Genomic DNA, 57,671 nt, shown 5'->3' with positions numbered 1-57,671 from the left:
CTGCCCAACGGGCAGATTGCCGACCCTGCGACGGGACTTGTCGAAACGCTGGAAGCCGTAAAAGACGTTTACTATCAGAGCGGCCCTCATGTGGGCATCGCCTGCGCCTTGAAGAACTCCGGCGTCGGTGTCGGCCTTCCCGACTATGGCCGCTGCCGTCTTGCCGTCAGTGACGGCCGGGTCCATGTCTATTCGTCGGCTTCCTGTATCGGCCAAGGCGTCGGTACCGTTTTGGTGCAGATCGTGTCCGAAGCAGCCGGCCTTCCCATTGAAGCCATTAAATGGCATATGCCAAATACGGCTACATCCCCCGATGCCGGTACGACGTCCGGGTCCCGTCAGACGACACTGACCGGGGAAGCCGCACGGCGAGCTGCGAAGGATTTGCGGCGGGACTTGTTCCGTGTCAACGGCCTGACCTACGAAGGGACAAGCCGGCCCAGTGATTACTTGGAAGGTGTTACGGTTGAGCAGGAATCGCCGACAACGGCGCAGGTTCGCTTTACAGGCGGCGATTTGGAGGCTCTGAACGGTCGGGAATATATCGGCGAATATCTTGGTAAAACCGATAAGATGGGGGCTGACGTGGCCAATCCCGTATCACACGTTGCCTATGGTTATGCAACCCACGTCTGCATCCTGAATGAAGACGGGACGATTCGGAAAATGGTCGCCGCCCACGACGTGGGCCGCGTCGTCAACCGCAAGAGTTTAGAAGGACAGATTGAAGGCGGGACGATCATGGGCTGCGGCTACGCCCTGAGTGAACAGTATCCTCTCGATCATTGTAAGCCTACGGCCAAGTACGGCACCTTGGGATTGATGCGGGCCGACAAGGCGCCGGATGTCGAAGCCATTGCCATTGAAAAGGAAGGCGTCGATGTCGCTTACGGGGCCATCGGCGTCGGTGAAATCACGTCGATTCCGACAGCACCGGCTGTTGCCGGCGCTTACTATAGGTGGAACGGTAAGTTCCAAACGGCCATTCCTTTGGAAGGAACGCCGTACAGCCGAAAGAAATAAGCCTTTAAAAGTCCTGACGATGGGCTTAAAATGCAGTATAATTAAAATAGGAAGAAATCAATAAAACCCCTCACCTGCTTGGCAGGATGAGGGGCTTTTATAGAAAGGATTGTTATGAAGGATACGTTGATTATTGTTCGCGGCGGCGGCGATTTGGCAACCGGTGTCGTCCAAGCTTTATTTCAGGCCGGTTTTCGCGTCCTCATCTTAGAAGCAGACCGACCGTCGGCGATTCGCCGGCAGGTATCTCTTTGTGAAGCCGTCTATGACGGACAGGCTGTCGTAGAAAATATGACCTGTCGACGATGTCGGTCGATCGATGAGTTATCGACGGTTTGGGGGCGTCAGGAAATACCTCTTCTCGTCGATCCTGAGGGAAAGAGCATTCACATGCTTCAACCCTGGGGCGTCGTCGATGCCATTTTGGCTAAGAAAAACTTGGGGACGAACCGCGGCATGGCGCGACATACCGTGGCCTTAGGTCCGGGATTTACGGCCGGCCGCGATGTCGATGCCGTCATTGAAACGAAGCGAGGCCATCGGTTAGGGCGCATCATACGTGAAGGCACGGCTGCGGCCAATACGGGCATACCGGGGATCATTGCCGGCTATGGCAAAGAGCGGGTCATCCACAGTGACGCCGCAGGTTTCGTCTATGGCTTGGTCCGCATTGGCGACCGCGTAAAAAAAGGACAGCCTATGGCTGTCCTGACGGATGTACCGATTCCCGACGGAATGGCGATTACTGAAGCGATGGGAATTCCCGTGCCGGCGTCCTTAACGGGACTCGTAAGGGGCTTGATTCGCGACGGCTATTACGCGTCCAAGGGATTTAAGATTGCCGATATCGACCCGCGTGAGCATGAGTACCACAACTGCTTTACCATTTCGGATAAGGCACGAAGCTTGGGCGGCGCCGTATTGACGGCCCTCCTTTGGTTGGGGCGAGATGATTTGTTTTAAATAAGAATCGAGGGGTTTTAAATGGAAAGAGAAGAAGATGCACTCCATTTTGCATCATGCCGGGATTTATCCTATGTCGATTATCATCAGGGGGCGGAGCCCAAAAAGCAGGCCATTGCCATTGAGGTCATGACGCCGCTTTATCTCGATGGTGTGAGGGTCAGTACCCTCATATCTTCGCCGGAAGACGTCGATGTTCTGGCAGCCGGCTATTGTTTGGCTGAGGGGAAGGTTGCCGGCGGCAGAGTTTTATCTGACGTCAGCCTGCATGACGGGGCGGCTTGGGTGACGACCCGGGAAGGCGTCGTGGAAGCACCGAGAGACGAACCGTTTAATCCGATATCGGCACAGCAGCTCTGCTCTTATGGCGGACTTTTAGACAGCTTATCGACGGCCCACCATGCCTCGCACGGCGTCCATGAAGGAGCCTTAGTAAAGGGCGACGAAATCCTCGTCTACACAGAAGATATCGGCCGCCATAACGTTCTCGACAGACTGCGCGGTTTTGTTGAAATGAACCATATCGACGTCAGTCAGGCCGTTTTAGTATTCAGCGGCCGCGTGCCGCAGTCGGTTATCGAAAAGGTCCACGGCCTGGGCGTCCGTTTCTTGGCCTCGCGGGCCCTGCCGACCAGTTTAGGCGTGGCTTTGGCAGAGAAATACGGCATTACCGTCGTCTGTGGGCTGCGTCCCGATTCGTTTAAGGTCTTTGCTCACGGGGAACGGATTAGGTGGTAATCTCAAAATAATAAAATCGCGTCGATGGGAGCGCCTTCCGGCAAGGGAGGCGTTCCTTTTTTGATGCAGCCCAGGGCATTGACGTGGGCAAGGCCTAAGAGGGCACTCGACGTGAGAGTCGTATTCGGTGTAAAGACGGCCTTACCATCTTCAAAGGAAATGTGCCCTTGGACGAAGCGGTCGACGGGATTTTCCTTGTGAATGGCATGGCTTAATCGACAGGTGACGATCGGCAAGTCTCTGTTTTTTTCACCATTTATTTGGCGGACGATGGGGAGGGCCAGGAGCACGAAGGCGTTGAAGGCGGCAGACGGATTGCCGGATAGGCCGAGGACCATCGTTTGCTTGCCGGTATCCCTTTGGATGACGCCGCCGTATGAGGCCGAACCGGGACGCATGGTGATGCGGTTGTAAAGCCGGACGGAACCGATGCGTTCGTAGATTTGAGGCATCGTGTCGTAGAGACCGACTGATACGCCGCCGGTGCTGATGATGAGGTCGGCGTCACGGCTTAAGGCCCGGACTTTTTCCGTTTCGGCGTCGAGGCATTCCGGCGCATCTGAAACATGATAGAAGGTAACGGCTGCACCTTGCGCTTCCAGTAAGGGGCGGAAAAGGTAAGCATTGGAGTTGTAAATCTGCCCGTCGTGTCGCTTCTGACCGGGGAGGACTAACTCCCTTCCTGACGTCAGGAACAAGATTTTCGTTTTGGCGAAGACCGGAAAGGTGGCGTTTCCCATGCCGACAGCGGCGGAGACGGCGCCGGCTGTCAGTTTCGTTCCCTTGGGGATGATGACGGCCCCTTCACGACACTCTTCGCCGACGGGAATAATGTTGCTGCCGGGCGGAATGCTTTCTGTCACCTTAATCCGATTATTTTGGAAGACCGTGTATTCTTGAGGAATGACGGTGTCGCAGTCGCCCGGGACGGCACAGCCTGTCATCAGGCGGACGGCCTGACCCGGCAAAACCGGTCCCTCATAGACGAGGCCGGCCCCGATGGTGGCGACGACGTCGTAGGTCTTTTGATCATGGCTGCAGAGGGCATAGCCGTCGAAGGGCGATTTACGGTAAGGCGGATAGGGATGGGCGGCAGTCATGTCTTTTGCGGTAATGCGGCCGACGGCAGTTTCCGGGGAGACAGTTTCAATTTCTTTTTGGGAGGAAGACAAGGCGCCGCGGAGACGGCGCCTTGCTTCGGTAATCGTTACGATTTCCATAATTCGATATCCTTTTTATACTGGTTTGAATGACTATATCTTTGTCAGAGTCCTCTTGGAACCTGCCGAAACGGCGGCTTTAGGGACGAAGAGACTTAAGGCTTCTGTCGGACAGGGATACAAGCCGGTTTTCCCGTCTCGGTGTTTTCACAAAGGTCGCATTTATAAGCTACGATTCGGAATGGGCGGCCCTTGGTATTGCCGTGATAAATGCGGGTCATGGTGATGGCGTCAAAGGGACAAGCCTTAGAACACTTGCCGCAGCCCCGACAGGCGTCTTCATCGATGACGACGGAATCTTCCCCGAGGGAGATGCAGTTAAAAGGACAGGCGTCGAGACAACGCGGTTTCGGACACTGTTGGCACTGGACGGCCTTGGTGATTTTTGACGTGTACACGACGTGAACGCGCGGCGTAAAGTCGAAGCTGTTTGGTTTCATGGCGAATAAGGCCTTGCCGGTGTGACTGGCGACGCAGGCTGCCATGCAGGTCTTACAGCCGATACAGAGTTCCGGATCTGTCTTAATATGATTAAACATGGCCGAGGCCTCCTTCAGATTGAATTCCCATGCGGCTGCGAATGGCGGCGTACTGGGCTTTTACACTCATTTCTGCCTGTTTTTGGTCGTCGATTTTTTCGACGCGGCAGGCACAGTACTTATATTCCGGCGTGCTGCTCTTGGGGTCTAAGGCAGAAATGGTCAATTCATTGCAGGCGCCGATCCACCATTGATAGGTCATGTACGTGGCGCCTTGAGAGACTCGGTCGGAAACCTGACAACGGGTGATGGTCTGTCCGCGTCGTGAGATGACTCGGACTAAGTCGCCGTCGGCAATATCGAGACTTTGACAGTCGTCGGGATTCATCTGAATGTATCCCGGTTCATCGGCCAGGTCGACGAGGAGGCGGCAGTTGCCGGTCATGGTTCGAACGGAATAGTGGCCGACTTCGCGGACCGTCGATAAGGACAGGGGATAATCGGGGTTTTCGACTTCTTTTACCGGTGTCCACGGGAAGTAATAGAAACGGCCTTTTCCGTCGTCTGTCGCAAAGTGAGCGCCTTTATGGAGGTACTGTGTTCCCTTATCATTTGGGTCTTCCGAGAAACAGGGCCATTGGATCCCGTGATTGGCGTCCAGCTTTTCATAGGTCGCGCCGGTAAACTTTGGACAGAGAGACCGCATTTCATCCCAGATTTCTTCCGTGTTATGGTACTGCATGGGATAGCCCATGGCAGTGGCTAAGAGACAGAGAATTTCCCAGTCCGGTTTGCAGTCGCCCTGCGGCTCGATCAGTTTGCGGACGCGCTGGAAGCGGCGGTCGCAGGAGGAGTAGACGGCATCGTGTTCGCCCCAGGCTGTGGCCGGGAAGACGACGTCGGCGTGTTCACAGGTTTTGTTGAAGAAAATATCTTGAACGGCGACGAAATCGATGGCATTGAGTGTCCGTCTGATTTCCGGAAGGTCCGGGTCCGATTGAGCCGGGTCTTCACCGATGATGTAGTAAGCATGAATCTGCTTTTTCGGGTCCTTTTCACGGAGGACCTTGGCCGGGACGCGGGTCAGGGGCAGTCCGACTTTTTCGGGCAGGACACAGCCCCAGGCCTTTTCGAATTTTCGGCGGACGGTTTCGTCCGTTACGGGCTGATAACCGGGGTACTGGTTGGGCAGGAGTCCCATGTCACAGGTTCCCTGGACGTTGTTTTGGCCTCGGACCGGGCCGACACCGGTGGCGTAATGGCCGTAGTTGCCGGTCATGAGACTGAGGTTGGAGCAGGCAATGACGCATTCGACGCCTTGGGAAAACTGGGTGATGCCCATGCCCCACAGGGTTACGGTGTGTTTCGAGGAAGCAAAGAGGCGGGCAGCCTTTCGGATCGCGTCGGGATCTAACCGGGTTGCGGCGGCCACGGCTTCCGGGGCGTACTTGTCCTGTGCAATTTCTTCGGCATAGACATCGAAACCTGTCGTATGCTTTTCGATAAAATCGCGGTCGACTAAGTTTTCCGTTACCATGACATGGGCCATGGCATTGAGCAGGAGCATGTTGGTACCGCCTTTTAGCGGGAGGTAAATATCGGCCAACCGTCCCATTTCCGTCAGGCGGGGGTCGACGCAGATGATTTTACAGCCTTTCTTCTTCGCTTTGACGATGCGGCGGGCGACAATAGGGTGTGAGACCGGCGCATTGTAACCGATGTTGAAAATGACTTCGGCATCTTCGATTTCCGGAATGCTGACTGACATGGCACCTTCACCGACCGATTGGCTAAGGCCGGCAACGGAGGCGCCGTGGCAGATGCGGGCGCAGTGGTCGACGTTATTGGTGCCGATGACGGCGCGCATGAATTTCTGGGTAATATAAGCCGTTTCGTTGCCCGGACCGCGGGCCGAACCGGCACCCATGACGGCGTCGGGGCCATACTCTTTGATGATGGCTTTGAGCCGCGATGCCGTGTATTCGATAGCCTCCTGCCAAGATACTTCGACTAAGGGACTTTGTTTGCCGTCCTTGCGGATCATCGGATGGCGGATTCGCTTGGTAAGAATTTGAGGATCATTCAGGTAGTCCCAGCCATAAAGGCCTTTTAAGCAAAGGCGGCCTTCGTTGTTGACGCCTTCCGGAGATCCTTTTGCTTCAATGACACGATTCGTTTCTGTGTCTACCGTACAAGTAATGACACAGCCTGACCCGCAGTAGGGACAGACTGTGTCAATGTTTTTATGAGTATTCATAGTAACACCTCGCTTTTGGGTTCAACTGATTTTTGTACATCACGGGCAGGATGTAAAGCTATGCTACCATAGTAGAACTTCTGTCTGCGAGATGCAATTACATAATCACTAAGGGCTTATATTTCCGACGAACGGTATCCCGTGAGGAATAAGATATGATTGACTATATTCGCGGAATCAGCTTGCTGGATATCGATCTGTGGAAATGGTCCGTGGCTGTGACTTTCGACAAGAACTAAATCGGCTAGCTGTTGTTGTGTCATATTAAAGATGACATCTTCTTTTTGCGCTTCCGGTCCGATCATATCGGGGCTGCAGAGACAGGCCGAGACGGCACCGGCACATCTGGCCCGGTCCGTGTCGGAACCGGCCTTGGGACGACAGTCCGTGTGGTGCGTGCTTTTTATGTAGGCGACGTGGTATCCGCGGCGTGTCAGTTCGGCAATGGCCGTTTCGGCGGCCGTCGTTTTTCCATCTCCCGAATTCGGGGCCGTCAGGGTGACGACAGGAATTTTGCGCCGGCTGTTGGCGGCACGGCCTTTGGCAGCTTCGTAGTCAGACATGGTATTGACGTTGAGGTACAGAGCCGGTCGACACGATTTCAGGGTAGCCGTAGGAATCGTCTGCAGAAATTCCTGTAGACAGTAGTTTCCGGTCTGAAGCTGCCGGGCAATGGCCGGAACTAATTCTCGGCTGTAAAGAGCGGCTAAGGGTTGATCTCGGCCGTCTTTTGTCCGGGGAATAACGGCCATCAATTCGGGGGCTCGGCGAACGGGGCGGAGAATGTCCGAAATCGGCGAGAAATCGTAAAAGGGAAGGTCGACAGACAGCACCAAATAGTAGTCGCATTCGCCGTCGCGCATGGCTGCTTCCAGTCCGCCCAGGGGACCGCAGTGTTGGACGTTGTCGGCGATGGTGCGGACCGTACGGGCGAGCTTGGCCGGCAGGTTCTTGGGCGAGTAATCCCGGTTGATGGAGACGATGCGTTCTGCAAAAGGCGCGCGCTGACTGCGAAGCAATAAATCGGTCAGCAAATCCGTTCCGTTCCAAGGCAGGGTTGCCTTATCGTGGCCCATGCGAGAACTTTCGCCCCCGGCCAGGATAATCAGGCCCAGGGAGAAACGATGTGAATATTTTATCATCCTCTATCACGTCCTTTATTATAATATAATTATATTATACCATGATTTTATGTGATAAGGTGAGGAAGTTGACTGGAAGTTTCCACAAAAAAAGTATGGAAAGCTAACAGATTTTAATGTATAATGAGTTTAGTCGAAGCTGGCAGTCGATGAACTGCCGGATTTACTTTTTTTATCCGTTATTTGAACTTGCGAATAACGATGCAGGGAGGCGTTCATGGAAGGGCAAAAGCTTCACTATAAGGTCATTATGTGTCTGTTGGGCGACAAGCGGGCTTTCGGACCCGGCGTGGCCGAGCTCTTAGACGGCGTTCGCCGCCGTGGTTCGCTCCAGGGAGCTGCTAGAGACATGAATATGTCTTATTCAAAGGCGTGGACGATCATGCGCGACGCCGAGGCCATTTGGGGTTTTCCCCTCATTCGCCGCTATGTCGGCGGAAAAGACGGGGGACGGTCGGTCCTGACCGGACAGGCCGAAGAAATACTCAAGCGTTACCGGCACATGAACGAGGCCGTCCGAGCTGTAGCGGCTCGACAGTTCGGCGAGTTATTCAATGATGAAGAATTACAAAAATTAAGAGAAATGAGAGGCTAGAACGTTATGAAAATGATGAAAACGGAAGACGCTGTCGGTCATATTCTCTGCCACGATATTACGCAGATTATCCGCGGCGTTACCAAAGCGCCGGTGTTTCGTAAAGGGCACATCATCACCAAGGAGGACATCCCCGTTTTGCTATCGGTCGGAAAAGACCATGTCTATATCTGGGAAAATGATGACACCGTTTACCATGAAAATGAAGGGGCGGCCATTCTGCGGGACATCTGTATGGGGGCCAACATGCATGGCAGCGAGCCTAAGGAAGGGAAAATCGAACTCATTGCCGACTGTGATGGTGTGCTGACCATTCACCGTCAAGGTTTGGAAGCGGTCAATTCCTTAGGCGAGATGATGATTGCTACCCGTCACGGCGGCTTTACCGTTCGCAAGGGCGATAAATTGGCCGGAACCCGGATCATTCCCTTGATTATAAAAAAAGAAAAAATGGCCAAGGCCAAGGCCGTGGCAGGTCCCTTGCCGCTGCTCGATGTCCACCCTTTTCATAAGAAACGGGCCGGCGTCGTCACGACGGGCAATGAAGTCTTTCATGGCCGCATTGAAGATACGTTTACGCCGGTCATTGAAAGTAAGCTGGCTGAATTCGATGCGAAAATGGCCATGCACAAGGTCCTGGCTGACGATCCGGCAGCCATTACGGCGGCTATCCGGGAGATGCTTGACGCCGGCATGGATATGGTTTTCTGTACGGGTGGCATGAGTGTCGATCCCGATGATCAGACGCCGTTGGCCATTAAAAACACTGGGGCCCGCATCGTTTCCTATGGCGCACCGGTATTGCCGGGAGCCATGTTTTTACTGGCCTATACGGACGACAATCGACCTATCGTCGGCCTTCCGGGCTGCGTCATGTATGCCAAACGGACGATTTTTGATCTCGTCCTGCCGTCGCTCATGGCCGATGTTCCTGTAAAGGCTTCCGATTTGTCTCGTCTGGGCGAAGGCGGACTGTGTCTGAACTGTCCGGTCTGTACCTTCCCGAACTGTGGTTTTGGAAAGTAGGTGTTCTTGTGAACCCGTTTACACATATTGACAAGAATGGCGATGCCGTCATGGTCGACGTCAGTGGAAAGACGGTGACGTCGCGGACGGCCATAGCCTGCGGCCGTATTTCGATGAGCCGTGAGTGTTATGATGCCGTGAAAGCCGGCGCTATGAAAAAAGGCGACGTCCTCGGCGTCGCCCGCGTTGCCGGGATTATGGGCGCCAAGCGGACGAGTGAACTCATTCCGCTCTGCCATATCTTAAACCTTACAAAATGCGGCATCGAATTTATTTTTCATGACGATGTCTGTGAAATCGAAGGCCGCTGCACCGTTAAGTGCGACGGCAAGACCGGCGTCGAAATGGAGGCCCTGACCGGTGTGTCGACGGCCTTACTCACGGTTTACGACATGTGTAAGGCTGTCGATAAAAAAATGTGCCTGAAAGACATTCATCTCGTCGAAAAAATAGGTGGAAAAAGCGGCCATTTCCAATACGATGGAGGCTCTGACCATGAAGGATAGATGGGGGCGGACCATTGATTATCTCCGCCTGTCGCTGACGGACCGCTGCAACCTTCGCTGCCGATACTGCATGCCGGATGACGTCGAAAGCGTCGGCCATGATGCGGTCCTACGCTATGAGGAAATGATGATTGTCTGTAAAGCTGCGCTGAAGCTGGGCATCGACCGCTTTAAGATCACCGGCGGCGAGCCCCTGGTTCGGCGAGGTGCCGTCGATTTCATACGAGCCTTGAAAGGCCTCGACGGTGTCCGCTCGGTAACGATGACCACCAATGGGATGCTGCTGGAAAAAGATTTGCCGGCGTTGTCCGATTTTGGCATTGACGGGATCAACATCAGTTTGGATACCTTAGATGCCGAGCAGTACAGACGGATTACCGGCGGCGGAGACTTGTCCGTCGTCCTTAAGGCACTCCATGCCGCCGTAGAAGCAGGTGTAAACGTCAAAGTAAACGCCGTATTGCTGGCTGAAACGAGAAATCAAATCGTAAAATTGGCAGAACTCGCGCAGTCGCTGGCCGTCGACGTCCGGTTTATCGAGCTCATGCCCATTGGTTTTGGGACGACCCTGGCCGGACTCACTCGCGATGATTGCCTGAAAGTCTTGCGCCGTTCCTATCCGGACCTTGCGGCGACCGATGAAGTGCGAGGGAACGGCCCGGCAGACTATTATAAGAGCCGGTATCTTTACGGGCGAATCGGCTTTATTGCCGCCAACAGCCACGCTTTCTGCGCGTCCTGCAATCGCTTGCGCCTGACCAGTACGGGCTTTTTAAAACCCTGTCTCTGTTATGATGACGGCGTCGATTTACGGAACATCATCCGCAGCGGACGTCCGCAGATTGAGATGCAGCAGGCCTTGACGGAAGCCATCGAGAGGGCCGTTTACGAAAAGCCGGCGAAACACTGTTTTGGCGAGAAAGCGGCCATTAGCGAGCATAAAATGATGAGTCAGATCGGAGGATAAGAAAATGGGAAAAATACAGGCCATTTGTAGCAGCGACGTTCGGGGAATCGCCAAAAGCGTCATCCCCGAAGGGCGTTTTAAGGTCGATTGGGGGTTAGAAGGCGATGCCCATGCCGGTCACTGGCATCGCCAAGTCAGTCTGCTGGGGCTTGAAAGCATTGAAGACTTCCGTCGCCGCGGCGGCAACGTGGAATTTGGAGCCTTTGGCGAAAATCTGGTCGTTGACGGCTTTATCTTTTCAAAACTTCCGGTAGGAACCCTGCTTCGCTGCGGGGACGTCTTGCTGGAAATCACTCAAATCGGCAAGGCCTGCCACAGTCACTGTGCGGTATATGAAGCCGTTGGCGACTGTATTATGCCACGGGAAGGTGTCTTTGCTAAAGTCCTGGAGGGCGGTGTCATCCATCCGGGAGACGAGATGGTAGAAGTAGAACGAGGGGAAAAACGACCGTACCAGGCAGCGGTTATTACTCTTTCCGATAAGGGCTCTCAGGGACTGCGCCAAGACGAAAGCGGTCCGGTCATCGTTAAAAGGTTGGAACAGGAAGGCTATGACGTCGTCGAAACGATTCTCCTCCCCGATGGACGGGACGAATTGGAGCAACATCTGCGCCAACTGGCAGACCAGCGTCAAGTCGATCTCATTTTGACGACGGGCGGTACCGGTTTTGGCCAGCGCGACGTTACCCCGGAATCGACAATTGCCGTTGCCGACCGTCAGGTGCCGGGGATTGCCGAGGCCATCCGAGCGGCGTCGATGAAGGTCACACAGAGGGCCATGCTGTCCCGGGCCGTCAGTGTGATCCGTAAGAAAACCTTGATCATCAATCTGCCCGGCAGTCCTAAGGCTTGTCAAGAATGCATGGATGTCTTTTTAGAGACCATTCCTCACGGGTTGGATTTACTTCGCGGCGGTGTTTCTGACTGCGCTCGCAAGTAAATTTACATAAACGCCATTTTTATAAAGGAGATGCATGACCATGATATGGAAAAAAGCAGCAGCGGCGGTGTTAGCTGGGATGATGGCTTTCGTCTTGGTCGGCTGCGGAGCGGAAAAACAAGCAGCCCCGGGTGCCGGCAATGGTGAAAAAGTTCATTTGACGGTATTTGCGGCAGCCAGCATGACGGAAACGATGACCCAAAATGCCGAACAGTATCAGAAAGAGCATCCGAATGTCGAAATTTCCTTTAACTTTGATTCGTCGGGAACGTTGAAAACGCAGATTCAAAACGGCGCCGACTGCGACTTGTTCATTTCAGCAGCGCAGAAGCAGATGAATCAGCTCGATGCTGCCAAAGACGGCAAGGATAATCCCGATAAACTCGATTTCATCATGAGCGACAGTCGCATCGACCTCTTGGAAAATAAGGTCGTCTTGGTCACGCCGGAAGGGAATCCCAAGGGCATTCAGAATTTCAATGACATGGCCGCGAAATTAAGAGACGGTTCCATCCGTCTGGTTATGGGCAACAGCGACGTTCCGGTCGGTCAGTATACGCAGAAAATCTTGAAATTCTACAACCTCGATGAACAGGCCATTGCCGAGGCCGGTCACATTACCTACGGTTCCAACGTCAAGGAGGTCACGACTCAAGTCCGGGAAGGCAGTGCCGATGCCGGTGTCATCTATGCGACGGACGCTTTCAGTGCTAATTTGAAACCGCTCGATGAAGCGACGAAAGACATGTGCGGCCAGGTCATCTATCCGGCAGCGGTCATGAAGCACAGCCGACATCCTCAAGAGGCACAGGATTTCTTGAATTATCTCAAGGGTGCCGAAGCGATGAAAATCTTCCAGCGCGTCGGGTTCAGCCCCGTCGGCTAAAGGTGGTCGACTATGGATTGGTATCCCCTTTGGAACAGCCTGCGCATTGCGGCTATCGCCTGCGTCATCGTCTTTTTCAGCGGCATCGCCTTGGCTTACTATGTGGCACGGCTGCCGCGGGTCTTAAAAGGAATTCTCGACGTCGTCCTGACACTGCCCCTGGTGTTGCCGCCGACGGTCTGCGGCTGGCTGCTGCTCTTGGTCTTTGGACTTCAGCATCCCGTCGGCATCTTTCTCAATGAGGCCGGCATCCGCTTCGTCATGACCTGGTACGGCGGCGTCCTGGCATCGGCTGTCGTCGCCTTTCCCCTCATGTACCGCACGGCGCGGGGGGCTTTTGAAAGCTTCGATGAAACACTGGCTTGGAGTGGAAAGACCTTGGGGTTGTCGGACACCTTTATTTTCTGGCATATCCGCATGCCCTACTGCAAACAGGGCATCATGGCCGGCACGGTCCTGGCCTTTGCCAGAGCTCTCGGCGAATATGGGGCGACGAGCATGCTTATCGGCTATATCCCCAAGCATACGGCGACCATTTCGACGACGGTGTACCAATTATGGCGGACCAATGATGAGTACAGTGCCTTCATTTGGGTCTTGGTCAACATCGCCATCAGTGCCGTCGTCTTGATGACGGTCAACCTCTTTGAACAGCGTAACCGTGAAAGGAGGCGCCCGGCGTGATTGATATTTCGGTCTATAAAAACTGGGGGTCCTTTACCCTCGATGTAGCCCTTCATCATCAAGGCGGTATCCTCGGGATTCTCGGGGCTTCCGGCTGCGGGAAGAGCAAAACACTGCAGTGCGTGGCCGGCATTGAAACGCCTGATGAAGGACACATCTCCGTCGGAGGGAGGATCTTCTTTGATCGTAAACGAGGCATCGACGTCCCGGTTGCCCGGCGGCGGGTAGGGTATCTTTTTCAGCATTATGCCTTATTTCCCAACATGACTGTCGAAGAAAATATTCGCTGCGGCGTCCGCTCGTCGACAAGGGACCTGGCTCGGAAGCAGGTGAAGTCCATGATGGAGCGCATGCGCCTTACGGGCCTTGAAGGGCAGAAGCCGGCAGAGCTGTCCGGTGGTCAGCAGCAGCGGGTCGCTTTGGCAAGAATTCTGGTAAATGAACCGGATATTCTCCTATTGGATGAACCTTTCAGTGCCTTGGACAGTTATTTAAAGGAAAAAGTCATTACGGAACTGAAGGCTCTCTTGGCAGAATTTCCCAAGGATGTTATCTTAGTTACCCACAGCCGCGATGAGGCCTATCAGCTCTGCCATTCCATTGCCGTCCTCGATGGCGGCCGGGTGTCGGCTGTCGGGCCGACAAAGGAACTCTTTGCCAATCCCCGGTCCAGGGCGGCAGCTGTTTTGACGGGCTGTAAGAATATCGTCTCGGCCAGAAAATGCGGAGCGGAATCGGTGTTCATCCCCGATTGGCAAGTCACCCTTCAGACGGAAGGACGACCTGTCGGGGACGATCTCTGCGCTATCGGAATCAGAGCGCACGCATTTCACGGCGGCGAAGGAGCAAATTCCCTGCCCATCGTCATTACGGAAGAGATTGAACAGCCTTTTGAATGGATCGTTAAATTCCGTTATCCCCGTCAGTCTCTGGCGACGCCCGATATTTGGTGGCGCTTTGCCAAACCGGATCGGCCCGATATCCTGCCGGACCGCTTAACACTTAGGGGTGACGATATTTTACTACTTTACAGGTGATGATTATGGAACGGATATATACAGCATTATATGAAAATCTAAAGGCCGGCCGCCCGGCTGTTCTCCTGACCGTTGTTGAGCGAAAAGGTTCGACGCCGCGCGGTATCGGAAGCCATCAGGTCGTCTTTGTTGATGGAACGACGATGGGGACGGTCGGCGGCGGCTATCAGGAGCACTTGGCCATTGAATGCGGCAAAGCCTGTTTGGCTGAAAAACGGTCTGACTTTCGCCGTCTTATTCTTCATCCCAATGACGTGGAAGACATCGATGCTGCCTGCGGCGGCGAATTGACGGTATTTTGCCAGTACTTCGACCCGGCTTTGCCGAAGGTCCTTGAGGTACTGGCAGCGATGATCTCAGCCTTACAGCATAAGACTGCTTCGTGGCTGGTCTTTGATATCGGCGACGTGAATCATTGGGGCATGGCCCTCCTTACTGATTCGGTGATCGGCTGCGGCAAGATGGCGTCCCTACAGTCCATCGATGCCGCCTGGTGCCGTAGTCATCCTGCCGGGATGACGGATGTCGGAGACGGCTGCCTGTATCATGAGCGTTTGGCGTTGCCGGGTCGGGTCTTTATCTTTGGCGGCGGCCATGTGGCTCAGGCCCTGGTACCCGTTCTTTCGGGCATCGATTTTTCCTGTATCGTCATCGACGACCGGCCGGAATTTGCAAAGGGCGATTTATTTCCCCAGGCCGCGGCGGTGCGTCTGGTCGATTATCGGGAACTGCCGGAAGACCTTGGCATCACGGCCGATGATTACGTTTGCGTCATGACCCGCGGCCACCACGGTGATTACGACGTTCAGCGGCAGATCCTGCCTATTCGGCCCCACTATCTCGGCGTCATTGGCAGTCGCCGCAAATTGGCCTTTGTTAAAGGGAAACTCTTGGCCGACGGATTTTCCGAAGCCGATATCGACGCCTGCTATGGTCCCATCGGCCTGGCTATTTCAGCGGAAACGCCGGCTGAAATCGCCATTAGTATTGCCGCTGAAATGATCGCCGTCCGAGCCAGGCGGGAAGGGCGGGAAAAACACCGGCCCAAGTCCTTATGACGGCCCGTGTCGAGACCTACGTCGGGGCCGGGGGCAAGACGACGACGATTTTTTTTCGGGCCTTGAAGGCGCGGCAATTAGGAAAAAAAGTGGCTGTCGTTACGACGACTCATATGATGCGGCCGCGACAGGGATTCGTCCCCGGTGACCTGCCGGCGGGCTGGAAGGAGCAGTGGCAGAGGGACGGCATTATCGTCGTCGGCACAGCCCTTGATAATGGGAAAATAACCTATCCCGGCGATGGTGTTTATGAGGCTCTTTGCGAGCTTTCAGACCTCGTTTTAGTCGAAGGCGACGGATCGCGTCGCATGCCTTTGAAGGTCATGGGACCTCATGAACCGGTGATTCCCGAAAACAGCGATGCCGTTTACTGTCTGGCCGGACTCTCGGCACTGGGACAGACTGTCGGTGAGGCCTGTTTTCGCTATGAATTATTAGGACTTTCGGACGATGCGGTCATTACAGAAAAACTCTTGGCCCGCATTATGGAGGAAGGCTGTTTAGCTCGTCTCGGTACTTTTCGGGACCGGACGACGGTCATCCTGAATCAGGCTGATGACGAATCTCTTCGCCGATGCGGCCATCGAATCTTGCAGCATCTGTCGCGGCCGGGACGTATGACGGCCTATGAAGAGGAAGCGAGGAATCTACCGTGAAGATACAGTTAATCCTTATGGCGTCGGGCTTTGGCCGTCGTTTCGGAGGCAATAAACTATCGGCGGTGGCAGCGGGCCGACCTTTATATTCCTATGGGCTTACCAGCCTGTGTCAGGGGGCACAGGCTTTTTTGCCATTGTCCGGTATTGACTGTTCCGTCGCCGTCGTTACCGCCCATGATGACATTGCCGAGGCCTGCCGAAGAAAACATATCGACGTCCTTTGGAACCCTCAGGCCTTAGAAGGCATGGCCGCTTCGATTCGAATCGGCGTCGGCACTTATCCCGACCGGGATGTTTGGGGCTTTTTCCCGGCAGACCAGCCACTCTTGACGGGGCAGACGATTTCTCTCTTTTTGCGTCAATTTATCGCCTCCGGTACGGCTGTCGGCTGTATGCACAATGGGGAGCGGCGGTGCAGCCCGGCCTTGTTCCGAGCCTCCTGCAAAGATGAACTCTTAGCTCTTTCCGGTGATGTCGGGGGCCGTCATCTGATTCAGTCGGATCATACCTGGGTCTGTCATCCCGGCGATGCGGCCGAACTCTTCGATGTCGACACCCGAGACGACATGGCTGCGGTAACGACTAGATTATCCATATAATGATTTAAATTATCGGCATACATCGACTTATAAGATACATGGTATATCTTGACCGCGACAAATCGGATGCGAACCGTTATAATGGAGATATATACTTGTCATGGGAGGGAGTGCGGTGATTAAGTTATTATCTGCCATTTATCTGGTTTGGGGCTTCAACTGGGTCGTCATGAAAGAAGCCAATCTCTTTTTTCCGCCGGTTACCTTTTCCTGCTACCGATTCATTATCGGGGCCTTGGTACTGTTGGCGGTCTGTTTTTGGTTGAAACTGCCGATACCGCCGCGTCGCTATTGGCCGTGGATTGCCATTACGGGATTTTTGCAGATTGCCGTCAATACGGCGGCCATTCAAATCGGCATGGTAACCCTCGGAGCGGGCTTGGTCGCCGTCCTCAATTACAGCATGCCCGTGTGGATGGCCTTGATGGCGCATTTCTTCTTAGGCGAGCACTTGACGCGGCGAAAAGTCATGGGCATCATCGTCAGTATGGCCGGTATGTGTCTCCTCATGAATGTCGACAGCGGCGGCGATGTATCCCTTGTCGTACTGACTTTGATCGGTGCGGCGGCCTGGGCGGCAGCTGGGATTATCGTTAAAATTCAGGACCGCCGCATGAAGTCTAATGACTGTAACCTCATTCAATACACGACGTGGCAGATGGTCGTCGGCGCCTTGGCATTGGGGCTTCAGGCGGCTGTCATGGAGAACGGGACGATTCAGTGGACGCCCTTGGCCGTGGGCTGTCTGTTCTATAACGGAGTCCTGGCTTCGGCCCTGGCCTTTTTCATGTGGAACTATCTGTTGACTCAAATCGAAGCGGCCAAGGCGGCAATCGCCATCCTCGGCGTTCCCGTCGTCGGCGTCATCAGCGGCGTCTTGGTCCTGGATGAACCGCTGACGATGATGACCCTCATCGGCATGGTCATGATTTTAATCGGTATCGTCTGCATCGTTCGGCAAGGGAAAACGGCCAAAGTGACAGCCGGGGAGCTGTGAGAAACTTAATTATCCATTAGGAGGCTTTTTATGAAATGTGTTGTATTGCTCAGCGGCGGCGTCGACTCGACGACGTGTCTGGCCATGGCCTTAGAAAAATATAAGAAAGAAGACGTCTTAGCGCTGACGTCCTATTACGGACAGAAGCACGCCAAGGAATTGGAATCGGCCAGAAACGTTGCGGCTCATTACGGCGTCGCTCATCGAGAAGTCGATTTATCCCAAGCCTTTTCTTTAAGCGACAGTTCGCTCTTACAAGGCAGTCGCAAGAAAATCGCCGCGGAATCCTACGCCGACCAATTGGCAGAAAAGGGAGGAGAAGGGACGGTCGATACGTATGTCCCTTTTAGAAACGGATTGTTTTTGTCTTTTGCCGCAGCCATTGCCGTCAGTGTCGGCGCCGAAGTGATCTATTACGGAGCCCATGCCGACGATGCGGCCGGACGGGCTTATCCTGACTGTACTCCGGAATTTGAAACGGCTATGAATACGGCTATTTATGAAGGATCAGGAAGGACCTGCCATTTAGAAGCCCCCCTCCTGTCCTTGAATAAGGCCGGCGTCGTGAAAGAAGGGCTTCGTTTGGGTGCCCCCTATGAACTGACCTGGAGCTGCTACGAAGGCGGCGATAAACCGTGCGGTGTTTGCGGAACCTGTCGTGATCGGGCGGCGGCCTTTGCCGCCAACGGCGTTGCGGATCCGGCACTGCAGTAAGTTTTGGTGGTGGCAAAAAGCAGCTCTCAAAGGAGAGCCTTGAATCTTGGAGAGGATGGTGCACTTATGAAAGGCAGTATAAAACGGCAGCTCGCCGCGATCATCTTGATGAGTCTCATGGGCTTCGGTGCGGTCTATGCTGCGGATGTCTCAGAGAAGGATAATTTTTATCAGGCTGTCAATCACGGCGTCTTACAGGAAAAGAAAATCGAGCCGACAGAGGCCTCGTGGTCGTGGTTTTCGGAACGCTCCTTAGAAAATAAAAAGGCCTTAAGGAAAGAGGTGGAAGCCATTGCGGAAAAACAGGGAACCTATCCGAAAGGCTCTCCAGAACAGAAAATCGCCGACCTCTATGTCAGCGCCTTGGATAATGAAAAACGAAATGAAACGGCTCCGGGGAAGCTGAAGGCTTTGACGGAACCCATCAAAGAGGCAAGGAATCTGACCGAGTTGACCAAGGCCCTTCAGAAGGTGAGTGAAAAGACAGGGGCCGGTGTCTTTATCGACTATATGCCAGACCGCATTCCAACCGGTCTGCGCTATATTCCCCGAATCCTTGTGACCGAGCCGTCTTTTACGCGAGATGAATTGGAAAAAGAACCTCAACCCGGCGCCTGGAAGGCGTATCGTGATTACGTTGCCCACGTTTTGGAAGAGGCCGGAGAAACGTCGGATAAGGCGGCAGCCCACAGCGAAGCTATTTTTGCCATGGAACAAAAACTGGGGCCCCATCTCTTGACCAGTGAACAGCGAAATGACGTGACCGTCCAAAATCGGCTCGTATCGCAAGGTGAGCTAAAAAAACTCATGCCCCATATGGGGGCTCAAACGATATTGGCCGGCCTTGATTTGACAAAAGAAAAACAGTTTTTCCTGTCAAATCCCGATTATTTACAGCACTTCGATGCGCTCTATACGGCCGATAATTTAGACCTCTTAAAGAGTTATGCCGTTTACCAGGTATATAACGGCTTTGCCCCTATGGCTCATATCAAACTGCGCGACCTTCAGCGTGACTATTTGCGCCAGCGTTTCGGCATTGCCAAAGCCCATACCGACAAGGAAGGCGCCAGCCGTATGGTCCAATTCTTGCTGTCCTATGAGGTCGGTCAGATTTATATGAAAAATCACAGTACGGCGGCGGTCGTGGACGATGTCAAGGACATGATCCGGGAAATTAGGGACGTCTACAAACTGCGCCTTGAGGCCAACGACTGGCTCAGTCCCAAAACGAGGGACAAGGCCATTGAAAAACTGAACAGTCTGCGCGTCTTCGTAGGGGGTCCGGCAGACGATGACAAACCGATCATTGAAAGCATGCCCGACGTCATTGCGCCTCAAGACGGCGGTGACTTACTGACCAATATCATGCATAACAGCGTCTTAGAACGGCAGCAAGTCCATGCTCTTCTGGGAACGAATTTCAATCCCGACAAGTGGTATGCTTTTGCCCCTCAGGACGTCAACGCCGCCTATATTCCCGAAAACAACAGCATCACCATTCCGGCCGGAATCCTCCAGGCTCCGTTCTATGATGCTAAGGCTTCGCGCGGTGCCAATCTCGGCGGCATCGGCGTCGTCATCGGCCATGAAATCTCTCATGCCTTTGATCCCAATGGCAGTAAGTATGACAGTGAAGGACGATTAAAAAACTGGTGGACGAAAAAGGATGCCGAGGCCTTTCAGAAACTGTCTGCTGCTTTTGGTCCTTATTACGATAACTATACCGTCGGCAAGGGTCTCCATGAAAATGGGAAGTTGGTCAGTAATGAAGCTATTGCCGACTGCGGCGGCCTGTCGGTTGCAACGGAGCTTGCCAAGGGCGATGAAACCGTTCTGCGCGATATCTACCATTCCTTTGCGGCTATTTTTGCAACTAAGATGACCGATCAAATGCTGCTCTACTTGATTCAGAACGATCCCCATCCAATTGGTGAAGCTCGTGTCAACGGTGCCTTATCGGCGACGGACGGCTTTTATAAAGCCTATGGAATCACATCGGGAGATGGAATGTACGTGGCTCCGCAGCAGCGGGTTCACCTTTGGTAATTCTAACAAAAAGATAACAAAAAGAGGGGGAATTTATAAAGTCTCCCCTCTTTTTATCTTGCAATATTTGGGGGAATACGGTACAATCGCAAGTGAGCAATAGCCGTATATTGCACTGGTGGGACAAAAATCGTACCACTGGGAACAGAAACGTAAATCGTTACGTCTATGTGAGTAGAAAAGGAGATATCTGTATGCTAAAAAAAACCAGATCGTCTGCACTTTAGGCCCCAGTTCTAATACTCCGGAAATTATTGAAAAGATGATTAAAGCCGGCATGAACGTTGCCCGTTTTAACTTCTCCCACGGGTCTCATGAAGAACATAAACAGCGCATCGACATGGTTCGAGCTGCTTCCAAAAAATTGGGAATCCCCGTAGCACTGCTCCTCGACACGAAAGGCCCGGAAATCCGTTTGGGCAAATTCAAAAACGGCTCGATCATGATGGAAGCCGGCAATGAATTTACCTTGACCGCTCGTGACGTAGAAGGCGACGAAACGATTGCTTCTATGAACTATAAAGAATTGCCCCAGGACGTTAAGGCCGGCGACCATATCCTCTTATCCGACGGTTTGGTAAACCTCGAAGTCGTCAGCGTCGAAGGCGAAGATATTCATACGAAAATCCTCAACAGCGGTAAGATGAGCGACCGTAAGCGCGTTGCCGTACCGGGTATCGCCATCAACCTTCCGGCTGTCTCTGAAACGGATGCTGCCGATATTGAATTTGGCTGCCGTATGAATATGGACCTCATTGCGGCTTCCTTCATTCAGCGCGGCAAAGACGTCCTTACCATCCGCAAACTGCTTGAAAAGCACAACAGCGAAATGAAGATCATTTCTAAGATCGAATGTCAGGCTGCTGTCAATAATATTGATGAAATCATTAAGATGAGCGACGGCATCATGGTCGCCCGTGGTGACCTTGGTGTCGAAGTACCGGCAGAAGAAGTCCCGATGCTCCAGAAAGTCCTCATCCGCAAATGCCATGAAGCCGGTGAACCGGTCATCACGGCAACTCAGATGTTGGAATCGATGTGCAACAACCCTCGTCCGACTCGTGCTGAAACGAGTGACGTTGCCAATGCCATCATCGACGGCACCGATGCCATCATGCTCAGCGGCGAAACGGCCGGCGGTCTCTATCCGGTAGAAGCCGTTGAAACCATGGCTCGCGTCGCTACCTTTACGGAAAGCAACTTTACGTCGAGACCTTTTGAAGATGACGATTGTGAATCGGCTACGACGACCGAATCCATCGGCAAAGCCGTCGTTAAGATTGCCAAAGACCTCCATGCTGCAGCTATCATCGCTTCGACCGAACGCGGCGGCACAGCCCAGATGATTTCTAAATTCCGTCCGGACTGCCCCATCGTTGCCGTATCTCCGCACGAAGCCATCGTTCGCCGCTTACAGCTCAACTGGGGCGTTCAGGCCATTAACGGGAAAGAAGCCGTTGACTCTGATGCTGTCGTCGACAATGCTATCTTTGCAGCCCTCGATAACGACCTCATCAAAGCCGGTGATCTCGTCGTCTTGACGGCCGGTGTCCCTGTTGCGAAAGCCGGTTCGACCAACATGATCCGCGTTCAGGTTGTCGGCGACGTCCTCCTTCGCGGTACCGGCATTGGCCGCAACTCGGCTATCGGTAAAGTTTGCGTTGCCGAATCTCTGGAAGACCTGAAGAAGAACTTCACGGACGGCTGCATCCTGGTTCTCCGCGCCGCTCGTGCTGACTTTGTAGAATATATGAAACGCGCCAGCGCTATCGTATCTGAAGAAGCAGGCCTTACCAGTGAATCGGCCATCGTTGCCATCACTCTCGGCATTCCGACCGTCGTCGGTGCAGAACATGCTGCGGATACCTTGAATAACGGCGAAGTCGTCACCGTTGACGCCAGCCGCGGCACGATTTTCCGAGGCGCAGCGAACGCTCGATAAATCATAAAGAATACTTCGTGAATGATTAAAAACTCCCTCCGTGAGTCTGCCTTATAAGGCCTGATTTATGGAGGGAGTTTTGCGTTAAAGACTGTTTTTGGGTTTAATTTCGTGATTGTTATGTCACTACCGGTGAGGAAATGGGCTAAGGATATTGTTTTGGGACGTGAAAAAAATTGCCATATCTTCACTGCGGCTGCTTTTATATTGTGACTGTATTGTGCACGGGCCATTACTTCGGTGTTATCGACGAGGTATATAATCGGGTAAAACAAGAAAGGATGATGGTTATGAAAATGACGAAGAATATGGCCAAACTGGCAGCTGCTGTCTGCCTGTCTATGTCTTTAGGATTTGGTGTCGTATCGGCCTTGGATGTACCGTTTTCGGACGGGGCGATGCCGCAGGGCATGCCTCCACAAGGGATGCCGCCGCAGGGCATGCCTCCACAAGGGATGCCGCCACAGGGGATGCCGCCCCAAGGCATGCCGCCTCAGGGACAGCAGGGAAAATCCTTGTCGGAATTTACCGCTGCGCAGCGGATTACGGGCAAAGAGGCGCTTCTGGTCAATCAGGATATCACGGCTGATGAGGCCGATGAAAATTCCGTCCTGGCAGAACAAGGCGCTGACGTGACCCTGAAGCAGGTTCGCCTTTCCAAGACGGGACATACGACCAGTGAAGATGGCAGTAATTTTAACGGTCAGAATGCCGTCCTCCTCGTTTCGAACAGTACGGCGTCCCTTACCGACTCTACGGTCACTTCTGATGCCGAAGGGGCCAATGCCGTCTTTGCGACGGGAAAAAATGCAGTCGTCACTGTTAAAGACGTTAAGATTAATACCAAAGGCAATTCGTCCCGCGGCCTCGACGCGACGTACGGCGGTACGATTCACGGTGAAAACGTAGATATTACGACGGCAGGGGCTCACTGCGCGGCCTTGGCGACCGACCGGGGTGAAGGCAATGTCTACGCCACGGGCAGTACCCTTTCGACGAGCGGGGAAGGCAGTCCGGTCATCTATTCGACGGGCAACATCGTTCTCACGAAGAGCCATGGTGTCGCCAAAGGCAGTGAAATCGCCTGCGTCGAAGGAAAGAATTCCATCTTCATAGAAGATTCGACCCTCACCGGATATAAGAACCACGGTGTCATGCTCTACCAGAGCTTTTCCGGCGATGCCGGGACGGGGACAGCTTCTTTTACGGCTAAAAATTCGACCCTTCGCAACTATTCTGACGGAGCTATGTTCTACATCACCAATACGAAGGCCGTTGCCAGCCTGACCAATACGGTCATTGAATCGCCGAAGAACAAGAATCTCATCGAAGTCGCCAGCGACCGCTGGGGAACGGAAGGTTCAAACGGCGGTGACTTTGAATTTACGGCAGCCAAACAAACTCTCAGCGGTGACGTCATCGCCAATAAAATCAGTACTGTTTCCGTCAGCTTGACAGACGGCTCGAAGTGGAGCGGGGCTATGAATCCAAAGCACACGGCTAAATCGGCCAGCCTTTCTCTCGATGCCTCGTCGATTTGGAACGTGACCGGCGACTCCTACGTCGCAGCTTTGACGGACGAGGATACGACACTTGGCAACATTCACAGCAACGGCTACACGATTTATTACGATAAGAGCAACAAGGCCAATGCCTGGCTTAAGGGACAGACGGTAAAACTGGACGACGGCGGTAAGGTAAAGCCTTTATAGTCCCGGTTAGGCTTTTTACGGCAGACTTTTCATAAGAAGGTCTTGCGGGACTCTCTTCTAAATGCGATCTTGGCAGTCATGTAAAAAAATAGTTGAAGTTTTTTGTAAATATTGAAATATACTCTCGATAAAAGGGCATAAAGGGCAACCTTTATACCCTTTTTATTTTGCCGGATGCGAGAGAAATCTTTTTTCTTCTACGCCGGCATCACCGCCAGGAAACGAATCGACGTATCGTTATGATAGTCGATAATGGCCGGCCATACGGGAAAAGTTTCCCTAATTATGGCTGTCGGTAGTTTGCTGCGTACCGCTAGCACCTATCTTTCTCCCATTTCTCCATAAAATACAATGTGAAAGTAATAACAAAAAATGTAAAATGGTATTGATATACAGTATCGTTTGTGATATATTAAGAAAGGAATTTTTAAAATATACTATAATTTATGGGAGATGTGGCGGAATGAAGACGGTAAAAGCAATAAGTACAGCCATGGTTATTGCAGCTATGACAGGGAGCATGGTTTTCGCAGCGGATTACGTAGGGGACGGTTCTTTTCTTAATGTCGGTGATTCGACGCAGACACATGAAGGGGCGACGGCCGACACGGCTCGCGTCGATGCTCGAGCCGGGGCGTCTGTCTTGGTTACATCGAAAACTTCAGCTGAAGATAATCCTTATGGGATGGATGAAGCTACGGGGAAGGGAAATCACGCAGCTAACCTTAAAGGCGATTATGATGTGGCCCGCGTCGTTGTTCACAATGCCCGCAGTGATTTCGGCTTAGATACGTATGCGTCGAAGACCGGTACGGCTATCGGGGCTTATGCCAAGGCTAACGGAGTCCAGTCAGCCGCGCTTGGATATAAAGCCGAGGTCATCAGAGCGGCTGAAAATGGATTGGCCTTGGGCTATGCCAGCCAGACTTCGGCCAAGAACAGTGTCGCTCTCGGTGCTAACAGCGTAGCTGATGAAGAAAATACGGTTTCTGTCGGATCTGACCTTTTGACGCGGCGAATTACGCACGTTGCCGATGGGACGGCTGCCACTGATGCTGCTACCGTAGGCCAGCTCCAGTCGGCTTCCGCCTCCCTTCATCAAAATATTCGCTCTTTAGGGACGGAAATTGATCAGGTCGGCGCTGTCTCGGCAGCTCTTGCCGGGCTGCACCCGCTCCAGTCCGATAAGGGCTTTGAAATCTCTGCTGCCGGCGGTGCCTATGACGGGAAACAAGCCATGGCCTTAGGCGGCTTCTACCACGCTAATCCGGATCTCCTGTTTTCCTTCGGAGCTGCCACTTCTTTTGATGGTGACCATAAGACCGCCGGTAACGTAGGCGTCACTTTCCGCGTCGGCCCGAAAGCCGAAAAAAATACATCCGTCGATATCCGTACCTCTGATGAAGTCTTGCAGCGCTTAGACGCCTTGAGCCGAAAAGTTGACAAGTTGGAAGCAGAAAATCAAGACTTAAAGAATAAATTGAACATAAAGTAATGCAGATCGCGGATGAAATAATTATTTGACAACGATATTGAGACGAATGCCAAAAGCCTGCCGTTTGAACGGCAGGCTTTTTGTTCCTTGTTAACGATGGCGGCGTCATCTAGCTCATGCATCTTGAGTGAATCTGCGTTTTCTTTGCGATTGCCTTCAGCAGTTTTCTACGATGGTCAGGGCCTTGAGAGCACTTCTTTGTTATAGGCCCATAAAGGCCAGCATCTGCATCATCCCCGGCAGGAAGGTATCGAGATCGAGGGACTCTTCTAAGGTGTGTTCACGGCGACTGCGGCAGAAGCCGAAGGAAATGGCCGGGATCCCCTGACTCAGGGGAATATTGGCATCGGTACTTCCGGCAATGCAGGTTGTGGTCAGGCCCTGCTGTTTACGGATGGCCGTAATCCTCCGGACGAGGGGATTCTGGTCGACTTGACTGCACGGCCGTTCGCCGATGCTTTTTAAGGAAATGCGAACATCACGGGACGGCTTTTCTAAGAGGGCGTGGAAGGCCTTGTCGAGGCTGTCAAGAGACGTTCCGTCTTCCGAACGAAGATCGACGGTGAAGCGAACCTTTGCGGCAATGGAATTGACCGTCGTGCCGCCGCTGATGGTGCCGACGTTATAAGTCGTCTTGGGTTCTGCCGGGAGCGAGAGGCTGTAAAGCGAATCGATGACGGATGCGGCCGCGGCGATGGCATTGGCGTTTCCAAAGCCCATCCAGCTGTGGCCGCCCGGCGTTTCGATGGTGACCTCATAGCGCCGGGAGCCGACGGCCGTGGCGACGAAGGTGTCGAAGGTGCAGTCGACGGCGACGACTTCAGAAATGCGGCCGGCCCAGTCGGTCATGATTTGGCGAATGCCCTTGAGATTGCCCAAGCCTTCTTCGCCGACGTCAAAGGCGAAGAGGATACCCTGAGGCGGTGTCAGCTTTAAGTCGAAAATCATCTTGATGATGAATAACAGGCCGGCAATGCTGGCGCTGTTGTCACTGCATGACGGGGCCGACAAGATATTTTTTGATTGGTGAATCGGTATCTCGGACAACTTTTCAAAGACCGTATCCATGTGGGCCGTATACAAGGCTGCTTTTTGGCCCTTTTTCAGCCGGCAGGGATAGAGGATGTTGCCGCTGTCATCACGGTAGGCTCCGTCGGCGCCCAGACTGTGGAGGTACTGTAAGATCCATTTGCCTTTGACTTGTTCCCGGCCCGTCGGCGACGGGATGGAAATAATCGTTTTGAGGAGCTCCAGCCACTGGTCTTGGTTCCGGCGTACATAGGTTTCAATGATGTCGTTCATGAATGTCATCTCCCGTAAGAATTTTCCTTATTATACCATATCTATGGGAATGATGATTTTTCGTATTCCTGTATTTTCCATAAGGTAGACGCAAAAAGGCCCTGTCCGCATGGGACAGGGCCTTGGTGTATATTATCCTAAGATTTTTTTCAAATCGGCTTCCGGCGTCGTCGTCGGGGAGATGTTGAAGTTTTCAACTAAGTAGTTGAGGACGTTCGGCGAGAGGAAGGCCGGAAGTGTCGGGCCGAGGTAGATGTTTTTCAGGCCTAAGTAGAGGAGGGTCAAGAGGATGCAGACGGCTTTCTGTTCGTACCACGAGAGGACCAAGGTCAAGGGCAGGTCGTTGACGCCGCAGTCAAAGGCTTTCGCCAAGGCGACGGCGACCTGGATAGCGCTGTATGCGTCGTTGCACTGGCCCATATCCATGATGCGCGGCAAGCCGCCGATGGTGCCGAGATCGAGGTCGTTGAAGCGGTATTTGCCGCAGGCCAGGGTCAGGATGACGGTATCGGCCGGGGTCTGCTGAACGAAGTCGGTGTAGTAGTTACGGCCCGGGCGAGCGCCGTCGCAGCCGCCGACGAGGAAGAAGTGTTTGATGGCGCCGGCTTTGACGGCTTCGATGACTTTGTCGGCAACGGACAGAACCGTGCCATGGCCGAAGCCCGTCGTAACCGTCGTACCGCCGTTGATGCCGGTGAAGTGCTGTTCTTCTTTATAGCCGCCGAGTTCCAAGGCTTTTTCAATGACCGGCGTGAAGTCCTTGTCTTCGCCGATATGGGTTACGCCGTCAAAGGAGACGACTTCCGTCGTGAAGACGCGGTCGATGTAGGATTTCTTGGGGGGCATGAGGCAGTTCGTCGTGAACAGGAAGGCGCCGGGGACGCCGTCGAATTCTTTCTGCTGGTTCTGCCAAGCCGTGCCGAAGTTGCCTTTGAGGTGTTTGTATTTTTTCAGTTCCGGATATGCATGGGACGGGAGCATTTCGCCGTGGGTGTAGACGTTGATGCCTTTGCCTTCTGTCTGCTGGAGGAGGCGTTCCATATCTTTAAGGTCGTGGCCGGTAACGACGATGAACGGGCCTTTTTCGATGGTCAAGGGAACCGTCGTCGGAACCGGTGTGCCGTACGTCGAGGTGTTGGCTTCGTCGAGGAGGGCCATGCAGGTCAGGTTGACTTTACCTGTTTCCATGACGATAGGAAGCAGTTCGTCCATGCCCCAGTCTTCGCTCAGGGCCGAAAGGCCTTTGATGAAGAAGGCGCCCAGTTCGTCACTGGATTTGCCGAGCATCAGGGCATGATAGGCGTAGGCTGCCATGCCGCGCATGCCGAAGAGAATGAGTGATTTCAAGGAGCGAATGTCTTCATCGGCATTCCACAGGCCGCTCATGTCGTAGTCGTCAGCCGGGGAATCCGAAAGAGAGGCCGATTCAGCATGGACTTTGTCGATCATAACCTGCGTCGTTTCGGTGTTGAAGTTGACGTTGGTAACGGTCGTGAACAGGCCTTCGAGAATGACCCGGTAGGTCTGCGCCGTCGGAACGGCGGTCTGACAGGTACGGGCGAGACCGATTAGAGCGCCGGTCAATTTGTCCTGGAGACCGGCTTCAGCCGATGATTTTCCACAGACACCGGCACCACCCGTACAGCCTGTACCGAAAGCGGTCTGTTCACACTGGAAGCAAAACATCTGTTGTTCTTTTGTCATTGAAAAAAACCTCCTCTATCTTTATCACAATAAAAAATGAATGAATACGTAAGTTATCTAGTATGTCTTCAGCTCTTATCGAGTATACGTAGAGTATAGCAGGAGTCGATGTGGATTTCCGTTGCATTTACAACAAAATGAAAATTATCTTTCCTTTTGGAAACGAAAACGATGCTTGCGAAATGAGGTTTTCTACGGTAATATAGATGTATATAATCTATATTATAATAGATTCGACAGATATGTAAATAGGAGGAATTCACGATGTCAGATAATAAAACCTATGCTGTGTTTAAAACGAATAACGGCGACTTTACGGTAGAGCTCTTTGCAGAAAAAGCACCGATTACCGTTGAAAATTTTGTAACCTTGGCCAAGGACGGATTTTACGATGGAACGATTTTCCATCGCATCATTGCCGACTTCATGATTCAAGGCGGCGACCCGACCGGTACCGGCCGCGGCGGCTCGAAACAGACCATTCCCGATGAATTCGGCGAAGGCCTCGATTTCAGCCAGCCCGGTATCTTAGCTATGGCCAATGCCGGCCCCAACACGGGAAGCTCTCAGTTCTTCGTCACCGTCGTACCGACGCCGTGGCTCCAGAATCATCATTCTATCTTCGGCAAAGTCGTTAAGAATTATGATGTTGTCGAAAAAATCAGCGGCGTTCAGACGGACTTCGCCGATAAACCCCTCGAAGATGTCGTTTTGAATACCGTTGAAATCACGACTGAAGCGTAAGGCTTCATGATTTATTATACGTATATGGTGCGCTGTGCCGACCAGTCGTTATACACCGGCTGGACCCTCGATGTATCTAAACGGGTGGCCGCGCACAATGATGGCAGAGGGGCTAAGTATACCCGTTCCCGTCGACCTGTGACCCTGGCCTGGTGCCAGGGTTTTCCTACAAAACACGAAGCTATGCATTGGGAATGGGAAATCAAGCAGTGGTCGAAAGACAAAAAAGAGCAGCTCTGCCGTGACCAGCTTTCGGTTTGTCCTAAGGGAGATGACTCACTATGAATCGATGGAAAAAATGGCTGACGACGATGGTGGCCGGATTTACCCTCTGTGTGGCTCCGGTAGCCGCTGTTTCTGCTGCCTCGGCAGCTCAGATCCTGCTTTATGGAGCGGCTTCCATGGCTATGGCCCGTCAGCAGCTGATGAAAATGGATGATCAGAATCAGAAACAGATGCTGGCCAGTACCCAGGCGAAGACCGGCGTTCTTGACGACGAAGCCTACAGCCGGAGAGTAGAAACGATTCAGCGCAACCTCGTGGCGACGGGACTCGTTAAGCGAAATTACGACGTATACGTCAATCCTTCGAAGGAACTCAATGCTTTTGAAACGGTCGGCGGCGTTATTTCGATTAACCGCGGGATGGTCGAGGCCTTAAATGATGATGAACTGGCCTTTACCCTCAGCCATGAAATGCAGCACGGTGAAAAGCGTCATGCCGTAAACGGCGTCTTGAAGAGTATCGGCATTGCAACCTTGGTCGACGTAGCCCTCGGCGGCAACGCCAACGTCCTCGATATACTGCTTGGCAGTGTAGCTGTCAACTATATCGATAATGAAGTCGTTACCATGGACCAAGAAAAACAGGCCGATGAAACGGGTTTCAACATCATCAAGAACACGGCTTATAATGTCGGTGGGGCAGCTTCGTCCATGCAGTACGTTTACGAACAGTACGGTGATTTATGGCAGGAAGGTTTTAAACGAGTCATCAGCCCGAATAACCATCCCCAGATGTCGAGCCGTATTCAAAAATTGGCCGGCCGCATGAGCCAGTGGTCAGGAAACCACGTCCAAGTCGGCGGCAATACGGTCTATGTCAATGCTCAGCCTGTCGTGACGCCGGCTGCTATGGGCGATTATTCGTCGCGCCGCCGGGCCTTCCTCGTAGCCGGTAATTTGGCACGGTCCTTCCACGACGTCTATGGCGAAGCGCCAAAAGACAATAAAGTGCTGACGGAAACCATCAATAAAAAAGATCCGTCCTGGAACATCAGTACCCGGGGCGATGAACTCTATCTGAACGGCCAGTATATCATGACCGGAGCTGCCGGTGACAGCGTTACGAGTATTGCCGGTAATTTGCAGCGAGCCGCTGACAGCAAAGCGGCGATGCTGAGCAAGGGCGATATTCAGCAGAAAGATAAAGAATGGACACAGAAGTACGGGTATAAAGCTACGAAAGAAAAGGCTGCAGCCAAGGAAAATCAAGTAAAGAAGGATAAAGATGCATAAGCAGATTGCCTGCGTCGTGGCCCTCATGGCCTTGACTCTGGGTGTCGGTATCTTTGCCGGAGCTCGTCAATCGATGCATTCCCGGGGAGTGGATATGATTTTGGAACAAGCTCGGCAGAGAGCCATGACCGATAATGAAGAGCTGCCGGTCCTTCAGGAAAAGCCCCGAGTTACCCTGCACTATCCGCAGTCGGATCCGGCCGCCGGTCATCCGATCCTTCGCTGGAGCCGCGTTGACGGTGCCGTGATGTACGATGTACAGATCTTGAAAAAAGACGGTGATTCCGATGCGGGAGCGACGGCCTATGAGCCGTTCATGGAGGATCAGCGGGCCTATACGACGGGATTAGAATTGAAGCTGCCCGATACCTTCTTTGGTCCTGTCTTTTACTGGCGGGTACGCGGTCTTGACCTCAAAGGACGCCCGGTCAGTGAATTTTCTGATATTGAAGAAACCTATGTCGATATTTTTAAATCGGTGAGGGAAAAGCCGATACCCTTGTCTTTTTTTAATCAAGGTCCCGGTCAATGGCTGCTCTATCCGGTGTATGATTGGATTGCCGTCCCCGGTGCCAAGTCCTATGAAGTAGAAGTCCTCGACGGGGCTCCGGAAAATCCCAACGGAACGAGGCCTTCCATCCACCGCATCGATGTCTACCATCCGGAGTTTTCCCAGCAGTATGACCAAAAGGCTCGCTGGGGCGATAAGACTTTTTATTGGCGCGTTCGGGCCTTGGATGAAGATGGGAAGGCCATCGGCGGCTATTCTGATGCCGTGCCTTTCGAGTTGAGTCCCAAGACCGAAGCCGGTGAAGTCGCCATTTTCGGCGACAGTATCAGCCACGGCGGCGGCAGCGTTTCCTATTCGCCGACGGATTGGGAATTCAGCTACGCTTCGTACTTGAATTTTCCGACCATTAATTTATCTCAAAGCGGCGATACGAGTGCCATGGCTGCCGAGCGCTTTGAAAAAGATGTCCTGCCATTCAAGCCGTCGTACGTACTGGTTCTCGTCGGCTCGAACAGTCTGCGGGCCGGTGTCCCGTCGTGGGAAGTCATCGGCGATCTCCGGTCGATTAAAAAACAAGCCCTGGAGAACGGAATAAAACCGGTATTCCTGACGATTCCGCCTCTCAACCCGGAAAATATCAAGGCCGCCTTCGACCAGGATACGACCGACGATTGGCGGCGGTCCATTGCCGAGGTCAACGATTATATCGATACTCAGGTTCACATCGATATCGTACCCGGAATGGCCGATGAAGACGGCGAACTCAAGACCGAGCTGGCCTTAGACGGACTTCATCTGGATCCGCCGGGAAAAGAACTGATGGCCCGAGCCATTAACAATGCTTGGGATGATATTACAGCCCTTCCTGACAGTGCTTGGGAATAGGCTGATGAGCTCTTACTTATGACAAAACGCCCTGCCGTAGTACGGCAGGGCGTTCTTTTATTCTGATAATAATTTTTTTGCGGTGAACTGGTCCGTAATGAGGACGTTGGCATAGCCGCCTTTTAAGGCTGCTCGGATACTGGCTATTTTTCCATCGCCGCCGGAAAGTAAGATGCTGTATTCTTTATGACGCAGGTCATCCAGGTCGATTCCGACGGTGCGGTCATTCAATTCCTGGCTGGAAATGTTTCCGTCCTTGTCGAAGAAGCGGGAACAAATGTCACCGACAGCGTGGGTTTTTAGATAGTTCTTTTCTTGTGAATCGGCATAGCCCAGGCGGAAGAAAAGGGCGGTGTCGCGGACGGTACCGACGCTGAAGATGGCGATGTTGGCATTGCGGCCGAGCTCGAGGACGCGTTTGATATGGCGGTCGCGGTAGACCATTTCCTTGACTTCCTTAGAATCAAATAAGACCGGGAGGGGGAGATATTGGGCAATGGTACTGTAATTGCTGGCGAATTTCCCCAGGATTTCATTGGCATAGGTTTCGCTGGTCGATAAGGTGATGCCCCCTTCGAGCTGGACGATTTGGGCGCCCTTTAAGGGGTGAGGAATGAGTTGATGGGACAGGTTGTTCAGCGTTGTCCCCCAGCCGACGCCAATGATATCGCCGTCTTGAATGATGTCATTGACATAGGCGGCGCTGCGCTGGCCGATGTATTTTTTTATTTCTTCTTCATCTTCAATGGGAGCGTTGGCGATGCAGACATCGCGCAGGCCGTAGGCTGCAGCTACCTTTTGAGCCAACTGGCTCTGGTCTTCGATGGGGTCGAAGATTTCGATTCGTACAAAGCCTTTGTCTTTGGCATACTGCAGGAGCCTCGAAACCGACGGGCGGGACAATTTCATTTCCTTAGCGATATCAGCTTGGCTGAAATTGGACTGATAGTATAATTTGGCGGCACTGATGGCCAGTTTATTCTTATCGTGCTGCATAGGCATTCATCCTCAATATGGTGCTTCTAAAAACACGGTTGTCAAAACAGAAGTCGTACAATAAGGTTCTCTTTATTATCGCATTTTTAGCGGCCCTTTTGCAAGGTAAAAGGGTAGAATAAAAAAGAGACTGCCTTTATATACCTTATATCTTGCATAAAATACATGACTTTACAAAGACTATACAAGAATTGAAAATATGTGAAGTTATAATTGAAAATATTTGCAAGAGATGTATAATGAGAACAGGTAAAGCATTATATGCAATAAGCGAAAGAAAAATCAGATGTTATGTATGGAAGGAGAAATGTATTATGCAGGACAAGCAGTATGTAATGGCTCTTGACGCCGGCACGACGAGCAATCGCGCAATTATTTTTGACAATGAATCGCATATCGTCAGTGTCAGCCAAAAGGAATTTACCCAGTATTTCCCAAAGCCGGGCTGGGTTGAACACGATGCCAATGAAATCTATCACACCATGCTTGAAGTTATGCGGGAAGCTTTGGCCCAGTCGAATCTGACGGCCAATGAAATTTCAGCGATCGGGATTACTAACCAGCGTGAAACGGCTGTCGTCTGGGATAAGAAGACCGGCGACCCGGTGTACAATGCCATCGTTTGGCAGTCCCGTCAGACGGTGGAAATCTGTGAAGACTTGAAAGCTCGCGGCTTGGTCGATGAATTCCGTGAAAAAACGGGCCTGGTCATCGATGCTTATTTCTCAGGCACCAAGGTAAAATGGATTCTCGACAATGTTGAAGGGGCCAGAGAAAAGGCGGAAAAGGGCGATCTCCTCTTTGGGACCATCGACTGCTGGCTTGTTTGGAAGTTGACCGGCGGCAAAGTTCACATTACGGACTATTCCAACGCGTCGCGTACACTTATGTTCAACATTAAAGAACTAAAGTGGGATGACCAGCTCCTTGAATATTTAACCGTTCCGAAATCGATGCTGCCGGAAGTTCGCTCGTCGAGCGATATTTATGGGTGGACAGAACCGTCGATCCTCGGCGGTATGGTCAATATTGCCGGCATTGCCGGTGACCAGCAGGCAGCTCTCTTCGGCCAGACCTGTTTTGAACCGGGCATGGCCAAGAATACCTATGGGACGGGCTGCTTTATGTTGATGAATACGGGGACGACGCCCATTCCTTCTAAAAACGGCTTGGTTACGACCATTGCCTGGGGCCTTGACGGCAAAGTCGAATATGCCCTCGAAGGTTCTATCTTCGTCGCCGGATCGGCCATTCAGTGGCTTCGTGACGGGCTGCGGCTCATCGATACGGCTCCCGATTCGGAATGGGTTGCTAAACGGGTTCCCGATTCGGATGGCGTCTATGTTGTTCCGGCCTTCGTCGGCCTTGGCGCTCCGTACTGGGATATGGATGCTCGTGGTCTCATTATCGGCATTACGCGGGGCACGAAGAAGTCTCACATCGTCCGGGCAACCCTCGATTCCATGGCTTATCAGACGAAAGATGTCCTCGGCGCCATGGAAGCCGATTCGGGTATTAAATTGGCCGCTTTAAAGGTAGATGGCGGCGCCGTTGCCAACAATATGCTCATGCAGTTCCAAGCTGATATCCTCGGCGTTCCTGTCGATCGACCTCAGGTCATTGAAACGACGGCTCTCGGTGCGGCCTACTTAGCAGGTCTTGCTGTCGGCGTCTGGGATTCGAAAGAAGATCTGGTCTCGAGCTGGAAACTTCAGAATCGTTTTGAACCGACGATGGATCCTGAAAAATCAAGTGCCTATTATAAAGGCTGGCGCAAAGCGGTCAAACACGCAATGCATTGGCTGAGTGATGAAGACTGACAGAGAGGTGCATAGCTATGATATACGATAACTTACTTGGTGAATTCATCGGAACGATGGTCCTCATCGTCTTCGGGGGCGGTGTCTGTGCCTGCAATACCTTGGCAAAATCGAAAGGCCAGGGCGGCGGCTGGATCTGTATTACGACGGCATGGGGCTTTGCCGTAATGCTCGGCGTCTTTACGGCGACGACCTTGGGAGCACCGCAGGGTGACCTGAATCCTGCCGTCACCTTAGGGAAAACCATGATCGGCCTCTATTCGGTACCGCAGTTTATTGTTACCTCTATCGTTCAGATTCTGGGCGGCAGCCTCGGTGCGGCTATCGTTTGGCTCGCTTACTTGCCCCATTGGGCTGAAACGGAAGACAAGGCTGCGAAGCTCGGCATTTTCTGTACGGCCCCGGCTATCCGCAACTATCCGGCCAACTTCCTTTGCGAATTTATCGCGTCCTTCTTCTTGATGTTCGTCATTTGGATGATTTTTTCCCCGGCTGTCGGCAAGATTCCTGCCGGCCTCGGGCCCTATATCGTAGGTGTACTCATCTGGGCTTTGGGTATGAGCCTTGGCGGTCCTACAGGGTATGCCATGAATCCCGCCCGTGATCTCGGTCCTCGTCTGGCTCACGCTATCCTGCCGATTGCCGGTAAGGGCGGTTCCGATTGGGGGTATGCCTGGGTTCCTGTCGTCGCTCCGATGGTCGGTGCCTTCGCTGCCTACGTCGTCGCTGCAGCACTGAACGTATTCTAATTTCATGATGGTTATTTCGGTTATAGGGACTCGGTACGGGTCCCTATAATTTTAGAAATTTACAAAATTTCTTATAGAAATGAACTTAATTTCAAACAGGAGAAATGTATATATCATAGCTTATTTTTTGACTATGATAAATTAGCATCACCCTAAATTGAAAAAATGTAAAAATAGACTTGCAATTATTTTCACGAACTTATATAATAAGGGCATCAAAGATAGTACTCCAAGGCATTTACAGAGAAAGAGGTTGTGAATATGACAAAACAAGCAGATGTCGTCGTAATCGGCGGCGGTATTACCGGCACAGCCATTTTGCACGAATTATCCAAGTATAATCTTCGCGCCGTTCTGGTTGAACAGGAACCGGAATTAGCAGCCGGTACGACAAAAGGCAATAGTGCCATTCTTCACGCAGGGTTCGATGCTCCTACGGGCAGCATGAAAGCTTTGATGAATGTTGAAGGCAATGCGATGTACCATGAATTAAAGGATGAATTAGATTTGGAAATTCGTTGGTCCGGGTCATATGTAGCAGCTCTCGACGATGAACAGATGGAAGTCCTTAAAGAACTCCTCGCCCGGGGCCAGGCTAACGGCGTTCCCGGTTTGAAAATCGTCAGCGGCGATGAAATGCGCGAAGAAGAACCGAATGTCAGTAAAGACATCAAAGCGGCTCTCTTTGCCCCGACAGCCGGCATCTGCTGGCCCTTCGGCTTGGCGTTGGCCTTTGCGGAAAATGCCGTCATCAACGGTGCCGAAGTCATCCGTGACTGTAAGGTTACGGACATCGTCGTAGAAAACGGTGCCGTAAAGGCCGTTGAAACGGATAAAGGCACGATTGAAACGAAGTACGTCATCAATGCTGCCGGCGTTCATGCCGACGATATCAGCCGTCTGGCCGGTGACGACAGCTTTACGATTAAACCGCGTCGCGGCGAATATATTCTCTTCGACAAGACGGCTCAGAAAGATTTGGTTTATTCGCCTATTTTCCCGACGCCGACTAAGATGGGCAAGGGCATCCTGGTCTGTGCTACGACGCACGGCAACGTATTCGTAGGGCCTAACGCCCAGGATCTGCCGGAAGATGACAAGGATGATACAGCCGTTACCATTCCCGGCATGGACGAAATTCTGGACAAAGCCCGCCGCTTAGTCCCCAATATCCCGGTCGGTGCTACGATTACCGAATTTTCCGGTGTCCGCGCCGTTTCCAATACGGGTGACTTTATCGTCGGACCTTCGGAAAAGACGACGGGACTGCTCCATGCTGCCGGCATCCAGTCGCCGGGCCTTACGTCGGCGCCGGCCATTGCCAAAAAGCTGGTGGACCTCATCGTATCTGAAACGGGTGCTTCGGCGAAGTCCGATTATAAAAAAGGCCGTCCGGTCCAGCCCTGCTTCCGCATGATGCTCGATGCGGACCAAAAAGCCCTTATCGCTAAAGATCCTCGTTACGGCCGCGTCATCTGTCGCTGTGAAACGATTACGGAAGGCGAAATCGTCGATGCCATCCATCGTCCGGTCGGGGCCCGCACTGTGGACGGTGTCAAACGCCGTACTCGTGCCGGCATGGGCCGCTGCCAAGGCGGTTTCTGCGGACCTCGTGTAACTCAGATTTTGGCCCGTGAATTGAACATCCCGGTTACGGAAGTCCGGAAAGAAATGCGTAATTCTTATATGTTCTATAATAAAGAAAGCGGAGGTAAGGCATAATGGGTGAACAACTTTATGATATTATCATCGTTGGCGGCGGCCCGGCAGGCCTGTCTGCTGCATATAGCGCCTGGCAGAACGGCGCGAAAGAAATCCTCGTTCTCGAACGTGACCGTGAAGCCGGCGGCATCCTTCAGCAGTGTATTCACAATGGCTTCGGTCTCCATCATTTTAAAGAAGAATTGACCGGTCCCGGGTATGCCCAGCGCTGTTATGATTTGGTCAAAGATAAACCGGAAATCAAAATCCTCGTCGATACGATGGTCTTAAACATCGGTCAGGATAAAACCGTTACCGCCGTCAGCCCGGAACACGGCCTGATGAAAGTAAAGGGCAAGACCATCATCCTTACTATGGGCTGCCGTGAACGGACGCGCGGTGCTATCCGCATCCCGGGCTATCGTCCGGCCGGCGTTTTCACCGCCGGTGCTGCCCAGCGTATGGTCAATATGGAAGGCTACTTGCCGGGCAAAAAAATCGTCATCCTCGGCAGCGGTGATATCGGCTTGATCATGGCTCGTCGTATGACCTTGGAAGGATGTAAAGTGCAGGCCGTTTTGGAAATCTGCCCCTTCTCCAACGGTCTTACTCGAAACATGGTTCAATGCCTCTATGACTATGATATTCCCCTGTATCTGTCGCATACGATTACGGCTATTCACGGGAAAGATCGGGTCAGCGGTATTACGGCAGCCAAAGTCGACGATCATATGAAACCGATTCCGGGTACGGAATTCGATATCGACTGCGATACCCTGCTGTTGTCCGTCGGCCTCATTCCGGAAAATGAATTGTCCCGCGGCCTCGGCATCGCTATGCATCCCTTGACCAACGGACCGATCGTCGACCAGCATCGTGAAACGAGCATCCCCGGCATCTTTGCAGCCGGCAATGTCGTCCACGTCCACGACTTAGTCGACTTCGTATCGGAAGAAGCGGAAATCGCCGGTAAGTATGCCGCCCTGAAGGCTCAGGAACAGCTTCCGGAAGATATTGCCGACATCGCCGTTGAAGCCGTGGACGAAGTCAGAACCTGCGTTCCCCAGCATGTCCGCGCTACGGCTGAAGGGGAAACGATTCGACTCTTCATGCGTGTCCGCAAACCGATGAAAAAAGTTCGCCTTACCGTGAAAAGCGGTGACGATACGCTGCTGACGAAAGTCCTCCCCGTTGCCAAACCGAGTGAAATGATTGCCGTCAACGTACCGGCTGCCAAGGCGAAAGGTCATCATGCGGATTGGACTGTTTCCGTAAAGGAGGAAGCATAATATGAGCGTAGAAACGAAACAATTAAACTGCATCAACTGCCCTATGGGCTGCTTGCTTACGGTTACCCTGGAAGACGGTAAAGTGACGAACGTCACCGGCAACACCTGTCCTCGCGGCGAAACGTATGCCCACCAGGAATTGACGGATCCCCAGCGCATGCTGACGTCGACGGTCAGCATTGAAGGCGGCGAACTGCCGCTCTTACCGGTCGTATCCAAGACGACCCTGCCCAAGGGGAAAATCCTCGACTGTGCCCTGGCTCTGCGCGATGTTCACGTCAAAGCTCCGGTAAAGACGGGCGATGTCATCGTCAAAGATATCTTAGGCCTCGGCGTCGATATCGTAGCCAGCCGCGATATGTAAGCGTATAAAACAACATCAAAATATCCTCTCTCTGTATATACGACAAACGCCCGCCAAGGAATTTCCTTGGCGGGCGTTTTACATATATAAATCATTAATAGCGACAGAAAGGGATTAGTCCCAGCCTAATTTGCGGCGTTTTTCTTCGATGTCGGCGACAATCTGTTTTGCCAGTGCCTTGGGATCGACGTTGACCGTCATGACCGAACCGAGTGTTTCTTTGGTATCGCGCTTTAAGAAGTTTTCGACGTTCGTCGAACCTTGGACCGGCGGTTCGACGCAGTGATAAGAGTTGATGCCGAACAGGCGGAAGGCCAAAGAGGCATCGAGGCCTTTTTCATTGGACCATTCCGGGCTGGCAAAGCCGTAAGGCATGTCCTTGATGTCATGGCCGGCAGCCTGGGCGATACCGCCTAAGACGACGGATGCGCGGGTGTTGTCGACGCATTCACCCATGTGCCATACGGGCGGCAGCTTGCCGCCGAGGAATTTCTGCAGGGAGTCACCGGCTTTGACGGCGCCGTCTTTACTGCAGAAACCGAGTTTCAAGAGCGGGAAGGAAGCACAGCCGTTGGTGAACAGGAGAATGTTGTTTTTCAGGAGTTCTTCGGCCACGTCAACGACGGCCCGTTCGTAAACGACACGGGGGTTGTTGCAGCCGACGATGTTGACGATCCCTTTGATCTGCCCGCTCTTAAGGGCATCGGCAAAGGGGCCGAACCCGTTGAATTCTTCGGCAATGTTTTCAGCATTGAAGCCGACATCGGCCGTGACTTCGTAAGACGGAATGAAGACCGGCACGTCGCGGCGGGCTTCGAAGCTTTCGATGGCCCGGGTGACGATTTTTCTGGCTAATTTTTCCGTATCTTCGATGTTGGAATGGTGATGGTCGTAGGCGTAGTGTTCGGCACCGGGCAGGCGTGCGGAATCACTGGTCGTGACGACGGTCGTCTTGAAGCAGCGGGCGACGTCCATAATGGATGGGAAAACATCCTGTACGTCGGCAACCCACAAGTCGAGGGCACCCGTCCCGAGAACGAGTTCGGCCCCGACGGCATTGGACAGGGGGATGACCCCTTCATAGCGGTACATGGCGGCCAGGCAGGAACAGCAGACGCCGTAGAATTGGATGCCCTTGGCACCGTGTGCCTTGGCCAGGTCGATGAATTCCTGGGTGCGGCCGATGCGGACGATTTCACTGACCAAGGTCGGAAGATGGCCGTGAACGGCGATGTTGACATAGCCTTTTTTCAGCGCGCCGATATTTACTTTTGAAGTAGCCCGATGGCCGATGCCGAAGACGACGTCTGTGGCGATGTTGGCAGCGACGACGCCGGTAAAGCAGAAAGCAAGTCCGCAGCGCAGGAACTGTTTCATGATGCTCTGCCAGTCTCCGTCCGTACCGACGCCGGTGCGGTGATAGGCGTCAAAGACTTCATTGTAAGCACTGATGGGGATGATGTCGAGGTCGTTCCAAACTTTTTGCCGTTCAGCCGGGGCCATGGCTTTGATCGTTTCATAGTCATCCGGTGTCGGGCGGGAGAGGTCGGCCAGGAGGACGTCGGCCAATTTGCCGGCCAAGGCTTTGACGTCGTCTGTGTCATCGGGAATGCCGAAGGCTTTGCAGACTTGATGCAGTTTTTCAACGCCGAGAATGGGGAGGTTCAACCGTCCTTCGGAGATGAATTTCAAGGTCAGCAAGACTTCACGGGCATGCGCCCCGTGCTGGGCTACACCGGCAGCGGCACTGCGCAGGATATTGCGTGATACGATGAGGTCGGCATCGGCACCGCAGACGCCGAGGGGAGTCTTAGGCGTAATCTTACAGGGACCCATATTGCAGTTTTTACAGCATACGCCGGCAAGGCCGAAGGTACACTGCGGTTTTTGCTGGTCGAAGCGGTCAAAGGTCGTGTCACAGCCAATCTGTTCCATGCGCAGCAGCATTTCTCGTACGGCCGGGTCCGGCGTATGGTCCAGGACATCCTGCTTGGAGGCAAAGGTCTTGCGGTATTCGGCAACGGCCTTCATGTAGTCATTGACACCGCCGTGAACGTGGGGATGGTTGTGATCGTGGGGATGGACATGGTCGGCCAGACAGTCATGACCATGGTCGTGATCGTGATGATGGTCGTGATCATGATGGTGGTCATGATCATGATGATGGTCGTGATCGTGATGGTGATCATGATCGTGATGATGGTCGTGATGGTGGTCATGATCATGTTTATGTTCATGATGGTCGTGATCGTGGTGTTTATGTTCCTTTTCCAATTCTTCTTCGGACATGAGGACACTCCCCTTCTAAAAATAAAAAATATATAATAAATACTTTCATTTAATAAAGCAAATATCGACTTTGCCTAATGAAAAAATGAACTGCCTTCAATTATAAAAGCAGTTCATTTTTTTGGCAAGATGGTGTTGGCTAGTTTTTTTAGAAATTTATTTTACTTTTTGCTGGATGAAGCCCGGCGTCGTGAGGTAACGGTCGCCGTTATCCGGCAGGAAGGCTACGATGGTCTTACCGGCATTTTCCGGACGTTTGGCAACTTCCGAGGCGGCAAAGAGGGCAGCACCGCCGGAGATACCGATGAGGAGGCCTTCAGCTTCGGTGAATTTCTGAGCCGTTTCAAAGGCCTGTTCGTTGCTGACCGTGAAGACTTCATCGTAAATCTTCGTATCGAGGGTTTCCGGAACGAAGTTAGCACCGATGCCCTGGATCTTATGCGGGCCGGCATGGCCTTCGGAGAGGAGCGGAGAATCCTTCGGTTCGATAGCGATGATCTTAACGGACGGTTTCTTTTCTTTGAGGTACTGGCCGACACCGGAAATGGTGCCGCCTGTACCGATACCGGCCAAGAAGATGTCGACGGCGCCGTCTGTATCTTCATAGATTTCCGGACCCGTCGTCAGGCGATGAATTTCCGGATTGACGGGGTTCGTGAACTGGCTGGGAATGAAGGAGTCGGGAATTTCTTTGGCCAATTCGTTGGCTTTGTCAACGGCACCCTGCATGCCCGTTTTCCCCGGAGTCAAGACGATTTCAGCACCATAAGCGGAGATGAGGTTGCGGCGTTCGACGGACATCGTTTCCGGCATGGTAAAGATGGCACGATAGCCTTTGGCGGCGGCGACGGCAGCCAGACCGATACCGGTATTGCCGCTGGTCGGTTCGATGATAACGGAACCCTTCTTCAAGAGCCCTTTCTTTTCAGCGTCTTCAATCATGGCCTTGGCGATACGGTCTTTGGCAGAACCGGCCGGGTTAAAGGCGTCGAGTTTAACGAGCAGATTGGCGGAAATGCCGGCGGCACTGTTGTAGCGTTCCGGTTTCAAGATCGGTGTGTTGCCGACTAACTGTAACATAGACGTGTAAATTTTACTCATGATACATCTCTCCTTTTCGTATGGATTCATCCCCCGATGAATGCAATTGTATAAACAGTAAATGATAAGCTATACCGAATGGGTATATATTATATGTAAGCCTGTGCCGGGAAAAATTTCCTGTACAGGGGAACAACAAAGGCAGAGGACTATTTAAGAGGCCTCATTTGGTTGGGACATCGCTCATCCTGCCGCTGGTCGATCAGTTCGAGGCGATGCTCTAAGAGCATGACCTGGCGCTTGAGGGCTACAATCTGATCTTCGATGGGGTCAGGCAGGCGATTGTGATTGAGGTCGACGTCGCGTTCGCTGTGGCTGGCTTTGAGGTGCTTGCCCTTTTGAACGACGACCCGTCCGGGAATACCAACGACGGTCGAGTGCGGTGGAACGGCTTTGAGGACGACGGAGCCGGCCCCGATTTTTGCGCCTTCACCGACGGTAAAAGAACCGAGGACTTTGGCCCCGCAGGCGACGACGACGTAGTCGCCGATGGTCGGATGGCGTTTTCCTTTTTCTTTACCGGTACCGCCGAGGGTTACGCCCTGATAGAGGGATACGTTGTTGCCGATGATCGTCGTCTCGCCGATGACAATTCCCATGCCATGGTCGATAAAAAGTCCTTCACCGATTTGAGCACCGGGATGAATTTCGATTCCCGTAAAGAAGCGGGAGATGGTGGAAATAATTCGGGCCGTGACGAACCATTGGCGGCGGTAAAAGAAGTGAGCCAGGCGGTAAGCCCAAATGGCATGAAGGCCGGAATAACAGAGCAAGACTTCGAGCGTGTTTTTGGCCGCCGGGTCGCGGTCCTTAATGACGCGAATGTCGTTGCGAAGTGATTTGAACATGGCTGGGCGCCCTCCTGTAGTCTGAAAAAATGAATAAAAAAAAGACCTCGTCATACAGAGACGATGGTCCGTGGTTCCACTCTGATTGCAGTACGAAGACTGCCACTCAATACCCATAACGGCGGCAACCGAGATGACCTACTGTTAAGTTCAATCATCCTGCTCTTGAAGGCATTCCATCACAGTTGACTTTGATAAGGGCTTTCAGCCAATGACCCCTACTCTCTGTACCGTTTCCTGTGTGTACTTGTTTCAATCATTGCATTTATGTCTTTGGTTTGAGAACATAATACGCCTTCGCTTTCCGTTTGTCAATAGAATTTTTGTAAAAAGATGACAAATTTGGTGATTTATTAAAAATGACGATGGTGAACCTGTTTTTTTCTCCGTTTAGAGAGGAGAAAAATGGCCTCGCTGCGGGGAAGGACGGCTGGCACGATGTACATCGAGAGCGCATATATGGTATAATAAAGACTATGCATAATGATTTATCAACCGATAAAGGAGGTTATATTATATGAGCACGCAGATTACCTATTTAAATCATAGTGGCTTTTCTGTTGAGACTGATTCCAAGGTTCTGGTCTTTGATTATTACAAAGATCCGTCAGGAACGGTCAAGGCTTACAGCCAAATCCGTCGGAAACCGGTCTGGTTTTTCGTTACGCACTGGCATGACGACCACTTTAACGGCCGCATTGCCGACTTCGACGGCGACCAGTACATTATCAATGAAGACGTGCCTTTGAAACGAGACGGCCTCAAGGCGGTTCATGCCATGAAGCTCTATGATACGCTGACCCTTGGCGATACGAAGATCACCCAATTCGGATCGACCGACGAAGGAGGATCGTTCCTCGTCGAAACAGACGGATTGAAGATTTTCCATGCCGGGGACTTGAATTGGTGGCACTGGCTTGGCGACACCGATGAAAACAATGCTGAAGCCAAAGCCAATTTCGAACGAGAAATGAAGCATTTAGTGGGTCGGACCTTCGACATCACCTTTTTCCCTGTTGACGCCCGCTTAGAAGGGGCTCGTGAATGGGGTGTCAAAGCATTTTTAAAGGATGTTTCCGTAACCAAGTGTCTCATTCCCATGCATTATTTTGGAACGCCGTGGACGCCGTCTGATGAATTTAAAAAGGCTTACGACGTACCCTTATGGATTCCCAAGCACGATGGGGATGACCTCATCATCGATAAATAGGAGGTATTATGGCGAGTAACACAAATGGCGGAAGACGGAGCCAGATTGCCAATTATATCCTGATTATAGCCGCAATCGTTCTCTTATTGTCCTATCCGTTCCAAGACTTTTTTGCAGGCGGACTCTTGACTCATTTAGCGGGAGCGGCCCTTATCGGGGGCCTTGCCGACTGGTATGCGGTTACGGCGCTGTTTCGGCGCCCCTTGGGCATTTCCTTTAAGACCGCTTTGATTCCCAATAGTAAGGAACGGATTGCCGAAATGGCGCGGCACATGATTGAATCGGAGATTTTGACCGTTTCCAATATGTATAATGTCCTCAAACGCCATCCTATTTTAGGGGCGACGCTGGACTATCTCCATACGGAAAAGGGATTCCAATCGGCAGAGCGCATCTTCGGCCAAATTTTAAACACCTTTTTGTACACCGTCGACATGAAGACCGTTGTCAAGGCCTTTGCCGGCATCGGCGGATCGGCCGTCGAAAAAATCGATTTGGCGCCGGTCATGAGCAAGGCGATTCAAGCCAGCCTTCGCGGTGAATCGGGCAAGGATTTTCTCGATTTTATGATCTTTGCCTTGGAACAAGTCGTGAAGAGCGATACGACAAAAGGCTATATCGGTGAAATCTATGAAGAGTCCCTGCGGCAGTATGCCAAACACAACATCTTATTGGGATGGGCTATTAAAGCGGCCATTAAAATGGAAGTCTTTCAGCCGAGCCACGTTGCCGGTTTGCTGCAGGAAAAATGCCTGGCTCTTTTGGAAGAAACCAAAGAGGAAAACTCCCTTCAGCGCCAGCAGGCTCTCCACTACTTGTGGAAGCAGGCTGAACACATCGAAATCAATGAAGAATGGAGTCAGCGCATCGATGCTTATAAGGATAAGATGTATAATCATTTGATGCTGCGGCCGGATACCGAGGAAGCTTGGCAGCGTTACGTCCAGAATCCGGACAATCAGAAGCGCTTCTGTACGGCAGCGGCAGAATTTGTCGTCCAAAAACTGGAAGGCTGGCACCAAAATCCGGAGCAGGTCGAACAGATCAACCGCCAGGCCCTGGCTTTTGCTGCCCGCGAACTGAAGCGGCTCCAGGTTTGGTTCGGTAAGACGGCTGAAGCAGAAATCCTTAAATATGACGGAACTTATCTTGCAGAACAATTGGAAAACAGTGTCTGGTATGACTTGCAGATGATTCGCGTCAACGGCTCCCTCGTCGGCGCCGTCTTAGGGGCCGTCATATACCTTGCTATGTACGCCATGAAAGGAGGGGCTATCTTATGACTTACCGACAGCGTGCCAATCTCATTTTAGGCTTGTCGTTCGTCGCCTTCATTGCCATCTTCTTTTGGTGGTACACCCACGACGTATCGGTTTGGGAAGAGCTCTTGTTCTTCGTTATCCAATCAGCTCTCATCGGCAGTATTGCTGACTGGTTTGCCGTTACGGCCCTCTTTGAAAAACCCTTGGGATTTCCCTATCATACAGAGCTCTTGTATCGCCATCGCGACCGCATCATTGACGGGATTGCCCGATTGATATCGGAAAAGCTGCTCCAGCCCGACATGTGGAAGGATAAGCTCTATCAAATTTCCTTTATGGATAAAGCCGTCGACTGGCTGCGCGGTCCTCAGGGGCGGGAAAAACTCCGTACGGGGCTCTATGAAGTCGCTCAACGGGCCCACCAGCATATTCAGCGTGGTGAAACTCAGACGGCCATAGCCGGGCACCTGCGCATGTATTTGAAGCGCCAGCCTTTGGTAAGCTTCTTGGAAGACCGCCTCGTTTCGCTGCTCGAAGATCCGACGAGCCCCATGTTCCAGGACCTGATCAATCTCGTTCGCCGCGTCGTCAACAGCGAAGATTTTGACAAACTGTTGGAACGGCTCATTATCCAGTGGCGCGAAGAATCGCAGCACTCCTCGATGTCCAGCATTACCTTGACTAAGGTTCTCGGTATCGTCGATACTCAGCGGATCGCCAAGGATATAAAACTGGGTATCGTCAACTGGCTCGACCAATGGGAACATGCTGAAGGCGAACAGCGGGAATGGCTGTGCCGAAAAGTGGAAATCCTGCTCTATTCGATGAATGGTCAGCTATCCTTTGGGGTACAGAACTGGCAGAATGAATTCGTCGATGCCCTGCCTATCGAGCAGTGGCTGACAGACATCGAACATTCGACGAAAGACTATTTCATGACCGGCGAACAGGGCCGGGAAGAATTGAAAGATTTACTGGAAGAACAGTTCATCCACTACCTCGAATACTGCCGGTCCTACCCTGAAATCAAGGAATGGCTTGATGAACAGATCCGCCGGGCGTTCAACGTCATCTTGGAACATGAACATTCCCTCATTGCCGTTGCTGTCCGAGACGTCTTGTCCGGCTTCGATAAAAATCGGTTCAACCAGTTCTTGGAAAGTAAGGTCGGCGAAGACCTGGCTTGGATTCGTATCAATGGTGCCATCGTCGGCGCCTCCATCGGCCTTTGCGTCTTTGGCGTCTTGAAAATCTATCAGTTTACCCTCGTGCCGTTCCTGCGGGGCCTCTTTCTGTAATCAGGTTCTCTGGAATTGCTCGTTTTGCGTTGTGCCCGTCCTTCTAACAGGACGGGCTGTCTTATGAGGATGAATACATGGAGTATAATCAGATAACCCCTGCAGTCATAACGGCCTTACAGGCTATTGTAGGTGAAAAATATGTTTGGACCGATGACGATAAACGGATTCCCTACGGTCGCGATGAAGGCACCTTTGCGGTGCCTTTTCTGCCCGATGCCGTCGTCTTACCGGCAACGGCGGAGGAATTGGCTGCTGTTGTCGCTTTGGCTAACGAGGCCGTCATTCCCGTCATTCCCAGAGGGACCGGGACGGGCCTTGAAGGCGGCGCCCTTGTCGACGGCCGCGGCGGCATCATGGTCAGTACGGAGCGGATGAACCGCATTTTAGAAATTAATGAAGCGGCTATGTACATGGTCGTAGAAGCCGGCGTCATTACCGAGACGATACAAAAGGAAGCCGGTAAAAGGGGCCTTCTCTATGCCGGTGACCCGTGCAGCGGCGACAGCTGCTGTATCGGCGGCAACGGGGCCACCAATGCCGGCGGTAACCGGGCCGTGAAGTATGGGACGACGAGAGACCAAATCTATGCTCTTGAAGTCGTCACGCCGACCGGGAAAATTGCTAATCTCGGTAAGCGCCTCCATAAGATGACGGCCGGCTACCCCTTGGAAAAAATCGTCGTTGGCTCTGAAGGGACGCTGGGCATTATTACGAAACTGACCTTAAAGCTTGTGCCCTTGCCAAAGTCGACGGCACACGTCCTGGCCGTCTTTCCATCGGCCGAACAGGCCTTATCGCTGGTGACGGCGCTCCCCAAGGCCGGTATTACGCCGACGTGTTTGGAATTTATGGATTACGATGTCATCGAAGTCGTCGGGGAATGGCTCGATGAAAAACAGAACTGCCCTGAAGGCGGAGCCTATATGATTATCCAGCTTGACAGTCAAAGTGAAGACGGCCTTGACGATGACTGCATGAATCTCGATGACATCTGCCGATCTCTCGGGGCTGTCGAAGTCTTCATGGCCGATGCCGAAAAAGTTTGGAAGGCCCGCAAGGCCTTTACCGAAGCGTCGGCTTCGGACTGCCCGGTCGCCGCCATGGAAGACTTCGTCGTACCGCCGGATAAACTATTGTCCTTCATGAACGAGTTGAAGGCCATCGGTGAAGCGACGGGCGTCGTATTCCGCGGTGTCAGCCATGCCGGAGACGGCAATATTCACTTGGACCTCCTGCGTCGGGGCTTTGCAGATGAGGCCGATGAAGGAGGTCGTATCGCGGCTTTTGAAGATAAGGCCTGTGAAGCAGCCTATCGTCTGGGCGGCGCTGTTTCCGGCGAACACGGTATCGGTCAGGCCCGGAAAGCTTTATTTGCAAAATATACTGACCCCGTCGAGTTGGAATTGATGAAAGCTTTGAAACGGGCTTGGGACCCGAAGGGGATTTTAAATCCCGGAAAGATTTTTGATTGAGGTGCGTGACTATGGAATCGATATGTAATGACTGTCCTCGACGCTGCGGTGTCGTCCGCAGCCTCCTTTGGAATGAGAAGGGAATGCCCGGCTTTTGCCATTCTCCGCTCCAGCCCGTCGTGGCCAGAGCGGCCCTGCATCGATGGGAGGAACCGTGCATCAGCGGGACACGCGGGTCGGGAACGGTCTTTTTTACGAGCTGTAATCTGCGCTGCTGCTTCTGCCAAAATTCCATCATCTCCATGGGACGAAAGGGAGTTCCGATTACGCCCGGAAGGCTCCGGGAAATCTATGGTGAGCTCATTGAAAAGGGCGCCCATAACATCAATCTGGTGACGCCGACGCCATATACCTCTGCCATTTTAGAGAGCTTGGCAGATCCCTTGCCGGTGCCCGTCGTCTATAACTGCGGCGGTTATGAATCGGTAGAGACCATCAATCGATTTAAAGATAAGGTGCAGATTTATTTGCCGGACTTTAAATACCTCGATTCAGCCTTAGCCGAACGCTACAGCGGTGCTGCAGACTACCCGCAGGTCGCAGCCGAAGCCATTCTTCGCATGTATGACCAGGTAGGTCCTTACGAACTCGATAACGACGGAATTTTGAAAAAAGGCGTCATCATCCGCCACCTCATCCTTCCCGGCTGTGTCGACAATACGAAAGCCGTCATCGATTGGGTGCGGAACCATTTCGACGACGGCCAGGTTTTATTCAGTTTGATGCGCCAATACGTGCCTTGCGGCCGGGCTGGAGACTATCCGGAAATCAACCGTCCCTTGACCGATGAAGAGTACGATGAGGCGGAACAGTATCTCTTTGACAGCGGTATTGAAGACGGATTTGTTCAGGAAAAAGAGAGCGCCAGCGATGACTTCATTCCCGATTTTGACGGAACCGGCGTTATCTAACGATCTCGGTATCGATAAAAATGCATATAAAAAAGACTGTCCCGGCAGCTGCCTGAGAGCATGTACATCTCAGGCGCTGTCACAGGGGCAGTCTTTTTATATGGTCTTAGTGTTGATCGACGGTCAATTCTTTAAAGCGTTTGGCAATCGGATCGGATTTAACTAATTCTTCGAGGTGTTTCAATTCTTCAGCTTCTACCGTTTCAGACGTATCGTAGCTGGGCGGTACGGTCTTTGCCAATTCAAGGCATTTCCGTGCAGAGGCTACGCTGACGATGATGACCAAGATGGCCATGATAGCCGATACGCCGAAGAGGAGCCATTCCTGCTTGGGCAGGTAGATGTTGAACATATTGAGGTAATCAGCCCAGAAGATAACGACGGTCAGGAAAACCCAGGGGATGACCGTGACCCAGGCGAAGCGGGCCTTACCCATAGCACAGATGACAACGGTCGAGATGGCCAGGGTGATGATGGCCAAGAGCTGGTTCGATACACCGAATATCGGCCAAATCGTAGACAGGTTGCCTTGGAGTACGATGTAACCCCATGCGCCGGAGATCAGAGCCGAGGCGACGATGCCGCCGGGGAGCCAATGGGGATCGCCGAACTTCGGCCATACGCGGCCGATGAGTTCCTGGAGCATGTAACGGCCGACACGAGTACCGGCGTCGATGATGGTCATGATGAACAGGGCTTCAAACATGATGCAGAAGTGATACCAGTAGTTCATCAGGTGGTCAAGGCCGGGGATGTTGGAGAAGATGAAAGCCATGCCGACAGCCAGCGAAACGGCGCCGCCGGGACGATGAGCTACGTCTTCACCGACCATGGCGTTCAACTGAGGCAGGTCGACGACCTGGATGCCCAGGGCCTGGAAGTGTTCAGCTGTCGAGTTGATGGCGAAGTAGTCGTTCGGGATGAGGGAGCAGGCTGCGATAAGGGCCATCATGCCGACGAAGGATTCGGTCAGCATGGCGCCGTAGCCTACGGGGAGAATGGAGCGTTCGTTCATCAGCATCTTCGGCGTCGTACCGGTCGAAATCATGCAGTGGAAGCCGGAGATGGCACCGCAGGCGATGGTGATGAAGATATACGGAAGGACCGGACCGGTGATGACCGGGCCGCCGCCGGCGACAAACTGAGTCATAGCCGGCATCTGAATCGTAGGTCCGACGATGATGATACCGATGGCCAGAGCGCCGATGGTACCGATTTTCATGTACGTCGAGAGGTAGTCACGCGGAGCCAGGAGCAGCCATACGGGAAGAGCAGCAGCTACGAAGCCGTAGATGATGAGGGCGATGGAAATGCCCTTAGCATTGATCGTGAACAGGGGAGCCAGTGTCGGCGAAGCCGATACGGACGGACCGAGAATGACGGCGAGAAGTGTCAGTGCTACGCCGATGACCGTACCTTCTTTGATGTGGCCCGGGCGCAGGAACTGCATGTAGACGCCGACGAAAATAGCGATAGGAATGGTCATGCCGATCGTGAAAGTACCCCAAGGGCTGTCGTGAAGGGCATTGACGATGACGACGGCCATGCCGGCCATAGCCAGGATGTTGAGGAACAAGACGGCAAAGGATGTTGCCAGGCCGACTTTGTCACCAATCTGAGCTTTGGCGATTTCGGCAATGGATTTGCCGTCATAGCGCATGGACGCAAAGAGGATGACCATGTCATGGACGGCACCGGCGAGGACACCGCCGATGAGAATCCACAGGGCGCCCGGTAAGTAACCGAACTGGGCTGCGATGACCGGGCCTACGAGGGGGCCGGCACCGGCGATAGCCGCGAAGTGATGGCCGAAGACGACGTACTTATTGGTCGGCACGTAGTCATGACCGTCTTCAAAACGGAAAGCCGGTGTAACCTTATACTGGTTAACGGTCAGTACTTTTGCGGCAATAAAAGCACCATAGAAACGGTAAGCCAGCACAAATATTAATGCAGAAATGATAACTAAAAACAAACCATTCATAAAAAATTCCCTCCTTATCATATTTATTTCGTGAAGCGCTGGACGCTTACAAAACAGGCGTTGTATAGGTACGAAATATAAAGCTGATGCCATGCTTTTGATGGGGGTATGGATCTCATCACTTTTGCCGCAGGTGCTTTGATGAGGAATATTATAATCGGATGCAACGCCACATCCTCAGTCCATCCAAGTAAAACGTTTTTGTTACAATTCTATTGACTTTTTGTCGTTTATAAATATCATATAACGATTTTACTATACACCTACTATAGTTTAAAGAAGTAAAAATAGCAAGTTACTTATGGTAAAGTTTACGATATATATATGAAAAAAACTCATGATGTACTGAATAAAATAATTTGTGGAGGGGTATTTCCTTAATATATAACGGAAATTGTTAAATAAAAAAGGCACTATCTATGAAGATAGTGCCTTTGATGCAGTTGATTAATGATGAGCGACAGACATTTCTTGGAAACGCTGAGCTGCTTTATCAGTTTTTACCAGTTCCTGGAGGTGTTTCAGTTCTTCCGTTTCAACGATTTCCGAAGTGTCATAGTTGGCAGGGACCGTCTTTGCTAAGTAGATGCACTTGCGGACGGCGCCGACGGCAACGATGATGACCAACAGGGCCATGATGATGGAAACGGTGAACATCGTCCATTCACCCTTCGGAAGGTAAATTTCGAAGATGTTGAGATAGTCAGCCCAGAAGATCATGACCATCAGGAAAGCCCAGGGAATGGCCGTAACCCAAAGGTAACGAGCTTTGCCCATAGAGCAGAGGACGACCGACGAAATCGAAAGGGCGATGATAGCGAGGAGCTGGTTCGATACGCCGAAGATCGGCCAGATGGTGGACAGGTTGCCGTTGAGGACTAAATAACCCCAAGCCCCGCAAATCAAAGCAGAAGCGATGATGGCACCGGGTTTCCAGTTCGGATCGCCGAACTTAGGCCATACGCGGCCGACGAGTTCCTGGAGCATATAACGGCCGACACGGGTACCGGCATCGATGATGGTCATAATGAATAAGGCTTCGAACATGATGCAGAAGTGGTACCAGTAGTTCATGAGGTGATCGAGGCCGGGCAGGTTGGAGAAGATATAAGCCATGCCGACAGCCAGGGAAACGGCACCGCCCGGACGATGGGCGACGTCTTCACCGACCATGTTGCTCAGGTGCGGCAGGTCGACGACTTGAATGCCCAGGGCCTGGAAATGAGCGGCCGAAGAGTTGATGGCAAAGTAATCATTCGGTACCAGCGAGCAGGCTGCGATTAAAGCCATCATGGCAACGAACGATTCCGTAACCATAGCGCCATAGCCGACGGGCAGGATGGAGCGTTCGTTCATCAGCATTTTCGGCGTCGTGCCCGTTGCAATCATGCAGTGGAAACCGGAGATAGCGCCGCAGGCGATGGTAACGAAGATATACGGTAAGACAGCACCGGTGATGACCGGGCCGCCGCCAGCCGTAAACTGGGTCATAGCCGGCATCTGAATGTTCGGCCCGACGATGATGATGCCCAGGGCCAAGGCGCCGATGGTACCGATTTTCATGTACGTCGAGAGGTAGTCACGCGGTGCCAGGAGCAGCCATACCGGAAGGGCAGCTGCGATGAAGCCGTAGATGATGAGGGCGATGGAGATGCCTGTAGCATTGATGGTAAAGAGGGGAGCCAAGGTCGGCGAAGCCTGGACGGCAGGGCCGGCGACGACGGCCAGCAAGGTCAAGACGACGCCGATGATGGTGCCTTCTTTAATTTTGCCGGGACGCAGGAACTGCATGTAGATACCGACGAAGATGGCGATAGGAATGGTCATGCCGATGGTGAATGTACCCCAGGGGCTGTCGTGCAGGGCGTTGGCGATGACGACGGCCATGCCGGCCATGCAGAGGATATTGAGGAACAAGACGGCAAAGGACGTTGCCAAGCCTGTTTTGTCACCGATCTGGGCTTTGGCGATTTCGGCAATGGACTTGCCGTCGTACCGCATGGAGCAGAAGAGGATGACCATATCGTGGACGGCACCGGCGAGGACGCCGCCGATGAGAATCCATAAGGCACCGGGCAGATAACCGAACTGGGCGGCAATGACCGGACCGACCAGCGGGCCGGCACCGGCGATAGCTGCGAAATGGTGGCCGAAGACGACGTATTTGTTCGTCGGAACGTAGTCGTGACCGTCTTCAAAACGGAAGGCCGGTGTAACTTTGTACTGGTTCAGGGTCAATACCTTGGCGGCAATGAATGCGCCGTAAAAACGGTAAGCCAGTACGAACACTAAGGCAGAAATAATGACGAGATATAAACCGTTCATACAAAAAGAACCTCCTTTGAATTTTGTGTGCCTATATCTTTATCCGTTATAAAGCAACATAATGCCGAATTTGATGAATTGGAAAAAAGTAAATGGCACGTTGAAATTTTTTGCTATCTCTGTAGCTCTCTCATTATATATCCTTTTGGGTTAAAAACAAGATTCTCCTTGGGAATAAAGAACTATTCTTGATGACTTAAAAGACATGATGAAATTACGATATCGTATATTTGAATTTTTTATACCATATATTGATTTATATTTGGATCTATAAACTATATATTGATTAAATTTACTAAAAGTGATTTGTGACGAAACCTACATATGTATTTTTCATATGTATTGCGAACCAAATCGGCCAGTGGGAGTGGACTTTTCATAAGCAAGGGACAATGCTATAATAACCATAGTTTTTGAACTTACTATCATATATTATAGGAGGTTTTAGAATGTCTAAATCTGAATACACCTTGGTTTTGCCGGCTTTTACCATCGGGATACATGCCTATGATGCCATTGGTAAGATCACCAAACACTTTGGGAAAAAAGTCGTCATCATCGGCGGTAAGACGGCTCTGTCCAAGGCTAAACAGCCGCTCCTCGATGCCATTGCCAAAACGGATCTCGAAGTCCTCGACGTGTTGTGGTATGGCGACGATGCCACCTTTGAACACGTCGATCGCCTGCTGAAAGAAAAAGCCGTTCAAGAGGCAGATCTCGTTTTCGGTGTCGGCGGCGGCCGGGCCATCGATACGGGGAAGGTCGTTGCCGATAAGGCCGATAAAGCCTTCTTTGCTTTCCCGACCCTGGCGTCTAACTGCGCTCCGTCGACGGCTATTTCCGTCATGTACAAGGAAGATAAGTCCTTTGCCGGCTATTATTACCTCGATCAGCCGCCGGTTCACACCTTCATCAATATGGCTGTCATTGCTGATTCTCCCTTTAAATTCTTCTGGGCCGGCATTGGCGATGCTATGAGTAAGGAATGTGAATCGGAACTGGCCAGCCGGGCTGCAGAACACTTCCATACCGTTCTCTTGGGCCGGGCTATCGGAAAGACTTGTACGGAACCGCTTCTCCAGTATGGGGAAAAGGCACTGGCAGACTTCAAGGCCAACCAGATTACGTATGAACTGCAGCAGGTCGTCTTAGACATCATTATCAGCACGGGCCTCGTTTCCAACTGCACGACAGGCGGTGAAGAATACTATTATAATTCGTCCTTGGCGCACATGTTCTACAATGCCTCGACGGTCCTTCCCCAGGTTGTCGAAGGCCATCTTCACGGCGAAACTGTTTCCTTCGGTGTCTTAGTCCTCTTGACCTACGATAAACAGTTTGAACTGCGGGATAAGGTCGCTGCTTTCTATAAAAAATGCAATTACCCGACGACCCTGGCAGCCTTAGACATCAAGGCCGATGAAATCGACGCCGTCGTCGATGCCGCCCCAGCCCTGCGTGAATGGACCTGCGTTCCCACGCCGATGACCAAGGATGCTTTTAAACAGGCTATTCTCGATACCGATGAATTCGGTAAGTCATTATAAGCAACATTTCGTATATGCACATCGTTTGTCATAGGAGATATTCCGGCATGGTGAGACGATGACTGTCTTTTATGGAGGAAGTATGGATCCTGTATTAGAACAAATTATTAAGGCCATTGAACCGATGGATCTGGCTAAGGCTGCGGAGTGCTACCAGCGCTTGGCCAGCCTGACAATTCGCCAGGACAGCAAATTATCGTATCTGGCAGGCCGTATTGCCGGCGTGCAGCAGACCCTTCATCCGGAAACGCTGCAGAAGGCCATTGCAATATTTGCTGCCGACCATGCCGTCGACGGCGGGGAAAATAAGACCCAGGGCAAGACCAGTAAGGCCGATGCTTTAGAAATTGCAGGAGGCCGCGGGGCTATCAATAAGGTGGCTCACCGTATCGGAGCCGGTGTCATGCTCCTCGACATGGGCCTTGAAGATGACTTGGCCGAATCGCAGGGGGTCCAGAATCTGAAAGTCATGCACGGCAGCCATTTTTGGGCTCGCCGGGACGCCATGAGTGAAGATGAAATGATGGATGCCCTGTTCAGCGGTCTGCAGCTTGGCGAGAACCTGGCTGAAGAAGGATATACGGCCGTCGGCCTCGGCAATATCGGCGAACGGGCTCTCCTCACAGCTTTTATCATAACGGCGGCCTTTTTCCGCGGTCAATTGGAAGACCTTCCGGCGTCTATGACGTCCGGCAAAAAGTTGGATTCGCTGAAACGCGTCATGGAGGAAATGAATTTCGACCCGGAAAATCCTTTGGATTTGCTGCGCCGCGCCGGATCGCCCGACATTGCGGCCATGGTAGGGTTCATTTTATCGGCAGCTCGGTGTAAAATGCTCGTCGTCTTTGACAATGCCGTGACCGGGGCGGCCGTCCTCTTGGCTCGCGCCTTGTGCCCGACGGTTGAGGACTATGTTTGCCCGTCAGCTCAATACCAGGAACCGGTACATCAGATGCAGATGAAGAAATTAGGACTGAAACCCTTCGTCGAACTCGAACAGAATCTCGACCAGGGAATGGGCTCAGCCATGGGGCTGACCATGCTCGATGCCGCTGTCCAAATGATGAACGATAATTTGAAGTAAGGAGTCCCACGATGAAAACTCTACATCTCGACTGTTTTTCAGGTATCAGCGGCAATATGTTCGTCGGCATGCTCATCCAGGCAGGGGTCCCATTTGAAGCTTTTCAAAAGGCCATGGCCTCGCTTCAGCTCACGGGATATGAACTCCTGTGCCGCAGTGAGAATAAGGGCGGCGTGCAGGCCGTTTATTATAATGTAATATTAGATGATGAAAAGCATGATGCCCACCATGATCACGAACATCACGATCACGATGATCATGACCATCATGATCATGATGATCACTGCCATGAACACCATCACGATGCTTCCGGCCACCTCGTCGATATGACCGGTCACCATCATCACCACCACCATCGCGGCCTGGCGGAGATTACGCAGATTATCAAAGGGTCGCCCTTGGAAGAAGGGATAAAAACCAAGAGCCTGGCCGTCTTTCAGGCCTTAGCTGAAGCGGAAGCCAAGGTACACGGAGTACCGGTCGAGGAAATTCATTTTCATGAAGTTGGCGCCATCGACTGCATCTTGGATATCGTCGGTACCGTTTGGTGTCTGAACTACTTGGGCATCGAACAGATCAGCACCTCGTCTCTTCATGCCGGAAGCGGCTTTGTCCGCTGCGCCCACGGCATCATGCCTGTGCCGGCGCCGGCCACAGCGGAACTTTTGTCCGGTATTCCCTGGTATTCGACGGATATCAAGGGTGAATTGGTTACGCCGACGGGAGCTGCCTTGGTGAAGGTCTTAGCTCATGCAGGGCAAAGACCGGCTGACTTCATCTATCATACCGTAGCCTATGGTGCCGGAACCAAAAACTTGGCAACGCCCAATGTCCTGCGCGGGTTTATTGGTGAAGCGTCACCGTTGTAACCGAGAAACTTTCTGATTGTTCCTGTAAAGGGTTGCTTTTTGAGCCGCCTTTTACAGGGCTTCAGATTTTTTAGAATAGAAAACGTTCTTGACAATCCTTTGGCTCTGTGTTAAACTTATTAAGCACTTGTGATTTGTAAAAAATATTTACAAAAGGTGCCGACAAGTCTCCCCGTTTCGGTGAGATAAGTCAACTTT

The 57,671-nt window shown here is 52.4% G+C and carries 49 protein-coding genes and 1 other annotated feature (1 of these 50 cut by a window edge); of the genes, 37 read left to right on the top strand and 12 right to left on the bottom strand.

What is annotated here, in order from left to right:
* The 3 genes from xdh to TX77_RS01040 form a co-directional block, all read left to right on the top strand.
* A protein-coding gene (gene xdh, locus TX77_RS01050; RefSeq protein WP_044502964.1) for a selenium-dependent xanthine dehydrogenase crosses the window boundary here: on the top strand, positions 1 to 1,023 show its final stretch. Its footprint begins 1,665 nt before the window's first position; 1,023 of the gene's 2,688 nt are visible here — the last part of the coding sequence; the start codon falls outside the window, past its left edge; it ends in the stop codon at positions 1,021 to 1,023.
* A 114-nt stretch (positions 1,024 to 1,137) separates the two neighbouring features.
* Positions 1,138 to 1,986: a selenium-dependent molybdenum cofactor biosynthesis protein YqeB gene (gene yqeB, locus TX77_RS01045; protein ID WP_044502963.1), complete on the top strand. Its 849-nt coding sequence runs from the start codon at positions 1,138 to 1,140 to the stop codon at positions 1,984 to 1,986.
* A gap of 21 nt (positions 1,987 to 2,007) precedes the next feature.
* A complete protein-coding gene (locus TX77_RS01040) occupies positions 2,008 to 2,724 on the top strand; it encodes a formate dehydrogenase accessory sulfurtransferase FdhD (RefSeq protein ID WP_044502962.1) in 717 nt (238 codons plus the stop codon).
* 2 nt (positions 2,725 to 2,726) lie between these two features.
* Here TX77_RS01040 and TX77_RS01035 read toward each other — a convergent pair whose 3' ends face one another.
* The 4 genes from TX77_RS01035 to TX77_RS01020 all read right to left on the bottom strand — a co-directional run bounded on the left by TX77_RS01035 (position 2,727) and on the right by TX77_RS01020 (position 7,822).
* Positions 2,727 to 3,944 (bottom strand): molybdopterin molybdotransferase MoeA, encoded by a 1,218-nt coding sequence (locus TX77_RS01035; RefSeq protein ID WP_044502961.1) that lies wholly within the window; start codon positions 3,942 to 3,944, stop codon positions 2,727 to 2,729.
* 95 nt (positions 3,945 to 4,039) lie between these two features.
* A complete protein-coding gene (locus TX77_RS01030) occupies positions 4,040 to 4,483 on the bottom strand; it encodes a 4Fe-4S dicluster domain-containing protein (RefSeq protein ID WP_230197984.1) in 444 nt (147 codons plus the stop codon).
* Positions 4,476 to 6,680 carry a formate dehydrogenase subunit alpha gene (gene fdhF, locus TX77_RS01025; protein WP_044502960.1) on the bottom strand — a complete coding sequence of 735 codons (2,205 nt, stop codon included), beginning with the start codon at positions 6,678 to 6,680 and terminating at the stop codon, positions 4,476 to 4,478. Before fdhF ends, TX77_RS01030 begins: the two co-directional genes overlap by 8 nt.
* 116 nt (positions 6,681 to 6,796) lie before the next feature.
* Positions 6,797 to 7,822, bottom strand: coding sequence for a molybdopterin-guanine dinucleotide biosynthesis protein MobB (locus TX77_RS01020; RefSeq protein WP_044502959.1), 1,026 nt, complete (start codon positions 7,820 to 7,822; stop codon positions 6,797 to 6,799).
* Between the two features lie 217 nt (positions 7,823 to 8,039).
* Between TX77_RS01020 and TX77_RS01015 the strand changes: the two genes are divergently transcribed.
* The 17 genes from TX77_RS01015 to TX77_RS00935 all read left to right on the top strand — a co-directional run bounded on the left by TX77_RS01015 (position 8,040) and on the right by TX77_RS00935 (position 25,688).
* Positions 8,040 to 8,417 carry a winged helix-turn-helix domain-containing protein gene (locus TX77_RS01015; RefSeq protein WP_044502958.1) on the top strand — a complete coding sequence of 126 codons (378 nt, stop codon included), beginning with the start codon at positions 8,040 to 8,042 and terminating at the stop codon, positions 8,415 to 8,417.
* 6 nt (positions 8,418 to 8,423) lie between these two features.
* Entirely contained in the window at positions 8,424 to 9,443 is a 1,020-nt protein-coding gene (locus TX77_RS01010; protein ID WP_044502957.1) for a molybdopterin-binding protein, read from the top strand.
* An 8-nt stretch (positions 9,444 to 9,451) separates the two neighbouring features.
* Entirely contained in the window at positions 9,452 to 9,949 is a 498-nt protein-coding gene (gene moaC / locus TX77_RS01005) for a cyclic pyranopterin monophosphate synthase MoaC (RefSeq protein WP_044502956.1), read from the top strand.
* A complete protein-coding gene (gene moaA / locus TX77_RS01000; protein ID WP_044502955.1) occupies positions 9,939 to 10,916 on the top strand; it encodes a GTP 3',8-cyclase MoaA in 978 nt (325 codons plus the stop codon). Before moaC ends, moaA begins: the two co-directional genes overlap by 11 nt.
* Positions 10,917 to 10,920: 4 nt before the next feature.
* Positions 10,921 to 11,856, top strand: coding sequence for an MOSC domain-containing protein (locus TX77_RS00995; protein WP_044502954.1), 936 nt, complete (start codon positions 10,921 to 10,923; stop codon positions 11,854 to 11,856).
* A gap of 40 nt (positions 11,857 to 11,896) precedes the next feature.
* Complete coding sequence (gene modA / locus TX77_RS00990; RefSeq protein WP_044502953.1) at positions 11,897 to 12,742, top strand: molybdate ABC transporter substrate-binding protein; 846 nt, start codon at positions 11,897 to 11,899, stop codon at positions 12,740 to 12,742.
* 12 nt (positions 12,743 to 12,754) lie between these two features.
* Positions 12,755 to 13,426, top strand: coding sequence for a molybdate ABC transporter permease subunit (gene modB / locus TX77_RS00985; protein ID WP_044502952.1), 672 nt, complete (start codon positions 12,755 to 12,757; stop codon positions 13,424 to 13,426).
* On the top strand, positions 13,423 to 14,463 hold the full coding sequence (locus TX77_RS00980) for a sulfate/molybdate ABC transporter ATP-binding protein (protein WP_044502951.1): 1,041 nt from the start codon (positions 13,423 to 13,425) through the stop codon (positions 14,461 to 14,463). The genes modB and TX77_RS00980 overlap by 4 nt, the downstream gene beginning before the upstream one ends.
* A 5-nt stretch (positions 14,464 to 14,468) precedes the next feature.
* Positions 14,469 to 15,521 (top strand): XdhC family protein, encoded by a 1,053-nt coding sequence (locus tag TX77_RS00975; RefSeq protein WP_044503003.1) that lies wholly within the window; start codon positions 14,469 to 14,471, stop codon positions 15,519 to 15,521.
* The gene (gene yqeC, locus TX77_RS00970; protein ID WP_044502950.1) at positions 15,518 to 16,177 is read left to right on the top strand and encodes a selenium cofactor biosynthesis protein YqeC; all 660 of its coding nucleotides are present in this window, start codon (positions 15,518 to 15,520) and stop codon (positions 16,175 to 16,177) included. The genes TX77_RS00975 and yqeC overlap by 4 nt, the downstream gene beginning before the upstream one ends.
* Positions 16,174 to 16,779, top strand: coding sequence for a nucleotidyltransferase family protein (locus TX77_RS00965; protein WP_044502949.1), 606 nt, complete (start codon positions 16,174 to 16,176; stop codon positions 16,777 to 16,779). The genes yqeC and TX77_RS00965 overlap by 4 nt, the downstream gene beginning before the upstream one ends.
* Positions 16,780 to 16,894: 115 nt before the next feature.
* Positions 16,895 to 17,776 (top strand): DMT family transporter, encoded by an 882-nt coding sequence (locus TX77_RS00960; protein WP_049917256.1) that lies wholly within the window; start codon positions 16,895 to 16,897, stop codon positions 17,774 to 17,776.
* 30 nt (positions 17,777 to 17,806) lie between these two features.
* The gene (gene queC, locus TX77_RS00955) at positions 17,807 to 18,490 is read left to right on the top strand and encodes a 7-cyano-7-deazaguanine synthase QueC (protein ID WP_044502947.1); all 684 of its coding nucleotides are present in this window, start codon (positions 17,807 to 17,809) and stop codon (positions 18,488 to 18,490) included.
* Positions 18,491 to 18,556: 66 nt separating this feature from the next.
* Positions 18,557 to 20,539 carry a M13 family metallopeptidase gene (locus TX77_RS00950; RefSeq protein WP_044502946.1) on the top strand — a complete coding sequence of 661 codons (1,983 nt, stop codon included), beginning with the start codon at positions 18,557 to 18,559 and terminating at the stop codon, positions 20,537 to 20,539.
* Positions 20,540 to 20,729: 190 nt separating this feature from the next.
* On the top strand, positions 20,730 to 22,481 hold the full coding sequence (gene pyk / locus TX77_RS00945) for a pyruvate kinase (RefSeq protein WP_044502945.1): 1,752 nt from the start codon (positions 20,730 to 20,732) through the stop codon (positions 22,479 to 22,481).
* A 290-nt stretch (positions 22,482 to 22,771) separates the two neighbouring features.
* Complete coding sequence (locus TX77_RS00940; RefSeq protein WP_049917255.1) at positions 22,772 to 24,193, top strand: proline-rich domain-containing protein; 1,422 nt, start codon at positions 22,772 to 22,774, stop codon at positions 24,191 to 24,193.
* Between the two features lie 463 nt (positions 24,194 to 24,656).
* On the top strand, positions 24,657 to 25,688 hold the full coding sequence (locus TX77_RS00935) for a YadA-like family protein (protein WP_044502944.1): 1,032 nt from the start codon (positions 24,657 to 24,659) through the stop codon (positions 25,686 to 25,688).
* Positions 25,689 to 25,889: 201 nt separating this feature from the next.
* Here TX77_RS00935 and TX77_RS00930 read toward each other — a convergent pair whose 3' ends face one another.
* Positions 25,890 to 26,990 (bottom strand): M20/M25/M40 family metallo-hydrolase, encoded by a 1,101-nt coding sequence (locus TX77_RS00930; protein ID WP_044502943.1) that lies wholly within the window; start codon positions 26,988 to 26,990, stop codon positions 25,890 to 25,892.
* A gap of 132 nt (positions 26,991 to 27,122) precedes the next feature.
* Positions 27,123 to 28,694 (bottom strand): hydroxylamine reductase, encoded by a 1,572-nt coding sequence (gene hcp / locus TX77_RS00925; RefSeq protein WP_044502942.1) that lies wholly within the window; start codon positions 28,692 to 28,694, stop codon positions 27,123 to 27,125.
* Between the two features lie 264 nt (positions 28,695 to 28,958).
* Between hcp and TX77_RS00920 the strand changes: the two genes are divergently transcribed.
* Genes TX77_RS00920 through TX77_RS00905 form a run of 4 tightly spaced genes read left to right on the top strand, consistent with a single transcriptional unit; the run spans position 28,959 to position 32,351 of the window.
* A complete protein-coding gene (locus TX77_RS00920) occupies positions 28,959 to 29,438 on the top strand; it encodes a peptidylprolyl isomerase (RefSeq protein WP_044502941.1) in 480 nt (159 codons plus the stop codon).
* A 6-nt stretch (positions 29,439 to 29,444) separates the two neighbouring features.
* Positions 29,445 to 29,723 carry a GIY-YIG nuclease family protein gene (locus TX77_RS00915; protein WP_044502940.1) on the top strand — a complete coding sequence of 93 codons (279 nt, stop codon included), beginning with the start codon at positions 29,445 to 29,447 and terminating at the stop codon, positions 29,721 to 29,723.
* Positions 29,720 to 30,955: a M48 family metallopeptidase gene (locus TX77_RS00910; protein ID WP_044502939.1), complete on the top strand. Its 1,236-nt coding sequence runs from the start codon at positions 29,720 to 29,722 to the stop codon at positions 30,953 to 30,955. The genes TX77_RS00915 and TX77_RS00910 overlap by 4 nt, the downstream gene beginning before the upstream one ends.
* Positions 30,948 to 32,351, top strand: a complete 1,404-nt coding sequence (locus tag TX77_RS00905) for an SGNH/GDSL hydrolase family protein (RefSeq protein ID WP_044502938.1) — start codon at positions 30,948 to 30,950, stop codon at positions 32,349 to 32,351. Before TX77_RS00910 ends, TX77_RS00905 begins: the two co-directional genes overlap by 8 nt.
* Positions 32,352 to 32,408: 57 nt before the next feature.
* Here TX77_RS00905 and TX77_RS00900 read toward each other — a convergent pair whose 3' ends face one another.
* Positions 32,409 to 33,347 (bottom strand): sugar-binding transcriptional regulator, encoded by a 939-nt coding sequence (locus TX77_RS00900; protein WP_044502937.1) that lies wholly within the window; start codon positions 33,345 to 33,347, stop codon positions 32,409 to 32,411.
* Positions 33,348 to 33,661: 314 nt separating this feature from the next.
* Between TX77_RS00900 and glpK the strand changes: the two genes are divergently transcribed.
* From glpK to TX77_RS00875, 5 genes are all read left to right on the top strand, one after another.
* On the top strand, positions 33,662 to 35,167 hold the full coding sequence (gene glpK, locus TX77_RS00895; protein WP_044502936.1) for a glycerol kinase GlpK: 1,506 nt from the start codon (positions 33,662 to 33,664) through the stop codon (positions 35,165 to 35,167).
* Between the two features lie 17 nt (positions 35,168 to 35,184).
* Positions 35,185 to 35,916, top strand: coding sequence for an MIP/aquaporin family protein (locus TX77_RS00890; protein WP_071822269.1), 732 nt, complete (start codon positions 35,185 to 35,187; stop codon positions 35,914 to 35,916).
* A gap of 261 nt (positions 35,917 to 36,177) precedes the next feature.
* Positions 36,178 to 37,638 carry an NAD(P)/FAD-dependent oxidoreductase gene (locus tag TX77_RS00885; protein ID WP_044502935.1) on the top strand — a complete coding sequence of 487 codons (1,461 nt, stop codon included), beginning with the start codon at positions 36,178 to 36,180 and terminating at the stop codon, positions 37,636 to 37,638.
* Positions 37,638 to 38,906, top strand: coding sequence for an NAD(P)/FAD-dependent oxidoreductase (locus TX77_RS00880; protein ID WP_044502934.1), 1,269 nt, complete (start codon positions 37,638 to 37,640; stop codon positions 38,904 to 38,906). The genes TX77_RS00885 and TX77_RS00880 overlap by 1 nt, the downstream gene beginning before the upstream one ends.
* A gap of 1 nt (position 38,907) precedes the next feature.
* The gene (locus tag TX77_RS00875; RefSeq protein ID WP_044502933.1) at positions 38,908 to 39,270 is read left to right on the top strand and encodes a DUF1667 domain-containing protein; all 363 of its coding nucleotides are present in this window, start codon (positions 38,908 to 38,910) and stop codon (positions 39,268 to 39,270) included.
* A gap of 114 nt (positions 39,271 to 39,384) precedes the next feature.
* Here TX77_RS00875 and cooS read toward each other — a convergent pair whose 3' ends face one another.
* The 3 genes from cooS to cysE all read right to left on the bottom strand — a co-directional run bounded on the left by cooS (position 39,385) and on the right by cysE (position 43,562).
* Positions 39,385 to 41,559, bottom strand: a complete 2,175-nt coding sequence (gene cooS / locus TX77_RS00870; protein WP_081651668.1) for an anaerobic carbon-monoxide dehydrogenase catalytic subunit — start codon at positions 41,557 to 41,559, stop codon at positions 39,385 to 39,387.
* A gap of 156 nt (positions 41,560 to 41,715) precedes the next feature.
* Entirely contained in the window at positions 41,716 to 42,660 is a 945-nt protein-coding gene (gene cysK / locus TX77_RS00860; protein WP_044502930.1) for a cysteine synthase A, read from the bottom strand.
* A gap of 149 nt (positions 42,661 to 42,809) precedes the next feature.
* Positions 42,810 to 43,562 carry a serine O-acetyltransferase gene (cysE, locus tag TX77_RS00855; RefSeq protein WP_071822268.1) on the bottom strand — a complete coding sequence of 251 codons (753 nt, stop codon included), beginning with the start codon at positions 43,560 to 43,562 and terminating at the stop codon, positions 42,810 to 42,812.
* Positions 43,562 to 43,777 (bottom strand) — a binding site (T-box leader). It overlaps the preceding gene by 1 nt.
* A gap of 248 nt (positions 43,778 to 44,025) precedes the next feature.
* On the opposite strand from cysE, the gene TX77_RS00850 reads away from it, so the two are divergent.
* The 5 genes from TX77_RS00850 to TX77_RS00830 all read left to right on the top strand — a co-directional run bounded on the left by TX77_RS00850 (position 44,026) and on the right by TX77_RS00830 (position 49,664).
* Positions 44,026 to 44,718 carry an MBL fold metallo-hydrolase gene (locus TX77_RS00850; RefSeq protein WP_044502928.1) on the top strand — a complete coding sequence of 231 codons (693 nt, stop codon included), beginning with the start codon at positions 44,026 to 44,028 and terminating at the stop codon, positions 44,716 to 44,718.
* Between the two features lie 8 nt (positions 44,719 to 44,726).
* Positions 44,727 to 46,001 (top strand): DUF445 domain-containing protein, encoded by a 1,275-nt coding sequence (locus TX77_RS00845; RefSeq protein ID WP_044502927.1) that lies wholly within the window; start codon positions 44,727 to 44,729, stop codon positions 45,999 to 46,001.
* Positions 45,998 to 47,278, top strand: coding sequence for a DUF445 domain-containing protein (locus tag TX77_RS00840; RefSeq protein ID WP_044502926.1), 1,281 nt, complete (start codon positions 45,998 to 46,000; stop codon positions 47,276 to 47,278). The genes TX77_RS00845 and TX77_RS00840 overlap by 4 nt, the downstream gene beginning before the upstream one ends.
* Positions 47,279 to 47,355: 77 nt before the next feature.
* Positions 47,356 to 48,753 carry an FAD-binding oxidoreductase gene (locus tag TX77_RS00835; RefSeq protein WP_044502925.1) on the top strand — a complete coding sequence of 466 codons (1,398 nt, stop codon included), beginning with the start codon at positions 47,356 to 47,358 and terminating at the stop codon, positions 48,751 to 48,753.
* An 11-nt stretch (positions 48,754 to 48,764) separates the two neighbouring features.
* The gene (locus tag TX77_RS00830; RefSeq protein ID WP_044502924.1) at positions 48,765 to 49,664 is read left to right on the top strand and encodes a radical SAM protein; all 900 of its coding nucleotides are present in this window, start codon (positions 48,765 to 48,767) and stop codon (positions 49,662 to 49,664) included.
* Between the two features lie 106 nt (positions 49,665 to 49,770).
* Here the strand turns inward: TX77_RS00830 and TX77_RS00825 are convergent, their stop codons facing one another.
* Positions 49,771 to 51,648, bottom strand: a complete 1,878-nt coding sequence (locus TX77_RS00825) for a carbon starvation CstA family protein (RefSeq protein WP_044502923.1) — start codon at positions 51,646 to 51,648, stop codon at positions 49,771 to 49,773.
* Between the two features lie 447 nt (positions 51,649 to 52,095).
* The gene (locus tag TX77_RS00820; RefSeq protein ID WP_044502922.1) at positions 52,096 to 53,973 is read right to left on the bottom strand and encodes a carbon starvation CstA family protein; all 1,878 of its coding nucleotides are present in this window, start codon (positions 53,971 to 53,973) and stop codon (positions 52,096 to 52,098) included.
* Between the two features lie 449 nt (positions 53,974 to 54,422).
* Here TX77_RS00820 and TX77_RS00815 point away from each other — a divergent pair, with 449 nt between their 5' ends.
* The 3 genes from TX77_RS00815 to larC all read left to right on the top strand — a co-directional run bounded on the left by TX77_RS00815 (position 54,423) and on the right by larC (position 57,473).
* Positions 54,423 to 55,520, top strand: a complete 1,098-nt coding sequence (locus TX77_RS00815; RefSeq protein ID WP_044502921.1) for an iron-containing alcohol dehydrogenase family protein — start codon at positions 54,423 to 54,425, stop codon at positions 55,518 to 55,520.
* Positions 55,521 to 55,602: 82 nt separating this feature from the next.
* The gene (locus TX77_RS00810) at positions 55,603 to 56,604 is read left to right on the top strand and encodes a nicotinate-nucleotide--dimethylbenzimidazole phosphoribosyltransferase (protein WP_044502920.1); all 1,002 of its coding nucleotides are present in this window, start codon (positions 55,603 to 55,605) and stop codon (positions 56,602 to 56,604) included.
* 11 nt (positions 56,605 to 56,615) lie between these two features.
* Entirely contained in the window at positions 56,616 to 57,473 is an 858-nt protein-coding gene (gene larC, locus TX77_RS00805; RefSeq protein ID WP_044502919.1) for a nickel pincer cofactor biosynthesis protein LarC, read from the top strand.
* Positions 57,474 to 57,671: the final 198 nt, after the last annotated feature.

The organism is Megasphaera massiliensis, from assembly GCF_000455225.1.
Taxonomy (GTDB): Bacteria; Bacillota; Negativicutes; order Veillonellales; family Megasphaeraceae; genus Megasphaera; species Megasphaera massiliensis.
The sequence above is the reverse complement of the archived record's forward strand: the minus strand, read 5'-3'. Positions and strand labels throughout refer to the sequence as shown.

Coding starts and splice junctions, on each gene's coding strand:
- yqeB (WP_044502963.1), top strand. CDS start 1,138: ATGAAGGATACGTTGATTATTGTTCGCGGCGGCGGCGATTTGGCAACC.
- TX77_RS01040 (WP_044502962.1), top strand. CDS start 2,008: ATGGAAAGAGAAGAAGATGCACTCCATTTTGCATCATGCCGGGATTTA.
- TX77_RS01035 (WP_044502961.1), bottom strand. CDS start 3,944: ATGGAAATCGTAACGATTACCGAAGCAAGGCGCCGTCTCCGCGGCGCC.
- TX77_RS01030 (WP_230197984.1), bottom strand. CDS start 4,483: ATGTTTAATCATATTAAGACAGATCCGGAACTCTGTATCGGCTGTAAG.
- fdhF (WP_044502960.1), bottom strand. CDS start 6,680: ATGAATACTCATAAAAACATTGACACAGTCTGTCCCTACTGCGGGTCA.
- TX77_RS01020 (WP_044502959.1), bottom strand. CDS start 7,822: ATGATAAAATATTCACATCGTTTCTCCCTGGGCCTGATTATCCTGGCC.
- TX77_RS01015 (WP_044502958.1), top strand. CDS start 8,040: ATGGAAGGGCAAAAGCTTCACTATAAGGTCATTATGTGTCTGTTGGGC.
- TX77_RS01010 (WP_044502957.1), top strand. CDS start 8,424: ATGAAAATGATGAAAACGGAAGACGCTGTCGGTCATATTCTCTGCCAC.
- moaA (WP_044502955.1), top strand. CDS start 9,939: ATGAAGGATAGATGGGGGCGGACCATTGATTATCTCCGCCTGTCGCTG.
- TX77_RS00995 (WP_044502954.1), top strand. CDS start 10,921: ATGGGAAAAATACAGGCCATTTGTAGCAGCGACGTTCGGGGAATCGCC.
- modA (WP_044502953.1), top strand. CDS start 11,897: ATGATATGGAAAAAAGCAGCAGCGGCGGTGTTAGCTGGGATGATGGCT.
- modB (WP_044502952.1), top strand. CDS start 12,755: ATGGATTGGTATCCCCTTTGGAACAGCCTGCGCATTGCGGCTATCGCC.
- TX77_RS00975 (WP_044503003.1), top strand. CDS start 14,469: ATGGAACGGATATATACAGCATTATATGAAAATCTAAAGGCCGGCCGC.
- yqeC (WP_044502950.1), top strand. CDS start 15,518: ATGACGGCCCGTGTCGAGACCTACGTCGGGGCCGGGGGCAAGACGACG.
- queC (WP_044502947.1), top strand. CDS start 17,807: ATGAAATGTGTTGTATTGCTCAGCGGCGGCGTCGACTCGACGACGTGT.
- TX77_RS00950 (WP_044502946.1), top strand. CDS start 18,557: ATGAAAGGCAGTATAAAACGGCAGCTCGCCGCGATCATCTTGATGAGT.
- TX77_RS00940 (WP_049917255.1), top strand. CDS start 22,772: ATGAAAATGACGAAGAATATGGCCAAACTGGCAGCTGCTGTCTGCCTG.
- TX77_RS00935 (WP_044502944.1), top strand. CDS start 24,657: ATGAAGACGGTAAAAGCAATAAGTACAGCCATGGTTATTGCAGCTATG.
- TX77_RS00930 (WP_044502943.1), bottom strand. CDS start 26,990: ATGAACGACATCATTGAAACCTATGTACGCCGGAACCAAGACCAGTGG.
- hcp (WP_044502942.1), bottom strand. CDS start 28,694: ATGACAAAAGAACAACAGATGTTTTGCTTCCAGTGTGAACAGACCGCT.
- TX77_RS00920 (WP_044502941.1), top strand. CDS start 28,959: ATGTCAGATAATAAAACCTATGCTGTGTTTAAAACGAATAACGGCGAC.
- TX77_RS00915 (WP_044502940.1), top strand. CDS start 29,445: ATGATTTATTATACGTATATGGTGCGCTGTGCCGACCAGTCGTTATAC.
- TX77_RS00910 (WP_044502939.1), top strand. CDS start 29,720: ATGAATCGATGGAAAAAATGGCTGACGACGATGGTGGCCGGATTTACC.
- TX77_RS00905 (WP_044502938.1), top strand. CDS start 30,948: ATGCATAAGCAGATTGCCTGCGTCGTGGCCCTCATGGCCTTGACTCTG.
- TX77_RS00900 (WP_044502937.1), bottom strand. CDS start 33,347: ATGCAGCACGATAAGAATAAACTGGCCATCAGTGCCGCCAAATTATAC.
- glpK (WP_044502936.1), top strand. CDS start 33,662: ATGCAGGACAAGCAGTATGTAATGGCTCTTGACGCCGGCACGACGAGC.
- TX77_RS00890 (WP_071822269.1), top strand. CDS start 35,185: ATGATATACGATAACTTACTTGGTGAATTCATCGGAACGATGGTCCTC.
- TX77_RS00885 (WP_044502935.1), top strand. CDS start 36,178: ATGACAAAACAAGCAGATGTCGTCGTAATCGGCGGCGGTATTACCGGC.
- TX77_RS00880 (WP_044502934.1), top strand. CDS start 37,638: ATGGGTGAACAACTTTATGATATTATCATCGTTGGCGGCGGCCCGGCA.
- TX77_RS00875 (WP_044502933.1), top strand. CDS start 38,908: ATGAGCGTAGAAACGAAACAATTAAACTGCATCAACTGCCCTATGGGC.
- cooS (WP_081651668.1), bottom strand. CDS start 41,559: ATGTCCGAAGAAGAATTGGAAAAGGAACATAAACACCACGATCACGAC.
- cysK (WP_044502930.1), bottom strand. CDS start 42,660: ATGAGTAAAATTTACACGTCTATGTTACAGTTAGTCGGCAACACACCG.
- cysE (WP_071822268.1), bottom strand. CDS start 43,562: ATGACGAGGTCTTTTTTTTATTCATTTTTTCAGACTACAGGAGGGCGC.
- TX77_RS00850 (WP_044502928.1), top strand. CDS start 44,026: ATGAGCACGCAGATTACCTATTTAAATCATAGTGGCTTTTCTGTTGAG.
- TX77_RS00845 (WP_044502927.1), top strand. CDS start 44,727: ATGGCGAGTAACACAAATGGCGGAAGACGGAGCCAGATTGCCAATTAT.
- TX77_RS00840 (WP_044502926.1), top strand. CDS start 45,998: ATGACTTACCGACAGCGTGCCAATCTCATTTTAGGCTTGTCGTTCGTC.
- TX77_RS00835 (WP_044502925.1), top strand. CDS start 47,356: ATGGAGTATAATCAGATAACCCCTGCAGTCATAACGGCCTTACAGGCT.
- TX77_RS00830 (WP_044502924.1), top strand. CDS start 48,765: ATGGAATCGATATGTAATGACTGTCCTCGACGCTGCGGTGTCGTCCGC.
- TX77_RS00825 (WP_044502923.1), bottom strand. CDS start 51,648: ATGAATGGTTTGTTTTTAGTTATCATTTCTGCATTAATATTTGTGCTG.
- TX77_RS00820 (WP_044502922.1), bottom strand. CDS start 53,973: ATGAACGGTTTATATCTCGTCATTATTTCTGCCTTAGTGTTCGTACTG.
- TX77_RS00815 (WP_044502921.1), top strand. CDS start 54,423: ATGTCTAAATCTGAATACACCTTGGTTTTGCCGGCTTTTACCATCGGG.
- TX77_RS00810 (WP_044502920.1), top strand. CDS start 55,603: ATGGATCCTGTATTAGAACAAATTATTAAGGCCATTGAACCGATGGAT.
- larC (WP_044502919.1), top strand. CDS start 56,616: ATGAAAACTCTACATCTCGACTGTTTTTCAGGTATCAGCGGCAATATG.